Origin of the sequence: Pseudomonas indica NBRC 103045, assembly GCF_002091635.1 — a bacterium.
GTDB classification, from domain to species: domain Bacteria; phylum Pseudomonadota; class Gammaproteobacteria; order Pseudomonadales; family Pseudomonadaceae; genus Pseudomonas_M; species Pseudomonas_M indica.
This window is the reverse complement of record NZ_BDAC01000031.1, coordinates 1-52,040: the sequence shown is the minus strand read 5'-3', so window position 1 is coordinate 52,040 and position 52,040 is coordinate 1. Positions and strand designations below refer to the sequence as shown.

The following is a 52,040-nucleotide window of genomic DNA, read 5'->3' as shown; positions in this document are numbered from 1 at the left end:
TGTTTTGGGTGAAGGTACTCAGATCGGAAAAGTTGAAGAGATCGCCGAGGTCGAGCAATTGCTGCTGAATAGGCATAAAAAATCCGATACCAGAGAGCTGGTATCGGATTTTCTAGAAACCCCGGCTTGGACTCAAATGCTTAAGTGAACAGCATTAGGGCCATGCCCGGGTTTTTTCGTCTGCGAAGGGGTATCAGCCGTTCTGCCGGATACCCGTCACCAGCCAGGGCTTGTTCTCGCCCTGTTCGCGCTCCATGCGCCAGCTTTCGCTGAAAAACTCGCCCTGGTCGAAGCGGGAGGTCTTGGCCACGCCGGTGAAGGTAAGGGTGGCGATGGTCTTGTCTTCCAGGTCGTCGAGCCCATCCAGGCTCACCTGCAGGTTGTCGATGTAGGTGGACTGGAAGCCGTCGCCCAGGCTGGCGCGCTCCTGCTTGAGGAAGTCGAGCATCTGCGGGGTGACGAACTCGCCGATTTTGTCCATCTCGGCGGCATCCCAGTGCTGCTGCAAGGCCATGAAATGTTCACGGCCGGCGTCCAGGAAGCGCTGTTCGTTGAACCAAGCCGGTGCGTTGATCACCGGACGGGCGTCCGCGGCCGGGGCGGCGCTGCCGAAGATCGGTTGCTGCGGCATGTCGCGGTGCTGCGGCGCGTGGCCGGCCATGGCCGGTTGCTGCTGGCGGCGGGCGGCGAGGAAGCGGAACAGGAGGAAGGCGATCAGGCCGAAGATCAGGATGTCGAGCAGTTGCAGGCCCTGGAAGCCATCGCCGAACAGCATGGCAGCGAGCAGGCCGCCGGCGGCGATACCGGCCAGCGGGCCGAGCCAGCGCGAAGCACCGCTGGCGGCGGCGGGCTGGCGGCCGGCGGTCGGGGTGGTGGCGGTGGTCGAAGGCTGGGTGGCCTGGCGGGTCTGGGTGGTCTGGTGGGTCGGCGTGGAGCCAAAGGTCTTGCCGCCGCCGAGACGCTTGGCGTTGGCGTCGAGGCTGAGGGTCAGGCCGACACACAGGGCCAGGACGAGGCTGAGGAAACGCTGCATTGTTGAGCTTCTCTCTACGTTATTGAAACTTCGCGCGTCATGGTGCCCAGCCCGGGCGGTGACGGCCAGCGGCAGAATGTTTCGGGGTTTTGCCCCGTTGCGCTGGAAGCGAATCGGTCAGGCCGCCGCTTCCTCGCGCAGCAGCAGCGTCAGCGGGCCGCTGCGCAATTGCCGGCGCAGGTGGGCGCGCAGGTCCGCTTCGTCTTCGTCGGGGTGGCGCAGCCAGTGGACGAAGGTGCAGAGGTAGGCGGCGGTCAGCGCGGTCTCCTCGGCGATGCGGGCGAGGTGGGTGGTGTGCCGCTGGGCCGCCTCGCGCCACCATTGCACGGTGCGGCTGACCCGCAGCAGGCCACCCAGTTGCAGGTGGATATGTCCGGGCTCGAGTTTGTAGAGCAGCATCTGGCGGGTAACTGCGCGGTGGGTGGAAAGGCTGGCGAGCCAGGCGACGAGCAATTCTTCCAGGCGCTTGGCCGGACTCAGGACGAGCAGGTCGGTGGCCTTGGCGCGGCGCAGCATGGCTTGGTCGGCGCGGTCGAACCAAGCTTCGACCAGATCGTCCTTCTGCCGGAAGTGCTTGGCGATGGCATCGAGGCCGACGTCCAGGCGGGCGGCCACCACGTAAAGATGCAGGCGTTCCCAGCCAGTGAAGTCGGCGAGGTCGAGGGCGGTATCGAGAATCTGGTCGGCGGTCGGGGCTTTCTTCATTCGGACATACCTCGACGGGGAAGTATGGCCGTTCGTCCGGAGGGCGCGGGCGGAGGCGACAAACGGAGGGACGAGGGCTCTTCCGGGGGGACCGTTGGGCGAATGAATCCGCCCGATCCGGAGCCTGTAGGAGCGAGCTCTGCTCGCGAATGGGACCGCCGAGAAGCTTCGCCAGCAGAGCTGGCTCCTACCAAAGCGGGGCCGGCGCGGCCCCATCGCGAATGAATCCGCTCCCGCAATCGGCTCAACGCCAGTTGTACAGCTCTTTCTCGGTCAACTGGTGCATCGGCGTGACCTGGGCCTGGAAGGCCTGCATCGAGGCCCAGATGCGACCGTTGAGGTCGGATTGGGCGGCCAGTTCGCCGAGGACTTTCTCGGATTCGTCGCGCATCGCCGCCAGCACCTCGTCAGGGAAGCGCTTGAGCAGGGTGCCCTGCTTCTTCAGTTCGTCCAGCGCCAGGGCGTTGTTGTAGACGTAGTCGTCGAGCATGTCCTGGGTGGCGGCGCGGGCGGCTTCGGTGAGGATCGCCTGGAGATCGGCCGGCAGGCTGTCGTAGGCCTTCTGGTTGATCAGCAGCTCGATCACCGCCTGCGGTTCCTGCCAGCCGGGGTAGTAGTAGTACTTGGCGGCCTTGTGCAGGCCGAAGGCCAGGTCGTTGTACGGGCTGACCCAGTCGGTGGCGTCGATGACGCCGGTCTGCAGGGCGGTGAACACTTCGCCGCCGGGCAAGTTGACGGTGGTGGCGCCGAGACGGTTGAGCACTTCGCCGCCCAGGCCGGGCATGCGGATCTTCAAGCCCTTGAGGTCGTCCAGGCTGTTGATTTCCTTGTTGTACCAGCCGCCCATCTGCATGCCGGAGTTACCAGCCGCCAGCGGCTTCACGCCGAAGGGGGCGTAGGCTTCGTCCCACAGGGCCTGGCCGCCGCCGTGGGTGAGCCAGGCGTTCATTTCCGGGGTGGAAAGGCCGAAGGGCACGGCGGTGAAGAACTGCGCGGAGGCCACTTTGCCTTTCCAGTAGTAGGCGGCGCCGTGGCCGATCTCGGCGGTGCCGCGGGAGACGCTGTCGAACACTTCCAACGCGGGAACCAGCTCGCCGGCGGCATAGACCTTGATGGTCAGGCGGCCGTTGCTCATGGTCTTGACCCGTTCGGCCAGGCGCTCGGCGCCGGTGCCGAGGCCGGGGTAGTTCTTCGGCCAGGTGGTGACCATCTTCCACTGGTACGTCTTGGCCTCGGCAGCGGCTTCCTGTTTGGCGGGGGCGGTGTCGTCCTTGCAGCCGGCGAGGCCGAGAGTGGCGAGCAAGGCAGCGGCGGCACCGAAGAGGTGGCGGCGGTTCATCGGGTCTTCCTTATGGCGGTTGGCCCTGGCGGGCGATTTTCTTCTTGTGTCCTTTTCTGGCGGGAGCGGATCGGAGCGCTCCCGCAGAACCATGGGTAGGCGGCTATAGCGCTTCCAGCTTGGCATAGGCAAGCATCAGCCACTTGCTGCCTTCGCTGTCGAAATTTACCTGGACCCGCGCCTGGGCGCCGCCGCCTTCGAAGTTGAGGATCACCCCTTCGCCGAACAGCGGGTGCTGGACGCGCTGGCCCAGGCTGAAGCCGGTTTCGGGAACGGCGGCGCCGGCGAACAGGCTGCCGTTGCTGCGCCCGCCGGAATAGGGCCGGCTGATGCTGTTGGACAGGCGTACTTCCTGGATCAGCGAGGGCGGCACTTCGCGGACGAAGCGCGAGACCTTGTTGTAAGTCTCGCTGCCGTACAGGCGACGGGTCTCCGCGTAGGTCATCACCAGGCGCTGCATGGCGCGGGTGATGCCGACATAGGCGAGGCGGCGCTCTTCCTCCAGGCGACCCGACTCTTCCAGGCTCATCTTGTGCGGGAACAGGCCTTCTTCCATACCCACCAGGAACACCAGCGGGAACTCCAGGCCCTTGGCGCTGTGCAGGGTCATCAACTGGACGCTGTCCTCGAAGTCGCCGGCCTGCTGTTCGCCGGCCTCGAGCGAGGCGTGGTCGAGGAAGGCGGACAGCGGCGTCTGGTCGTCCTCGAGTTCCTCGTTGTCGAAGGCGCGGGCGGCGCTGACCAGTTCTTCCAGGTTCTCCACCCGGGCCTGGCCTTTCTCGCCCTTCTCGTCGCGGTGGTAGGCGAGCAGGCCGGAGTCCTCGATCACCCGTTGGGTCATGGCGTGCAGCGGCAGGCCCTCGACCTTCAGAGCGAGGGTATCGACCAGTTCGACGAAGGCGTTCAGCGCGCTGGCGCCGCGGCCGGCGATGACCTTGGTGCCGACCGCCTGGTGCAGCGCGGCCCACATCGACAGGCCCTGGCCACGGGCGAATTCGCGCAGGGTCTCGACGGTTTTCTCGCCGATGCCGCGCGCCGGCACGTTGATCACCCGCTCCAGGGCGGCGTCGTTGTGGCGGGTGTGGATCAGCCGCATATAGGCCATGGCGTTCTTGATTTCGGCGCGTTCGAAGAAGCGCTGGCCGCCATAGATGCGGTAGGGAATCTTCTCGCGCAGCAGCGCCTCTTCCAGCACCCGCGACTGAGCGTTGGAGCGGTAGAGGATGGCGATTTCGCTGCGCGCCATGCCGTCCTTGATGGCCCGCTCGATGCCTTCCACCACGTAGCGCGCTTCGTCGTGCTCGTTGAAGGCGGCGTAGAGGGCGATGGGCTCGCCTTCGCAGCCTTCGGTCCAGAGTTCCTTGCCGAGGCGGCCCTGGTTGTTGGCGATCAGCGCGTTGGCGGCCTTGAGAATGCAGGCGGTGGAGCGGTAGTTCTGCTCCAGGCGGATAGTCTCGGCGTCCGGGAAGTCGCTGGAGAACTGCTGGATGTTCTCGATCCGCGCGCCGCGCCAGCCGTAGATCGACTGGTCGTCGTCGCCCACCACCATCAGGCTTTCGCCACCCTTGGCCAACAGACGCAGCCAGGCGTACTGGACGGCGTTGGTGTCCTGGAATTCATCCACCAGCACGTGGCGGAAGCGCCGCTGGTAGTGCTCCAGCAGGCCGGGTTTGTCGCGCCAGAGATCGAGGGCGCGCAGCAGCAGCTCGGAGAAATCGATCACCCCGGCGCGGGCGCAGGCCACTTCGTAGGCTTCGTAGATTTTCAGCTGGGTGGCGAGGAACAGGTCGCCGCCGGCCTGGATGTTCTGCGGGCGCAGGCCCTCATCCTTCTGGGCGTTGATCCACCACTGCGCCTGGCGCGCCGGCCAGCGCTGCTCGTCGAGGCCGAGTTCGCGGATCACCCGCTTGACCAGGCGCTGCTGGTCGTCGGAGTCGAGAATCTGAAAGTTCTCCGCCAGCCCGGCTTCCTGCCAGTGGGCGCGCAGCAGCCGGTGGGCGAGGCCGTGGAAGGTGCCTACCCACATGCCCATGGGGTTGATGCCCAGCAGTTGCTCGATGCGCTGGCGCATCTCGGCGGCGGCCTTGTTGGTGAAGGTCACCGACAGGATCGAGTGCGGCGAGGCGTTCTCGATCTGGATCAGCCAGGCGATGCGGTGCACCAGCACACGGGTTTTGCCCGAGCCGGCACCGGCCAGGACCAATTGACGTCCGACCGGGGCGGCTACCGCCTGGCGCTGGGCGTCGTTGAGGGAGTTCAGCAGGAGGGAGAGATCGTCGCGCATCGCGGCATTCTAGGGGGCGGGGCGGACGGGGGCAAACCGGGGCGACGGTCAGGCACGCCTACCGCTCGTCGGTGGGTCGGAGGGCTCTGGAGCGGTAATCCCATCCTAAAGATGGGGAAAGCGAGGCGATTCCGCCCCATCGGTGGTATTGGGCAGTCACTGGGGGTCGGGTATGCTCCCCCGACGCCCTAGGCAATCACTACAAGAAAAGCGCCTATGACCGCCACTTTGAATTGTGCCGTTTCAGAGTCGTTCGAGGACGACGAGCAGGCGATCCGCCGGCAGTTCGCCGAGGATATCGCCATCGAGCGGACGCGCCTGCTCTACCAGGGTTCCTGGGTGCCGACGTTGTTCATGCTGCTCAATGGGCTGGCCTGCGCCTACCTGCTGTGGGGGCCGTCGTCCGGGCTCGCGCTCGGCGGTTGGCTGGTCTGGCTCGTGCTGCTGGCCTTGCTGCGGCTGGTGCAGGTGGCCGCCTTCAATGCCGCGCTGCCTTCGCGTCAGTCGCGTCCGCACTGGCGGCGGATGTTCCTCGGCGGCGCCGCGCTGTCCGGCCTGACGCTCGCCTATGCCGTCGTCGTGCTGGTGCCGCAGGATGCCTTCATCCAGCAGGCCCTGCTGTTCGGCTTGATCGCCGCGGCCATTCTTTCCGCCAGCGTCGCCTATGCCGTGAGCCTGCCGGCGTTTCTCAGTTTCGCCTTGCCCTGTCTGGTGCCCAGCATCGGCTACCTGCTGCTCAGCGGGCACACGATGCTGCGTGGCTGGGGCCTGCTCGGGTTGATCCTGCTGGCCGCGCTGCTGGTGGTGGCCTGGCAGGTCAACCGGCTAGTGCAGAGCAGCCTGATGCGGCGCTATCACAACCAGGCGCTGATCGAGCACCTGGAACATGCCCGCCTGCAGGCCAACGGCCTGAACCAGGAGCTGGCCCGTGAGGTGGAGCAGCGCCGCCGCGCCGAGCGCGACCTGCGCCGGGCCCATGACGAACTGGAAATGCGCGTCGCCCAGCGCACCTTGGAGCTGGACGAAACCAGCCACGCCCTGAGCAAGAGCGAGGCGCGCCTGGCCCTTGCCCTGGAGGCCAGCGAGCTGGGCCTGTGGGACTGGGACCTGGTGAGCGATGAAGTGCACCATTCGCAGCTCAAGGAAATCTTCGGCATCGAACCGGGCGAGACCACCGTGCTGCGCGATCTCAAGCCGCGCCTGCATCCCGAGGACCTGCCGCTGTTGCGCCGGGCTCTGGTGGAGCACCTCAAGGGCCGCAGCGACGGCTATGCCATCGAGTACCGCGTACGCCATGCCGATGGCCGCTGGGTCTGGGTCGAGGATCGCGGCCGGGCAGTGGAGCGCGACGCCGAAGGGCGGGTCACGCGCATGCTCGGCACGCGCCGCAACGTCAGCGCGCGCAAGCTGCGCGAGGAAGAGCAGCGTCTCGCCGCCACCGTGTTCGAAGCCGCCAGCGAGGGCATCTTCATCCTCGATCCGGATTACCGCCTGCTCGCCGTCAACCAGGCGTTCAGCGAGGTCACCGGCTATCGCCGCGAAGAGGTGCTTGGACGGGGCGTGAACGCACTGGTCGCCAGCCGTGAGGCGCGCCGGCAATACCAGATGATCCGCCTGGAGCTGGAGCAACATGGCACCTGGCAGGGCGAACTGATCGAGACGCGCAAGAACGGCGAACTCTACCCCCAGTGGCTGCAGCTCAACGTGGTACACGACGGCCGCGGACGGGGCAGCCATATCGTCGGTTTCCTTTCCGACCTGTCGGCGCGCCGCGAGGCGGAAGAGCGCCTGCGCTACCTCTCCCATTACGACGAACTGACCGGGCTGGCCAACCGCACCCTGTTCAAGGAGCGCCTGCACGAGGCCAGCCAGCGGGCGCGGCAGAGCGGGCGCAGCCTGGCGCTGCTGCACATCGACCTGGACCGCTTCAAGCTGCTCAACGACAGCCTCGGCCATGAGGTCGCCGACCAGTTGCTGCGCCAGATGGCGCGCCGCCTGACCCAGGCGGTACCGGAGGCGGACACCCTGGCGCGGCTCTCCGGCGACGAGTTCGCCGTGCTGCTGGATACCTACGGCAGCCTCTCCAGCCTCGCCCGGCTGGCCAGCCGCCTGCTCGCCAAGCTGCGCGTGCCGATGGACATCGGTGGGCACGAACTGGTGGTGAATGCGTCCGTCGGCATCAGCCTGCTGCCGGAAAACGCCCGGGAAATCTCCGCGCTGATCAGTCAGGCCAATATGGCCATGCAGCACGCCAAGCACCTGGGCGGCAACACCTTCCAGTTCTTCACCGACAACCTGCAGGCCTGCACCCTGGAGCGCCTGCAACTGGAAACCCAGTTGCGCAAGGCTATCGACGAGGGGCAACTGGAGGTCTACTACCAGCCCAAGCTCAACCTGCTGGACGACAGCGTGCACGCCGCCGAGGCGCTGGTGCGTTGGAACCATCCACAGCTCGGGCTGGTGCCGCCCTCCGACTTCATCGGCCTGGCCGAGGAAACCGGGCTGATCGTGCCGCTCGGCGAATTCGTCCTGCGCGAAGCCTGCCGCCAGGCGCGGGAATGGCAGCAAAGCGGGCTGGCGGACATCCGTGTCTCGGTGAACCTCTCGGTGCAACAACTGCGCCCCGGCAACTTCACCAGCCTGGTGCGCCTGGCCCTGGATGAGACCGGCCTGCCGCCACATCTGCTGGAACTGGAGCTGACCGAAAGCCAACTGCTGGACAACGTGGAGAACGTCATCAGCACTTTCCGCCAGTTGCGGAGCCACGGGGTGAAGCTGTCAATTGACGACTTCGGCACCGGTTACTCTTCGCTCAGCTACCTGAAGCGTTTTCCGGCCGACTACGTGAAGATCGACCAGACCTTCATCCGCGACCTGTCCGCCAGCGGGGAGGACGCCGCGATCACCCGCGCCATCATCGCCATGGCCCACAGCATGGAACTCAAGGTGGTGGCCGAAGGCGTGGAGACCCAGGCGCAACTGGACTTCCTCAAGCTGTACCGCTGCGACGAGATCCAGGGCTACCTGGTCAGCCGGCCGGTGCGCGCGGAGGCGTTCGCCGAGCTGCTGAAGGAGCAGGCAATGATCTGAACGCGGCCTGCCGGCGTCGTGGGGCGACTTAGCCGCGCGTGGTAGCGCCATCCTCCAGATGGCGCATCAGCAGCGCGTGGCGCAGGTCCAGATCGCCCGGCAGCGGCAGGTACAGGGTATGCCCGTCGCCTGGCGCCAGCGCCGTGCGCTCGCCGTTGCCTTTCTCCAGGGCGTCGAGGGTGAAGTGCACGTTGCCCTGGGGCGTCATCAGTTCCAGGCGGTCGCCCACGGCGAAGCGGTTCTTCACCTTGACCTCGGCCAGGGCGCCCCGGCGTTCGCCGGTCAGCTCGCCGACGAACTGCTGGCGCTCGGACACGGACGTGCCGCGCTCGTAGTTCTGGTACTCGTCATGCACGTGCCGGCGCAGGAAGCCCTCGGTGTAGCCGCGGTGGGCGAGGGATTCCAGGGTGTCCATCAGCGAACGGTCGAACGGCCGCCCGGCCACGGCGTCGTCGATGGCCCGGCGATAGACCTGGGCGGTGCGCGCCACGTAGTAATGGGATTTGGTGCGGCCCTCGATCTTCAGCGAATGCACGCCCATTTTCGTCAGCCGTTCCACGTGCTGCACGGCACGCAGGTCCTTGGAGTTCATGATGTAGGTGCCGTGCTCGTCTTCGAAGGCGGACATGGCCTCGCCCGGACGGCCGCTTTCTTCGAGGAGGAACACCCGGTCCGTGGGCGCGCCCTGGCCAAGGGTGGGCTCGATCTGTGTTGCCGGGATCGGTTGCCACTGCCGCACCGCCGGCACGATGTCGCCCAGCTCGTTCTCCTGCGCTTCCTCGGCCTTGTATTCCCAGCGGCAGGCGTTGGTGCAGGTGCCCTGGTTCGGGTCGCGTCGGTTCATATAGCCGGACAGCAGGCAACGCCCGGAATAGGCCATGCACAGCGCGCCGTGGACGAACACCTCCAGCTCCATGCCCGGCACCCGCTCGCGAATCTCGCCGATCTCCTCCAGCGACAGCTCACGCGACAGGATCACTCGGCTCAGCCCCTGGCGCCGCCAGAACTCCACGCTCGCCCAGTTCACCGCGTTGGCCTGCACCGACAGGTGCACCGCCACGTCCGGAAAATGCTCGCGCACCAGCATGATCAGCCCCGGATCGGACATGATCAACGCATCCGGCGCCATCTCCACCACCGGCTTCAGGTCGTCGAGGAAGGTCCGCAGCTTGGCGTTGTGCGGCGCGATGTTCACCACCACGTAGAACTGCTTGCCCTGCCCGTGGGCTTCGGCGATCCCCAGTGCCAGGTTGGCGTGGTCGAACTCGTTGTTGCGCACCCGCAGGCTGTAGCGCGGCTGGCCCGCATACACCGCATCCGCCCCGTAGGCGAAGGCGTAGCGCATGGACTTCAAGGTGCCGGCGGGAGAAAGAAGCTCAGGAGCGTGCATCGGAACGGGGCTCTGCGTGGCGAAGAACCGGACACTCTAGCGGACCAATCCAGGCCGAGTATTGAGCTGCGGCAAGAAAAATGGCGTTTACCGGGCCCTGCGTTCCGAACCAGTAGGGGCGAATTCATTCGCCCGGCAAGGGTGGGTTTGGGCGAATAAATTCGCCCCTATACATCTGGTCCGGCTTTTTGTAGGAGCGAGCTCTGCTCGCGATTGGGCCGCGCAGAATTATCGCCAGCAGAGCTGGCTCCTACGAAAGCGGTTCAGCGATTGCGCAACCTGTCGGGATCACGGCTTGGTCGCGACGATATAGACCGAATGCCAATACTTGCCATCGGGATGCCCGGGCATGCTTTTCTGCTCCATGACATCGCCCATTTCCCGGGTGTTCTTTTCGTAGCTCTTGCCGTCCCCGGCCTGCAGCTTATTGCCGACGCATTCCACCGAAAGGCCGGCGTTCTTGAACATCTCCAGCATCTGCATGTCCGACCTCAGCGCGAGCGTGCTGTTGGCGTTGGTCTTGCTGAAGTGCTCCTCGCCGTAACAGGACAGCACGACTTTCCCGCCCGAGGCCAAGGTCGTATGGATACCTTTCAGGGTGTCCGCCAGCTCCTCGTCCGACAGATAAGGCGCCACGGCCTGCATGACGACAAGATCGGCACTGTTTTCCTTGACCTTGCCCGCGGAAAAGGCCTCTTGGAAGGTCCCCGAGAAGGTCGCCAGACGTTCGGGATTCTTCAACACCGAATCGCCGCCCTTGACCTTCTCCTCGATGAACTTCGCCGATTGCGGGTCTGGGTCCAGTGCCAGGATGCTCGCCTCCTGGTACTTCTTGCCGAGCTGCACCGTTGCGCCACCATGGGCGGCGCCGATATCGACGATGCTGTTCGCCTTGTCGGGTAGCAGATCGTTCTGGAAAGCCCAGGACACCGACGCGGCCACCGCGTTGACCTTCATCCGGTCGTAATCCATCAGCTTGCCGGTGGTTTTCTCATACAGGCCCGCGATACCGGTGTAGATGCCGCGTTGGAACAGCATGTTGCCCGGTGGCAGGCGGCTGGGGTCAGCACCCATCGAGTGCTTCGCGAAATCGTCCCGCCGGAACGCGGGGGCGCCGGCATTGGTATTGCCGAGGAACTTTCTCTCCAGTTTTCCCAACGCCTTGTTCCAGTCTTCACTGGCGCTCGACAGAGGCCGCGCGGCGTGCGGCGCATGCAGGCTCGTGGCGACGGCCACGCTGCGGAAGATGTTGCCGATCGAACTCATCCCGACCATGACATGCGCTCCTACGCCCTGGGTTGGAAGGCTTGCGCCGTGGCCGGCCGGATGCGCCCTTGCGCTTGCGCCAGCCGTTCGCGCAGCAGGCGGGCCGTCGAAAAGGCACGGGCGATCCGATCATTGAAGGCGGAGAGGTCCAGCGTGCGAGCCTCGACCCGTTTGCAGTACAGGAAGGTGTCGTCATCCACGTCATAGGCAACCGCCCCACCATTGAGACAGGCCACCTCATGGTTGAGCGTCAGCGCTGCCGCCAACTGATACGACTGCCCCTCGGCCAGCAACCGCGCGATCCGGACCGTGAGGGCGAACACCTCGCCTTCCGCATCCGTGCAGGTAATCGTCATCTCCTCCCGGTCGGGGCCTGCAAGCACCCAACGATCCGGCACCTCCGGGACCGGCCGAGCACCCAGTTGCACGGGGCTGATGCGCAGCCGCTTGCGTTCGATTTCCATGGCAGTTCCTGTAGGCATCAATGCGCCCAGCCATGCCGGCCAGGCGGATCATCTGTTCTTGTTTTGGCGCCAAGCGATACCGATCCGCCGAATTGCTGAACCGAAAGGCAATCCCGCGTTGCTCGACATACGAACCATGAGTGACGTCACGGTTGGAAGTGGTTCCATGGTGCTGGGCGGGAGGGGGCGAGAATTGGCTCGGAAGATGGGCCATTAGAAACGGAGAGTTACTGAGGGCGAAGATGACAGGACAGTGCGCGGTAGAATTGAATTGGCTGGATTAGCTCGGCAGAAATTCCAGGCACTTTGATCTTGTTAGGCATAAAACCTTTTCAAATATCCATTTTCCTCTACGTAGGCGCTAGCTAAAAAAGGCGGGTTAATTATCTAAAAAGATATAGGTTAATGAGTCTTCATTTTTTGGATATATCTTTAGCTAGAATAAAATTTTGAGCGTCTCTGATTCTATGTATGGCCTCTGTGATTGAATTAGCTTGGTCACAGTATAAAGGATTTTCCCAGTCGGATTCTTTTACTACATGTATTTGAAAACATCCGTCAGGGTCAAATGACGGATACCATCCAACATCTAGAAGAAAATTTCCTTCATAGGATATTTGCAGCATGTCCTCCTTCAGTGAGTACAAGTCGCTCCTAAAGTCAACCAACCGTGCAAGTAAGCTAAAATCATCAAACTCGATTTGGCCTTCAATAAATTCTAGTGTCATTTTCTGGTCGGATTTTGATTCCGATTCCCCGTTTGAGATAACTATATATACCCTGAAAGAGTCTATAAAGATTTTATCCATTTCATGAAATAATCTTTTTGCTCGTCAGGGTTCTGAACTATATTTTCCTCTTCAGGATCAAAAATATTTACCAAGTTTTCTCTAAGTGCTTGTTTGCCTAGTGTGAGCTCATAAGCTAAAAGCCCTCCGGCCATTTGAGAAGTCATTCTCGAAGGGTATACATTGAGTTTGGCTCCTTTACATAGAAACTTTATGTCTGGAAGCTCTGCGCGGAGTTTTGAAAAGCATTCAAATAAATTGCTTCCGGTGAAGCTTGTTTTGTGTTCGTCTAAGTTTATCTCAATCGTTATAGGGTCATCATCGTAAAATAGCTTGATCTTATTTTCCGAGCTTTCCCTGATTATTTTTATTTCTGCACTCTTCATTTTGTCTTCTGTTTGGGTTGGAATAAATATTCAACATAGCCCCCATCTGGATTCAAAGGGGAGTTACGCCATGCGAGGGCTGTTTATGTTGAAAAACTCGGATTGAATATTTTTTGTCCCTTGCATGGAGAGAGATCAAAAATACCGAGTCTGGACTCTTGATTTAAGTATTCTAAGGCGGCTTCTACAGTTGAGAACTCTCTTATTTCTTCGCGTAGATAGTCTTCGATATCAATTTTCGAGTCGAATATTTCACTAATGTAGGTTTTGTAAGCTGCTCCATATTTTTGAATTCCCATAGATAGCCAAACAGTCTCGTTGTTTTGTGTGACTTTGCCCCTGACTCCTAGCTGTTTTCCAGACGATAGCCATTCGAAAATCTTTTTATTATCAATGCTCATGAATTTTTTATGCGTTTTTCATGATATCGGCTTCCAGAACTCCATACCATCCAGATATCGCTCAATATCATCCATATCATCGTCATCTAATGAGCTGTCAAATCTTTCAGTTATTATGCGGCGAATCTTCGCTAGTCTGGCGGTTACCATCTGTTGGTCAATAAAGTCAGTGGTTGCTTTTTCGTAAGCCTCTTTGGATTTATCAGAGTAGTAGCTGCCAATTTTGTGCAGCGAAATCAAGATAAATTCAATTTCTCCCAATACCTCCAAGGCTTCTTCTCCAGGGATAGATATAGTCTTGTTTTGCTCAAGCATGCTATTTTCTCCTTGTAATTTTGGCATTTTTAAGCTCAAGATCACCTTTGATCGTCAGCTCTAAGGTTCCATACCTGGGATTCTTAACCCATTCTAATCGTGACTTTGGAACATCTGTTTCAATGTAGTCACGACCTCTGCCTTGGCCAATTTGGTATTTTTCTTCTGCTTCTTTCTGGTTCAATGGTTTCTTGTTGGTGCTCTCAACATAAATTCTATTGTTATCCTGGGCTCGAATAACCCCTTCCTGCTCAATCCCATTTGAGCCCCTTCTGTTCGTGTAGTGCCGTACGCGGATGGTCTCTTCAGCATTAGGTGTTGGCGCCGGAGCGGGTGCTGTAGGTTCACCTTTATCAACCTTCGCCTGCCTAACCTCATCTTTGTGCCCACTGGCAGGCTTGGTTCTATCTCCGCCCGGACAATCCTCCTTCACCCCAGCCAACCCCAACGGATCAACCCACCCCGTGGGATTGTTCACGTACTGGTAGTTGTTCAGCCCACCCGCGAGTTTGATCGGGTCGGGGGTGAGGAAGCAGCCGGTGTTGGGATTGTAGTAGCGGTGGCGGTTGTAGTGCAGGCCGGTTTCGGCATCGAAGTACTGGCCCTGGAAGCGCAGGGGGTTGTCGATGTCGGCGATTTCCACCTGGGCGACGTTGCCGTAGGCGCGGTATTTGACGGACCAGAGGATGTCGCCGCCGGGGCTGGTGAGTTCCTGCGGGGTGCCGAGGTGGTCGAGCTGGTAGTAGCAGGGCTGGGCCTGCGGGCCTTCGCCCTGGAGCAGGGCCAGGGGGCGGAAGGTGCCGGGTTCGTAGACGAAGCTACGGTAGTGGCCCGGCGCGCTTTCGGCGATGAGGCGTTCGCCCTGCCAGAGGAACTCGGTGGTGCGGCCGTCCAGGGTCTTGGCGATGCGCCGGCCGAAGGCGTCGTAGCGGTAGTGCACTTGGCGGCCGTCCGGCAGGGTGGCGCCGATCAGGCGGTGCTGGGCGTCGTAACGGTATTCGGTGACCAGCTTGTGCCCGGCGCCGCGGCGTTCGCGGATGAGGTTGCCGAAGGCGTCGTAGTCGAAATGGCGGTCGCCCTGCATGAGCAGGCGGTTGCCCTTGACGTTGGCCATCCCGGAGTTGGGGGTGCCGCTCTGCGCCAGGAGGGTGCCGGCGGGGTCGTGGACGAAGCTTTCCGGGGTGTCGCCGCGCACCGCGACGAGGCGGTCCAGCGGGTCGTAGTGGAAGCGCTTGCTGCCCTTGCGTGAGTCGTCGATGCCGGCGAGGTTGCCGTTGGCATCGTAGCGGTACTGGCGTTGCAACAGGCGGCGTTCGTCCTGGTGCACGCGGTGGGCGAGCAGGCGGCCCTGTTCGTCGTACTGGTATTCGCTGAGCAGCACACCCTGCTGGCGGAACTGCTCGCGCCCGCCGGCGGTGAACTGGTGGGCGGTGAGCGGCTGGCCGTTGAGCTGGATGGCGGCCAGGGCGCCACCGGGCTGGTGACGGTAATCCAGGCGGCTGCCGTCGGGCAGGCGGCAATGGCTGAGCTGGCCGAGGGCGTCGTAGGCGTAGCGCAGAGTGGCCCAGCCCTGGTGCTCCTCGATCAGGCGGTCCTGCAGGTCATAGCGGTAGGCCAGCGGCCACTGGCCGTCGTCGACACTGACCAGCCGGCCGAGGCCGTCGTAGGCGTAGTGGACCTGCTCGCCGTCCGGCAGGGTCTTCACCAGCAGGCGGCCGGCGCTGTCGCGCTGGTAGGTGGTGACCAGCTCGCTGCCGTCGTCGCCGAACTCCTTCTTCTCGACCAGCCGGCCCTTGAGGTCATAGGCGTAGGCGGTGGTGCGCCCGTCGAAGGCGGTTTCCTGCTGGATCAGGCCGTTGGGGTAATAGTCCAGGCGGTAGTGCTCGCCGCGCTCGTTCTCGATCTCGGTAAGCAGCAGGCGGGCGTTGTCGTAACGGTAGCGGAGCTGGCTGCCGTCCGGGTTGATGCGGCGGCTGACCAGATGCAGGCCGTCGGCGTATTCGTAGCGGGTGACGCGGCCGAGTTCGTCGCGCTCGGCGGTGACCTTGCCGTAGGCGTTGTAGCTGTAGGCGCGGGTGGCGCCGCCGGGCAGGGTGACTTGGGCCAGCCGGCCGACGGCGTCCCACTGGTACTGGGTGATGGCGCCGTTCTCGTCCTGGCGGGTGATCTGCCGGCCGAGGGCGTCGTAGCGGTAGCGCCGCTGGCCGCCGTTGGGCAGTTGCTCTTCGATGAGCTGGCCGTGGGGGTTCCAGGCGAGCTGGTGGCAACTGCCGTCCGGGTGGTGGATTTCCCGCACGCGGCCCTGGGCGTCGTAGACGTAGCGGGTGGTATGGCCGTGCGGGTCAGTCTGGGCGGTGATGTCGCCCTGGGCGTTGCGCCGGTACGTCCAGGTGGCCTGGCCCCGGCTGACGGCGCTGACGAAGCCGTCACGGTATTCGAAGACGGTGGGCTCGTCTTCGGCCGGGATGATTGCGGTGAGGCGGCCGGCATCGTCGTAGCGGTATTCGGTGAGGGCGCCGAGCGGGTCCTGCTCGGCGATGAGCTGGCCTTTCTCGTCGTAGGACTTGAGCGTTTGGGCGCCGTCCGGATCGACCTGTTTGATCAGCCGGGCGTTCTTGTCGTGGACGTAGACTTCCTCGCTGCCGTCGGCGTTGATCACGGTCACGCCGCCCTGGTCGTCCCACAGGTAGCGCGCTTCCATCTGCTGGAAGTTGGCCCAGTGGCGCACGCAGCGGGCCATCTTGCCTTCGCCCTGCCACTCCCAGTAGAAGGCCGCGTGGCCGGCCAGTTGGCGTTCGAGGATGACGTTCTGGGCGTCGTAGCGGTAGCGCTCGGCTTCGCCCAGCGCGTTAGCGGCCTCCAGCAACTGGCCGGCTTCGTTGTAGCGGTAGGTCGCCAGGGTCTGCACGGTCTGCCAGCAGGCTTCTTCGTTTTCGGCCGGGCGATAGACCTGGTAGTCCACCGCGGCGAGGTGCTTGCCTTCGTAGCGCAGCAGCAGGGCGCGGCTGGATGGACTGCTCAGGCGGCGGATGCGGCCGAGCAGGTCGCGGCTCAGCTCCAGGCGGTTGCCGTAGGCGTCGCTGATGGCGATCAGGTAGCCGCCGCCGGTATCGCGGCGGAAGTGGTAGAAGCGCGGCGTGTCGCCGGCTGCCGCGAGGATCAACTCGGCCGGGTCGTCGCCCAGGTAGATGGCCGCGCGCGACAGCCGGTTGGTGATCGCCGGGCGCTGCGCGCTGGGGATCGGGAAGACGGTGCGGCGGTTCTCGTGGTCGATCCAGACGAGGCTGTCGTCTTCCTGCACCAGGCGGTGCGACAGGCTGTGGCTCCATCCATAGCCCAGGCCGCTGTCGATCTCGGCGGCGCTGGTGCGGTAGAGGCGGGTCCAGGGGAAGGGCAGCAGGCCGTCGAGTTCGCCGTCGGTGAGGGTGAGCAGTTCCTCGCCGGTGACCATGGAGACCGGGCAGTTGTTGGTGCAGGTGTTCTTGGCGCTGTCGGCGGGTTTGTCGTTGGGCGTTTTCGCTGTCGTCGAAACATCGTCGACCTGCGGGGCCTGGCTCACCCGGGTGTTCTGAGTCTTGCCCCGCTTGATGCCCAGCGTGTCGGGCTCGACCTGGGAAATGCCCTGGGCCGGGCTCTGGATCTGCACGGTCGCTTTCTTCGAGCTGTTGACCAGCACTTCTCCCCGGGCCGCCAGTGGCTTCACCGTATCGGCATGGGCGCTCAGCGCGTGGCTCTTGCTCAGGTCGATCAGCGTTTGCAGGGCTTTTTCGAGCAGCGCCGCCGCGCCGTTGCCGACGGCCTTGGTCGCCTTGACCGAGAGCCGCACGGCCAGGCCCGCGCCGCCGGTGAGCACGATGCCGAGCAGTATGTCGAGCAAGAGCCCGGTGGCGAACTGGGCGATGATTTCCGCCACGGTGGTGGGCGGCAGGAGTTGTACCCAGCAGACCACGGCGGAGGCGTAGAGGAACATCAGCGGCTCGTCACTGACGATCATCAAGACCCGTTGCATCAGCTCCTTGGCCTGGGCCTTGAGCTTCTGGAAGTCGGCCTCGGAGATGAACTGCACCAGCTTGTCGTAGTACTCGTCCAGGTGGGTGAGGATGTGGAACAGTTTCTTGACGTCATCCCAGAGCGACATCAGGGCCTTGCCCATGCCGCTCATGAAGGCGTCGTTGATCTGGGTGAGGCGGCGCGGATCGTTGACGGGCGCCAGCGCTCGCCACTGGGCGGCGATGGTGCCGTTCCACTCGCTCTGCAGCCAGCCGTGGAGTTTGTCGATCACGCCGTCGTAGGAGGCGTAGAGTGCGTCGATTTCGCCCTGGCCGACCTTTGGGAAGAAGCGGATGCGGTACTGGCTGTTTGGCAGGCAACCGCTGATCTGGCCCATGCCGTTGGCATCGAGAACGCCGGAAAACGTCTGCGGCTTTTCGCCGCTCAGGCTGGCCAGGAGGGAGATTTCCTGCACCGCTTCGTAGGGCGTATTGCCGATCGGGACGAAGTTGACCGAGTCGAAGGCGTGCAGCAGCTTGAGCTGCGCATTGGCCGGGCAGGTGGCATATGTCTGGACTCTGCCGTTGTCGTCCTTGTCCCGCTTGAGTTTGATCTCTTCGCCGATGCTGAACTGCTGCTGGGCGTCCAGCGCCCAGCCGGTGAGCAGGCTATCGGCGAGCCCCTTGTAGCGCTCCATGCTGTTCTTCTTGAAGTTCGCGAGGATGCTGCCTGCATCCGGCTCCTCCGCGGACAAGCCGTGAAGCATGAACGAGCCGTAGAGAACCGAGCTGATCATAGGGACAATTCCTTTTCCAGATGGGCTTTGAACAGCCCGGCAAGCGTGTCTTCCGTGTACGTGGCGTGCCGCATGAAGTGTTCGGTCTTCAGCCGCAGATTCGTTTCGGGAAAGGCGAAATACAGGTCGGGATGGGTCTCGCGCAGCCACTGCATCAGGTTGTCCACCAGCGGTGCGGGGTCCTCGGCGCTGAGCTTGGCGAGCAGGTCCGGCGGTACGTCCCACCAGGGATAGGGGCGGCTTGGGCCGAGGACGGGTAGCTCGACGGTCAGGTCGCGGCCGTTGATCCAGTAGCGCTCGAACACCGGCAGCAGGTCGCCCGCCGTGCCGCTGAGGTGAGTGAGGATCGGGGCCAGGTGGCGGCCGTCCCAGTAGCGGAAGAACACTTCGCTGCCGTCGGGCATGCGCACCTGGGTCAGGCTGCGCAGCCAGTCGCGGACGACGGTCGCCGGGTAGGGCGAGATCGCCAGCCAGCCCCAGTCGCGCTCGGTCTGTTGCTCGATCCAGTCGAGGAAGAGGCTGTCGGCGCGGAGTTCGCCGAGGAAGGGCATGACTTCCTGCCAACCGGCATAGGGCGTGCCTTCCCAGATCGGCAGCAGGGGCGCGGCATCGGCCTGGCGGTAGTAGGTCGGTAGCGGGTCGGCGTCGCTGGTATTGCCCAGCACCACGTAGAGGTAGCGGCTGGCGTCATGGGGCTGGTCTGCCAGCCATTGGCGTGGGGTCAGGGCATCAGAAGGTGTAGACACAGGCGCCGTCCTTGCACTTCACGCACTCCTCGCAGAAGGGGGCGTTGCGTTTGAGGGTCTGGATCTGCGGGAGCGTCAGGACGTAGCCCGCTTTGTCGTTGTCCGCGGCTTTCGATTGGCCGGGCAGGGCGGGGCTGGCACCGGAGCCTTTGCCCGGGCTGCCGCCGGAGTTCATCTTGATGGTCGGGCCGGTGAGGGTGACGCCGCTGCCGTCGAGCTTGAGCCAACTGCCGCCGCCCTTGAGGGTCAGCTCCGAGCCAGCCTCCAGGACCACCTTGACGCCGCTGGACAGGTGGATTTCCTGGCCGGCTTTGAGGAATTGGCCGGTGCCGATCTTGATGTGCTGGTTCTGCCCGATCGTGAGGTGATCGTTGGCCTTGAGTTCGGTCTTGCGGTCGAGGTGGGTGATGCGGTGTTCCTCGGCCTTGAATTCGCTGTAGGCGTTGGCCTCCACCGTGTCGTGACGCTCGTGGCCGACGCGGATGGTCTGGTCGTGCTCGATGTTCTCGTCCCAGTCCTTCTGGGCGTGGATGAAGATTTGCTCCTGGCCCTTCTTGTCCTCGATGCGCAGCTCGTTGTAGCCCCCGCCGCCCGGCGTGCTGAGGGTCTTGAAGACGCTGCGGGTTTTGTTCGCCGGCAGGTCGTAGGGGACCTCGTGCTCCTTGTGGAACAGGCAGCCGGTGATCAAGGGCTGGTCCGGATCGGCTTCGAGGAAGGTGACCAGCACTTCCATGCCGATGCGCGGGATGGCGACGCCGCCGTAGCGGTCGCCGGCCCAACTGGAGGAGACGCGCAGCCAGCAACTGGTGTGCTCGTCGGTCTGGCCGTGGCGGTCCCAGTGGAACTGGACTTTCACGCGGCCGTATTGATCGCAGTGAATCTCCTCGCCGGCCGGGCCGGTGACGACGGCGGTCTGGCTGCCGAGGATGCGCGGCTTGGGATGATCCAGTTGCGGACGGTAGAAGACGTCCCAGGGGGTGGCGGTGAAGTGGTTGCGGTAGCCTTGGGTGAAGTTGGGATCGGTGTTCGGGCTGGAGTCCGCCCCCTCACCCCAACCCTCGGCTTTGGCATCCTGCGTCGCTCTACCTCCTGCATCCATGCAGTCGTCTCCCCAGAGGGGCGAGGGAGTCGAACCGAGTGGGTTCGAGGCAGTGATGCTCTCTTCCAGCACCTGCGGTTGTTTGCCCCAATGGGTGAGGGCGGTGAGCAGCCAGAGGTCGTTCCAGTTGGCCCGGGGGTGGTCGGTCAACGCAAGGAAGTGGCCGGTGACCAGGCTGGGCTGGTCGCTGTGGCCCTCGGCGAGCTGGTAGTCGGCGCGGTGGCGTTCGAGGGCGCGCTTGGCCAGGTGCTTGCCGCGGGTACGGTCGGTGAAACGGCCGGGGTAATCGTAGTCTTCCAGGTCCGGCTTGGCCTCGCCCTTGGAGGCGGCTTCCAGCTGCAGACGCGGTTGTTCGAAATCGTAGTCGCGGCGGGTGACGCGGCTGGGGCGGGTTTCCATGCGCACGCCGAAGCGCTTGATCACCGGCACGTCGGCGACCAGGCCGCTGTCCTGTTGGTAGGCCACCGGGGCGAGCTTGGGGAAGACGGTCTGGTCGTCGCCGAACACCAGCAGGTGGCCGCCCGGGCTGTGCTGGAAGTGGTAGGACAGGCCTTCCTCTTCGCAGAGGCGCTGGACGAAGTGCAGGTCGGTCTCGTCGTACTGCACGCAGTAGTCGCGCTCGGGGTAGACGGTGGGGCCGAGCTGGAAGCGGTAGGCGTTGGCCAGGATGCCGTGGTCCTCGAGGACCTGGGCGATGATCTGCGGCACGGTGAGGTGCTGGAAAATACGCTGGTTGGTGCGGTGGGCCAGGTAGGTCAGCTGTGGCACCAGGCTCAGGCGATAGCGGGTCAGGCGCTTGCCGGACTCGCCCTGGGCGATACGGTGGATCAGGCCGTGGACGCCACTGCCATCCGGGGCGAAGGCGAGGAAGGCAGGCTTGTGCAGCAGGCTTTCCAGGTCCAGGTCGGGCTTTTCGCTGACCAGTTCGAGGTCGAAGCGGTAGGGCCGGTTGAGGGCTTCGCGGCCCCGGAATTCGAGGACCTGCAGGTCATGCTGGACGCCGTCGATGGCGAGGCTGAAGTGGGTTTCGTTGGCCGGGTTGAACATGTCCGCTGTCCTTGAGATCCATTTCCACCGGAAAGACATCGGCCAGGACAGTCCTGGCCGATGTGGGTTGCTGCGGGCGATCCCTTAGGCGGAGATCGGCGCACGCCAGTCGTCGGAGCCGGAGGTGCCGGAGACCTCGTGGGTCCAGACGATCTTGCGGTAGGTGAAGTAGACGTCTTCCAGGTGCGTGAAGTGGGCCATGTTCGGGTCCTGGCAGTTCGGCATGCGCGACTGCACGTCGACGATCACGGCGTCTTCCAGTTCGATGGTGAAGTAGTGCTCCTGGGTACCGGTGGAGGAGGTGCGGTACCACTCCAGACGGCACTTGTTCAGACGCTCGCCGGAGGTCAGGGCGTTGAAGATCAGCGGGGAGGACTTGTCGAAGACCTTGGTGATCATCAGCGGTTTGTGCACGCGCTGGCCGGTGGGCTGGCCGGACTGCGGGTCGCGGGGAATGATGACCTGGTGGTTGTAAGCCTGGACCAGGATCTGGTCTTCATGACCTTCCTGGAAGATGTTGCCGACCGAGTCCTCGGTGAAGGTGCCAGCGGTGATCAGACCTTGTTTGGTGCCTTCGAGGGACAGGTACGCGGGTGTTGGCATGAGAGCTCTCCTTGCCTTGGGTCATGGACCGGAAGTGGTCCGGGAGCCGGGGACATAGCGAGGGACGTGCCAGGAAGAGAAAAGACCAAGTAATTCAAAGGGATAGCAGAACGATAAGAGCGCCGAAAAGCCCCGATGCGAAGGCGATCACAAAAAAGTGCGCAAGAAGTTGCGCACCACTGCGCAAGTTTTTGCGCAGTGGGCGGAAGGTCAGGCAGCGCAACGGCTACCAGCGTTCATCCACAAGGTTATCCACAGGATGCTGGCAGAAAGTTGCGCAGCTGACGGCGTCACTCGTGCCAGGCTCTGCCCTGCAATTCCAACAGGCTGTGGGCCAGTTCCGGGCCGGTCGAGCCAGCCGGGTAGGGGCGGGGTTTCTGGTAGTGCCGGTGCCAGCCCTCGATGATCGGATCGACCCAGCGCCAGGCCGCTTCCACCTCGTCACGACGCATGAACAGCGTCGAATCGGCTTCGATCACGTCCAGCAGCAGGCGCTCGTAGGCGTCCCAGCGGCGTTTCTGGCGGAAGGCATGGGCGAGGTCGAGGTCCAGTTCCACCGGGTCTAGGCGCATGCCCTTGCCGGGGACCTTGGCCATCAGTTGCAGGCTGATGCGCTCTTCCGGTTGCAGGCGGATCAGCAGACGGTTGGCCTCGCAGCCGTTGAACAGCAGGTGCGGCACCGGCTTGAACTGGATGACGATCTCCGAGCGCTTGCGATCCAGGCGTTTTCCGGTGCGCAGGAAGAACGGCACGCCGCTCCAGCGCCAGTTGTCGATTTCCACCTGAACGGCGACGAAGGTCTCCGTATCGCTGTCGTTGTCGACGCTTTTCTCGAAATAGTACGCCGGCACGTCATGCCCGCCGACTTTGCCGGCGCTGTACTGGCCACGCACGGTCTTGTCCTTTACGTCGAGCCCGGTGATGGGCTTGAGCGCCTCGAGGATTTTCACCTTCTCGTTGCGCACCGACTCCGCGTCGAAACGCACCGGGGCCTCCATCGCCACCAGGCAGAGCAGTTGCAGCAGATGGTTCTGGATCATGTCGCGCATGGCGCCGGCGCGGTCGTAGTAGCTGCCGCGGTTTTCCACGCCGAGGGTTTCGCAGACGCTGATCTGCACGTGGTCGATGTGTCCGGCGCGCCAGATCGGCTCGAACAGGGCATTGGCGAAGCGCAGCGCCATGAGGTTCTGCACGGTTTCCTTGCCCAGGTAGTGATCGATGCGGAACACGCGGGATTCGTCGAACACCGCGCCGATGGAGGCGTTGATCGCCTGGGCCGATTCCAGCGAGTGGCCGATCGGCTTTTCCAGCACGATGCGCGTGTCGTCACCGGCGAGGCCGGCGGTTTTCAGGTAGGCGGCGATGTCTTCGAACAGGTCGGGCGCGGTGGCCAGGTAGTAGATGCGTCCGCGCTGGCAGCGGCTGCCGAGGTGCTTGGCCAGCCGGCCGTAGTCGGCGCTCTGGCTGGCGTCCATGGCCAGGTAGTCGAGGCGTTCGGCGAAGCCTTGCCAGGTCTGCGGGTCGAAGTCGACGCGTGCCACCTGGGCCCGGCAATGGCGCTCGGCGAGGGCGCGGTAGGCGTCCGCCCCGAGGTTACGCCGGGCCAGGGCGAGGATGCGCATGTCGGCCGGCAGGCGGCCTTCACGGTGCAGGTGGTAGAGCGCCGGCAGCAGTTTGTGCAGGGCCAGATCACCGGTGCCGCCGAATACCAGCATGTCGCAGGGCTTGGTCAATTGCGTTCTCCGAGACACATTACCTGGGCGCGGAAGCGAGCCATGTAGTATAACTACAAGCGCACTACCAGGCCGTTGAAACGCGTTTTCAGCAGCCTGCCATGAGTGCGAGAACCCATTCCAAACTGCTGCGCCCGCCTGGCGCGGACATTTTCGAATGGCGTCTCGTCCCGACCTGACGATCATAACCCGAGTCCTTTCCAGTGAATCTGTTGCAACACATCGCTCAATCGCGCCACCTGCTACGCAAGTCGGAACTCAAGGTGGCCGATCACGTGCTGCTCGACCCGGCTGCGGTGATGCACAGCTCCATGGCCGATCTGGCCCATGACGTCGGCATCAGCGAGCCGACCATCGTCCGTTTCTGCCGCGCCATCGGTTGCAGCGGCTTCCAGGACCTCAAGCTGAAACTGGCGCAGAGCCTGGCGGCCGGCGCCAGCTTCGGCCAGTTCGCCATCCACGAGGACGACTCGGTGGCGGACTTCAGCCTGAAAATCTTCGACACCACCCTGCACACCCTGATGGAAGTCCGTGAGCGCCTCGACCCGGAGGCCCTGCAGAAGGCCATCGCCGCCTGCGCCCAGGCCCAGCGGGTGGAGTTCTATGGCTTCGGCGCGTCCGGCGCGGTGGCGGCGGATGCCCAGCACAAGTTCTTCCGCCTGCTGCTGACGGCGGCGGCCTATTCCGACCCGCACATGCAGGCGATGTCGGCGGTGACGCTCAAGCCCACCGACGTGGCGATCTGCATTTCCCAGTCGGGCCGTTCCAAGGACCTGCTGATCACCGCCAACCTCGTGCGTGAAGCGGGCGCCAACCTGATCACCCTGTGCCCGAGCCAGACGCCGCTGGCCGAGCTGGCCACGGTCAACCTGGCCATCGACGTGCAGGAAGATACCGAAATCTACACCCCGCTGACCTCGCGGATCGCCCACCTGGTGGTGATCGACGTGCTAGCGATGGGCGTGGCCATGGCACGCGGCCCGACCCTGGTCAACCACCTCAAGAGTGTCAAGCGCAGTCTGCGCAGCCTGCGCTTGTCGCCGAAGACGGTGAAGGTCGCCGAGGACTGATCGACGTTCATTGAAGCGTCATCGCTCTGCCGTCAACGCGTAACCACCCCGGAGGAAGCTGCGGCTACCGCACCTCACCTCAAGGGAGACGCGCTATGTCCCGGCATCACGATACGCATCAAGACGACCACGGCCTGGATTCCAAGGCCCGCCGCAAGCTGGCCGACCAGCGCCGCATGCGCTTCCGCCGCGCCATCGAGACCTACGCCGAGCAGCGGCAGTTGCAGCAGGAGCTGTCGGACTATCCGGAGCTGATCGCGGTCAACTACCTGCTGTCGTCGCAGGCAGTGTCCCGGCGAAACGCTCGGCCAGCGCACTGATCTGCGCGCGTTCCTCGCGGATGAACGCGAGGAACGCTTGCGCCACCGGCGTCAGCCGCTTGCCGCGGGCATGCACCGCGCACCAGCTGCGGAACAGCGGCAGCTCTTCCACCGGCAGCTCGCGGAGCAGGCCGGTGGCCAGCTCCAGGCTCACCGCATGGCGTGGCAGCAAGGCCAGGCCGAGGCCGGCGACCACGCATTCCTTCTGCGCATCCAGCGACGTCACTTCAAGTATCTGCGCGAAGTGCGCGCGCTTCTGCTGGAAATATTCCTCGCAGGCCTTGCGGGTGCCCGAGCCGGGCTCGCGAACCAGCAGCGGGTAGGGCTCCAGGTCCTGCAGCGTCAGCTTGGCGGCGCGGTACAGCGGGTGGCCGGGTGGGGCCACGGCGATGATGGGGTTGTTCAGGAAGGGCAGAAATTCCAGCGCCATGTCCTGCGGTACCAGGGACATGATCACCAAGTCGTCGCGGTTGTCGGAGAGGCGTTTGATCACCTGGCTGCGGTTGACCACCGTGAGGTGCAGGCTGACGTCCGGTTGCTGGCGCTTGAAGGCGGCGAACAGGTGCGGCACGAAGTACTTGGCGCTGGATTCCACCGCCAGGTTGAGCTGGCCCTGCAAGGAGCCTTGCAGGTCGGAGAGCTGCATGTCGAGGCTTTCCAGGCGCTGGAAGATGTCCGTGCTGGCGCGTTTCAGTGCTTCCGCCGCTTCCGTGAGATAGAGCTTCTTGCCGACGTATTCGAACAAGGGCTGCCCGACCAGCTCCTCCAACTGACGAATTTGCAGGCTGACCGCCGGTTGGGTCAGCGCCATCTCCTCGGCGGCACGGCTGTAGGACCGACTGTCGCACACCGAGCGGAACACCTGTAGTTGGCGCAATGTCAGGCGCATCAAGGACTTACGCATCTCGAACCGATCTCACCCAAGCAACCGATCGGTCAACTATAAGTCATGGCTAATAAGTAACCCAATAAATATTGATTTGGGTTAATCGCTGTGAACGCCTAGGGTAAATAAGCGACCGCAAGCCATGCTTCGGTCACGCGTCGACCGGCTTCGGAAGCGCTCACCGGTAAATCGTGAAGTCTTTCGCAGTCGTTCGCCTGTTCACTCGGTCGAGGGAAACCTGACGTGATCAAGAAAATCCTGATCGCCAACCGCGGCGAGATTGCCGTCCGCATCGTGCGCGCCTGCGCCGAGATGGGCATCCGCTCGGTGGCCATCTACTCCGAAGCCGACCGCCATGCGCTGCACGTCAAGCGTGCCGACGAGGCGCACAGCATCGGCGACGACCCGCTGGCGGGTTATCTGAACCCGCGCAAGCTGGTCAACCTGGCGGTGGAAACCGGCTGCGATGCGCTGCATCCCGGTTACGGCTTCCTCTCCGAAAACGCCGAGCTGGCGGAAATCTGCGCCCAGCGCGGGATCAAGTTCATCGGGCCGTCGGCCGAGGTGATCCGCCGCATGGGCGACAAAACCGAGGCGCGGCGCAGCATGATCGCCGCCGGCGTGCCGGTGACGCCCGGCACCGAGGGCAACGTGGCCGACCTCGAAGAGGCGCTGCGCGAGGCCGAGCGCATCGGTTACCCGGTGATGCTCAAGGCCACCTCCGGCGGTGGCGGCCGGGGCATCCGCCGCTGCAACTCCCGCGAGGAGCTGGAGCAGGCCTATCCACGGGTGATCTCCGAGGCGACCAAGGCCTTCGGCTCGGCGGAAGTCTTCCTCGAAAAGTGCATCGTCAACCCGAAGCACATCGAAGCCCAGGTGCTGGCCGACAGCTTCGGCAACACCGTGCACCTGTTCGAGCGCGACTGCTCGATCCAGCGGCGCAACCAGAAGCTCATCGAGATCGCCCCCAGCCCACAGCTCACTCCCGAGCAGCGCGCCTATATCGGCGACCTGGCGGTACGCGCGGCCAAGGCGGTCGGCTACGAGAACGCCGGCACTGTGGAATTCCTCCTCGCCGAGGGTGAGGTGTATTTCATGGAAATGAACACCCGGGTCCAGGTGGAGCACACCATCACCGAGGAAATCACCGGGATCGACATCGTCCGCGAGCAGATCCGCATCGCCTCCGGCCTGCCGTTGTCGGTGAAACAGGAAGACATCCAGTACCGTGGCTACGCGTTGCAGTTCCGCATCAACGCCGAAGACCCGCGCAACAACTTCCTGCCCAGCTTCGGCAAGATCACCCGCTACTACGCGCCCGGCGGCCCCGGCGTGCGCACCGACACGGCGATCTACACCGGCTACACCATTCCGCCGTACTACGACTCCATGTGCCTGAAGCTGGTCGTCTGGGCGCTGACCTGGGAAGAGGCCCTGGCGCGTGGCTCGCGGGCGCTGGACGACATGCGCGTGCAGGGCGTGAAAACCACCACCACCTACTACCAGCAAATCCTCTCCAACCCGGACTTCCGCAGCGGCCAGTTCAACACCAGCTTCGTCGACGAACACCCGGAGCTGCTGAATTACTCGATCAAGCGCAGGCCGGGCGAGCTGGCCCTGGCTATCGCCGCCGCCATCGCCGCCCATGCAGGTTTATGAGCGACAGGCGCCTTCGCCGCTTGTAGCTCCCTAGGAGAATACGATGAGTAAGAAGATTTTCGTCACCGATACCATCCTGCGCGATGCCCACCAGTCGCTGATCGCCACCCGCATGCGCCTGGAAGACATGCTGCCGATCTGCGAGAAGCTCGACCGGGTCGGCTACTGGTCGCTGGAAGTCTGGGGCGGCGCCACCTTCGACGCCTGCGTGCGCTTCCTCAAGGAAGACCCGTGGGAGCGTCTGCGCCAACTGCGCGCCGCACTGCCCAACACCCGTCTGCAGATGCTCCTGCGCGGGCAGAACCTGCTGGGCTACCGGCACTACAGCGACGATGTGGTGAAAGCCTTCGTCGCCAAGGCGGCGGTGAACGGCATCGACGTGTTCCGCATCTTCGATGCCATGAACGACGTGCGTAACCTGCGCGTCGCCATCGAGGCGGTGAAGGCGGCCGGCAAGCATGCCCAGGGCACCCTTTGCTACACCACCAGCCCGGTGCACACCATCGACGCCTTCGTCGCCCAGGCCAAGCAGATGGAAGCCATGGGCTGCGATTCCGTCGCGATCAAGGACATGGCCGGCCTGCTCACGCCCTATGCCACCGGTGAGCTGGTCAAGGCGCTGAAGGCCGAGCAGTCGCTGCCGGTGTTCATCCACTCCCACGACACCGCCGGCCTGGCCGCCATGTGCCAGCTCAAGGCGATCGAGAACGGCGCCGACCACATCGACACCGCCATCTCTGCCTTCGCCTGGGGCACCAGCCATCCGGGCACCGAGTCGATGGTCGCCGCGCTCAAGGGCAGCGAGTACGACACCGGCCTCGACCTCGAACTGCTGCAGGAGATCGGCCTGTACTTCTACGCGGTGCGCAAGAAGTACCACCAGTTCGAGAGCGAATTCACCGCCGTGGACACCCGCGTGCAGGTCAATCAGGTGCCGGGCGGCATGATGTCCAACCTGGCCAACCAGTTGAAGGAACAGGGCGCGCTGCACCGCATCAACGAAGTGTTCGAAGAGATTCCCAAGGTGCGCGCCGACCTCGGCTTCCCGCCGCTGGTCACGCCGACCTCGCAGATCGTCGGCACCCAGGCGGTGTTCAACGTGCTCGCCGGCGAGCGCTACAAGACCATCACCAATGAGGTGAAGCTGTACCTCCAGGGTCGCTACGGCAAGGCGCCGGGCAAGGTGAACGAACACTTGCGCTTCCGCGCCATCGGCAGCGAAGAAGTGATCGAGGGTCGCCCGGCCGACCTGCTCAAGCCGGAGATGGCCAAGCTGCGTACCGAGATCGGCGCCCTGGCGAAGAGCGAAGAGGACGTGCTGACCTACGCCATGTTCCCGGACATCGGCCGCAAGTTCCTCGAAGAGCGCGCAGCCGGCACCCTGACCCCGGAAGTGCTGCTGCCGATTCCGGACGGCAGCCAGACGGCGGTTAGCGGCGAAGGCGTGCCCACCGAGTTCGTCATCGACGTGCATGGCGAAAGCTACCGCGTGGACATCACCGGCGTCGGCGTGAAGACCGACGGCAAGCGCCACTTCTACCTGTCCATCGACGGCATGCCGGAAGAAGTGGTGTTCGAGCCGCTGAACGCCTTCGTCGGTGGCGGCGCCGGCGGCAAGCGCAAGCATGCCAGCGCGCCGGGTGACGTCAGCACTAGCATGCCGGGCAACATCGTCGACGTGCTGGTGAAGGAAGGTGATGTGGTCAAGGTGGGCCAGCCGGTGCTGATCACCGAAGCGATGAAGATGGAGACCGAGGTGCAGGCGCCCATCGCCGGTACGGTCAAGGCCGTCCACGTGGCCAAGGGCGACCGGGTGAACCCCGGCGAGGTCCTGATCGAAATAGAAGGTTGATCGAGTAAGTCCCCTGGGAGCCGCAAGGCTCCCTTTTTTTAACCGCTTTGGAGTTGTGATGAGTCTCGATCCTGTCGTGCTGTTCTTCCTCTTCGGTCTGGTCGCCGGGTTGGTGAAAAGCGAGCTGAAACTGCCGCCGGCGCTGTACGAGACGCTCTCCATCGTGCTGCTGCTGGCCATTGGTCTGCATGGTGGGGTGGAGTTGGCGGAGCAAGCCAGCCCAGCGCTGCTCGGCCAATCGCTGCTGGTGCTCGGGCTGGGCATCTGCCTGCCGCTGCTGGCGTTTCCGGCGCTGCGCCTGCTTGGTTTTTCGCGGGTCGATTCGGCCAGCGTGGCCGCCCACTACGGTTCGGTGAGCGCCGGTACCTTCGCCGTGGTGGTCGCCTTCATGGTGGCCAAGGGCATTGCCTTCGAGAGCTACATGCCGCTGTTCGTGGCGATTCTGGAGATTCCGGCGATCCTGGTGGGCATCGTCCTGGCTAAGGGGATTTCCCGCGAGACGCACTGGAAGGAGCTGGGCCGCGAGATTTTCCTCGGCAAGAGCATCATGCTCCTGCTCGGCGGCCTGGCGATCGGCGCGATTGCCGGCAAGGAGTCGATCAAGCCGCTGGAGCCGCTCTACACCAGCATGTTCAAGCCGGTGCTGGCGTTTTTCCTGCTGGAGATGGGGTTGATCGCCTCCGGGCAGCTCAGCGCACTGAAACGCTTCGGCGCCAAGCTGGCGCTGTTCGCCCTGTGCATGCCGCTGGTCGGTGCCCTGGTGGGGGCTTTGCTGGCTCGGGCCATGGGCCTGTCGCTGGGTGGCACGGCGATGCTCGCCACGCTGGCGGCCAGCGCCTCCTATATCGCGGTGCCGGCGGCGATGCGCCTGGCGGTGCCGGAGGCCAATCCGTCGCTGTCGCTCACGGCCTCCTTGGGAATCACCTTCCCCTTCAATATCCTGGTGGGCATTCCGCTGTACCTGGCCCTGGCCGAAACCCTGATCGCATGGGGACTCTGAAGATGCCTGCCCATACTCGTACGCTGCTCACCGTGATCTGCGAAGCGGCACTGGAAAAGAAACTGGAAGCCGACCTGGACCAGCTCGGCGCCCCCGGCTGGACCCTGTCGGACGCCCGCGGACGCGGCAGCCGGGGCGTGCGCAGCGCCGGCTGGGACACCGAGGGCAACATCCGCCTGGAGGTCATCTGCGCCCGCGAAGTGGCCGAGCGTATTGCCCACCACTTGCAGGAGCACTATTACGCCAACTACGCCATGGTCTGCTATCTGGCGGAGGTGGAGGTGCTGCGGCCGGAGAAGTTCTAGGGTCTGTCCCGGATTACGCTGCGTTTATCCAGGCTACGGGACCTATGTAGGAGCGAATTTATTCGCCCGGCGATGGTGGGTCAGGCGAATGAATTGAATTCGCCCTACAGTTGGGCTCTCGTCTTTGTAGGAGCGAGCTCTGCTCGCGAATGGCGACACAAAAGCTTCGCCAGCAGAGCTGGCTCCTACCAAGTACGGCTCAGCCGCGTAGCGCCTCCAGGCGTTGCCGTTGGCGCCCCTCGGTATCGAAATTCTCCTCCGCCAGCCATCGCTGGAACGCTTCGCGCAGCGCCGGCCATTCGTGGTCGACCATGGCGAACCAGGCGGTGTCGCGGTTTCGACCCTTGACCACCCGGTGCTGGCGAAAAATCCCCTCGAACTGGAAGCCGAAGCGCTCGGCGGCGCGCATGGAGCGCTGGTTGGCGGCGTTGCACTTCCACTCCAGGCGGCGATTGCCCAAGGCGAAGGCTTCCTCGGCGAGGAGGAAGACCGCCTCGGTCGCCCGCGGGCTGCGCTGCATGCGGGCGCCGAAGGCGACGTGGCCGATCTCGATGCTGCCGTGTTCCGGCACGATGGACAGGAAGCTGAGCAGCCCCTGGACCTGTCCGCTGCGCCGATCCACCACGCTGTAGAACAGCGGATCGCGCGTCTCGGCATTGCCCGCCAGCCACGTATCGAAATCCGCGCGCTGGTCGAACGGACCGTAAGGTAGGTAATCCCACAGCGCCGGGTCGGATTCGGGGCCTTGCAGCGCTTGCCAGAGATCGTCGCCGTGCCGTTTCGGATCGAGCGGCTCCAGGCGGATATAGCGGCCTTGCAACGTACGTGGCGAGGGCAGGACGGCGGCGTGCCAGTCGAGCAGATCATCCTGATGCATGGGGTTCTCCTTCAGAACAGGTGGCGATACTGCACGAAACCCGAGCGATCGGCGATCCGCTCGTACAGCTTCATGGCCTCGGTGTTGGTCTCGTGGGTCAGCCAGTGGACGCGCGAGCAGCCGGCGGCTTGGGCCGTTGCGTAGACGTGCTCGATCAGCCGGCGGCCGATGCCCTCGCCGCGCAGGCCCTCGGCGACGAACAGGTCCTGCAAATAGCAGTAGTTGCCGACGGTCCAGCAGGAGCGGTGGTAGATGAAGTGCACCAGGCCCACGGCGCGGCCGTCGAGCCAGGCCAGTGCCGCGTGCATGGGCTCCGCCGGGTCGAGAAAGCGTTGCCAGGTGACGGCGCTGGTCTCGGCCGGGATGTCGGCTTGGTAGAAGCGCTGGTAGCCCTGCCAGAGCGGCAGCCAGGCGTCGTGGTCGGCAGCACTGATGGGACGGATTTCGAGGTGTGGCATGGGTGACTCCTGTCGTAAGTAGGACTACAGCGTTGTCATCCGTTGGGCGAGCGCACGTTCGTTCGCTTCCGGGCTGACGGATAAAGCATCGCGAACACCGGCGAAATCCTCCGCGTTGCGGTTCTGGCTGAGCTTCCACTTGCCTTCCAGGCGGCGGATCGGCAGGGAGAAGCCGACGATGGCGCGCAGCATGCCGTCGATGTAGCCGGGCGGCGCGTCGTCCACCGACCACGGATGAGCGCGGCCTTGCTCGTGGCGCTCGCTCAGCCGGCTGACCAGCGCACGCAAGCGCTGCGGGTCGTCGTAGATCTCGGCCTGGCCGTAGGCATGCACGGCGATGTAGTTCCAGGTCGGCACCGCCTTGCCGTGCTCCGCCTTGCTCGGGTAGTAGCCGGGGCTCACATAGGCATCGGGGCCGGAGAAGATCACCAGGGCTTCGGCACCGTCGGCGAGCTGGCGCCACTGCGGGTTGGCGCGGGCGAAGTGGCCATGCAGGGTGCCGAACTCGCCGGCCTGCGGGTCGAGCAGCAGCGGCAAGTGGCTGGCTTCGGGCCCCTGTGCGCCTAGGGTGACCAGGATCGCCAGCGGGCTGGCATCGATCTGTGCGTGCAGGTGGGGCAGGTCTTCGACGCGGAAGGCCGATGGCAGGTACATGGTGGGCTCCAGGCGAATCGTTGAAGCCTGATCCTAGGGAGCGGATTGGTCCGTTTAAAGAGCCATTCATGGCTATTTTCAGCAGTCCAATTTAGGCTGCTGGTTTTCCAGCGGATCGTCGCCATGAACCCCACGACCTTGCCCTTCGACCCCGCCGGCATCCGTCTCGACTCGAGCCGGGGGTTGGCCCGGCAGCTTTACCAGGCCTTGCGCGAGCGCATCCTCGACGGGCGCATGGCCAGCCGCATGCGCCTGCCGGCCAGCCGCGACTTGGCGCGGGCGTTGGGAGTGTCGCGCAATACGGTGGTGCGTGCTTATGACCAGTTATATGCCGAGGGCTTCATCGAAGGCCGCACCGGCGATGGCACTTATGTAGCCGGGCTCGGTGACGCTCCGGTGCCCTCCGGCGCGGTGGCGAGCCCCTCGGCCGAGCCGGCGTCGAACCGGCAGGCCCAGTTGCAGGCGCATCGCCTGGACAGCCGTCGCGAAGGCGCGCCCAGGGCGTTCCGGGTCGGGGTTCCGGCCTTCGACCTGTTCCCCTTCGAAGTCTGGGCCCGCTTGCAGGCGCGCTTCTGGCGCAACCCGCCGCTGGAGCGCCTGGGCTATGGCGAGGCGGCGGGCGATCCGCAACTGCGCGAATTGATCGCCGCCTACCTGCGCAGTGCGCGTGGGCTGCATTGCGAGCCGTCGCAAGTGATCGTCACCAGCGGCGCTCAGCAGGCGATCAGTCTGTGCGCCCGGTTGTTGCTGGAGCCGGGCGACAGCGTGGCGGTGGAGAATCCCGGCTACCGCGCCGCCGGCCATGCCTTGGCGATAGCCGGGGCGCGGTTGCAGGGCGTGGCGGTGGATCATGACGGGCTGGACACCGGGCAACTGGCGGGGCTGGCCGACTGCCGGCTGGTCTACGTCACCCCCTCGCACCAGTACCCCAGCGGCGTGACCCTCTCCCTGGCACGCCGGCTGGAGCTGCTGGACTGGGCCGAGCGCGAGCGGGGCTGGATTCTCGAGGACGATTACGACGGCGAGTACCGCTACAGCGGCACGCCCCTGGCGCCCCTGGCCGCGCTCGACCGGACGGGGCGCGTGCTCTACATCGGCACCTTCTCCAAGATTGCCTTTCCCGGCCTGCGCCTCGGTTATCTGGTGGTGCCGCCGGCGCTGGCCCAAGCCGTCGCGCAACTGCGCGCGCTGGATATGCGTCACTCGGAAATCGGCACCCAGGCGGTCATGGCGGCGTTCATCGCCGAGGGCCATTTCCAGCGCCACATCCGGCGCATGCGCCGCGCCGCCCGTTCGCGGAGGGACGCGCTGCTGGCGGGTTGGCCGGCCGGGATAGCGGGCTGCCAGCCGCTGCCGACGGTGGAAGCCGGGCTGCACCTGAGCGTGCGGGTCGAGAGCCGGGCGCGGGAGCGCGAGTTGATCGAGCGCGCCGCCGCGGTCGGCGTGGAGATCAACGCGCTCAGCGATTACTGGCTGCCGGACCCCGCCGCCGACCCGGACACCCGGGCCGGTCTGGTGCTGGGGTTCGCCGGTGTCGACGAGCGTCGCATCGGCGAGGCGCTGCGGGCCCTGGGAGGCGCCTGGCAGTAGAGCGGAGGCGGCTCAGCGCGACAGCCGATGGTCCCGGCGCAGGTCGATCAGGTCCTGGTGGGTGCAGGTCTGCGGCTGCTCGGCGGTCAGGTCGTAGCAGCGTTGGCCGAAGCCCATCGGCCAGTAAATGATGGCGAAGGGCGGCCAGAAGATGGAGGCCACGCGGAAACGTGCACGCAGCTTGCCCTGACGGATCAAGGTGCCGTTCTCATCGCTGAGCTTGTAGGGAATGCCGCCGGCGGCGGTCCAGTAGAAGGGTTTGGTCTTCACCAGACCCTGGGAATACTGCTGCGGGCGCTCGTAGACCGAGACCTTCGCCTGTTCCGGCAGCTTGAAATAGGCCTTGGTGGAGCAGCCGCTGGCAACGATAGCCAGCGCGACGACGCTCGCCAGTTTCTTGATCTTCATGGGTTCTGTCCTTGTATGGCATGGGAGCGGAGGCCGCACGGATCGCGCGGGGTCGCGACTATACAAGAGACGAGCGCAATGATGGCAAAATGCCGTTCACAAAAGCGGCGCCGACCGCCAGGAAACAAAAAAGGCATGGAAGGCGATCCGCCCTCCATGCCTTGATTGCGGCTGAATCGTCGAGGTGCGATTCAGCCTTTCACTACCCACCGATCAACGCTGGTGCACGGCGGCCGCGGTGACGTGCGGCTCCGGGCGCGGCTCCGGCCAGGCAGCCGGGTCGAGTTCCAGGTCGGCGTACTGGCGACGGTCGAACACCGGGCGCTCGACGCCGGCCTTCACCTGGGCGTCGTAGTCGTGCATCAGGCGCAGGCCGGTCTTGAACAGCAGCGCCACGGCCACCAGGTTGACCAGGGCCAGCAGACCCATGGTCACGTCGGCGAAGGCGAACACGGTGCCCAGGTCCTGCAGCGAACCCCACATCACCAGGGCGATGACCAGGGCGCGGTAGCCGATCACCACCGGACGCTTCTCGCTGAAGAAGCTCAGCGCGTTCTCGCCCAGGTAGTAGTTGTAGATCAGCGTGGTGAAGACGAAGAGCAGCAGTGCCAGGCTGACGAAAATCCGGCCCCACTCGCCGACCACCGCCGCCAGGGCGTTCTGGGTCAGCAGCACGCCGGCGATCTCGGTGCCCGGCTGGTACACGCCGGAGAGCAGGATGATCAGCGCGGTGCTGGTGCAGATCAGCAGGGTGTCGATGAACACGGAGAGGGACTGCACGATGCCTTGCGCGGCCGGGTGCTTCACCTCGGCGATGGCGGCCACGTTCGGTGCGCTGCCCAGGCCCGCTTCGTTGGAGAACAGGCCGCGCTTGACGCCCATCAGGATCGCCGCGCCGATGCCGCCGGCGAAGGCCGGCTCCAGGCCGAAGGCGCTCTTCACGATCAGCGCTAGGGTCTGCGGAACCTGGTCGATGTTGCCGCCGATGACGAACAGCGCCATGGCGATGTAGGAGAACGCCATCACCGGCACCAGCACGTCCGCCATGCTGACGATGCGCTTCACGCCGCCGAAGATGATCACGCCGATCACCACCGCCAGGAGGATGCCGCACAGGTAGGTCGGCAGGCCGAAGGTGTCATGCAGCGAGCTGGCCACGGTGTAGGACTGCAGGGCATTGAAGCCGAAGCCGAAGGTCACCAGCAGCAGGATCGAGAACACGATCGCCAGCCAGCGCTGGCCGAGGCCGTGGAGGATGTAGAAGGCCGGGCCGCCGCGGTAGGTGCCGTCTTCCTCGCGGCGCTTGTAGAGCTGCGCCAGCGAGCACTCGAAGTAACTGGTGGCCATGCCGAGCAGGGCGACCAGCCACATCCAGAACACCGCACCCGGCCCGCCGAGGGTAATGGCCACGGCCACCCCGGCGATGTTGCCGGCGCCGACGCGGCCGGCCACGGAGAGCATCAGGGCCTGGAACGAGCTGAGCTGGCCCGGCTGGCGCTGGAAGGCTTCGGCGAAGATGCGGAACATGGTGCCGAAGTAACGGAACTGCACGAACCGGGAACGTACCGTGAAGTACAGGCCCAGGCCCACCAGCATGACGATCAGGACTTTGCTCCAGAGGAGGTCGTTGATCAGGTCCAACATGAGAATTTCTCCCGTTTTGTTCTTTTAGTGAGAAAAGCACCGGCACCGCGGCTGTCGAGCCGAGGTGCCGGACGGTATCCCGCCCCGACGGGATACCTGGGTTGTCACTCCTTGGTGGAGCGGTTGTACACCTCGAGATCCAGTTCCTTCTCGCTGCGGCCGACCAGGGCCGAGGTCATCAGGTCGCCGGCCACGTTCACCGTGGTGCGCGCCATGTCGAGGATGCGGTCGATACCGGCGATCAGCGCCACGCCTTCCAGCGGCAGGCCGACCGAGGTCAGCACCAGGCCGAGCATGATCAGGCCGGCGCCCGGCACACCGGCGGTGCCGATGGAGGCCAGGGTCGCGGTGAGGATGATCATCAGGTACTGGCTGGCATTCAGGTCGACGCCGAAGGCCTGGGCGATGAACAGCGCCAGCACGCCCTGGTAGATGGCGGTGCCGTCCATGTTGATGGTGGCGCCCACCGGCAGCACGAAACCGGCCACGCCCTCGGACACGCCGAGGTTCTTGCGCGCGCACTCGATGGACACCGGCAGGGTGCCGGAGCTGCTGGAGGTGCTGAAGGCCACCGCCAGCGCCGGGGCGATACCCTGGAAGAAGCGCAGCGGGTTGAGGCGGGCCAGCAGGCTCAGCAAGCCGCCGTAGACCAGCAGCACGTGGGCGATGCTGGCCAGGTAAATCACGCCGATCACCCCGGCCAGCGGCAGCAGCACTTCGGCGCCGTGGCTGCCGACCACGCCGGCGATCAGGGCGAACACGCCGTAGGGCGCCAGGCGCATCACCAGGTCGGTGAGCTTGTAGAAGGTCTCGGCCAGGCCGTCGAAGAGCTTCACCACCGGTGCGGCTTTCTCGCCGACCAGGTTCATGCTCACGCCCAGGCCGATGGCGAACACGATGATCTGCAGGATGTTGCCTTCGGCGAAGGCGGTCACCGGATTGCTCGGCACCAGACCGACCAGGATGCTCACCAGCGACGGCGCCTGCTTGGCCTCGTCGGCGCCGCTGGCGACCATGTGCATACCCTCGCCGGGGCCGAACAGGCCGCCGAACAGCAGGCCGATGCTCACGGCGAACGCCGTGGTGATGAGATAGATGGCGATGGTCTTGACGCTGATCCGGCCGAGCTTGCGGGTGTCGGCCATGGAGGTGATGCCGGCCACCAGCGAAACGAACACCAGCGGCACGATGAGCATCTTGATCGCGTTGAGGAACAGGCTGCCGATGGGCGCCAGGACTTGCGCGTCGTTCTTGAACAGCACGCCGGTGGCGACACCGAGGGCGAGGCCGACGAGGATCTGCTGCCACAGCGGCAGCCGGCCCCAGAGACGCAAAGGTAGGGTAGTGCTCTGACTCATGTTTTATCACCCGGATTGTTGTTGTCGGAACGGCCGTCTGACGCGACCTTCGGTGTGCCGCCCGGCAGGCTTGGGCGGAAAACGAGACGCCGCGCTGGAGGGCGCGGCGTCTCGGAATTTCAGTTGTGTCAGGCCTTCAGCGGTACCAGGCGCGGCGCAATCATGTTGGCCGGCTGGAGGATGTCGGCGAGCACGGCGTCGTCCAGCAGGCCCTCCTCGCGCACCAGCTCCAGCACGCCGCGGCCGCTTTCCAGCGCCACGCGGGCGATGCGGGTGGCGTTCTCGTAACCGATGTAGGGGTTCAGCGCGGTGACCAGGCCGATGGAGTGCTCGACCAGCTGGCGGCAGCGCTCTTCGTTGGCGGTGATACCGACCACGCAGTGCTCGCGGAGCATGTCCATGGCGCGCTGCAGCAGGCGGATCGAGTCGAAGATCTTGTAGGCGATCAGCGGTTCCATCACGTTCAGCTGCAACTGGCCACCCTCGGCGGCGAGGGTCAGGGCCAGATCGTTGCCGATCACTTCGAAGGCCACTTGGTTGACCGCTTCCGGAATCACCGGGTTGACCTTGCCCGGCATGATCGAGCTGCCCGGCTGGCGCGGCGGCAGGTTGATCTCGTTGATGCCGGTGCGCGGGCCGCTGGAGAGCAGGCGCAGGTCGTTGCAGACCTTCGACAGCTTCACCGCCAGGCGCTTGAGCATGCCGGAGAACAGCACGAAGGCGCCCATGTCGGAGGTCGCCTCGATCAGGTCGGCGGCCGGACGCAGCGGCTGGCCGCTGATCGCCGCCAGGCGCTCGACGGCGAGCTGCTGGTAGCGCGGGTCGGCGTTGATGCCGGTGCCGATGGCGGTGCCGCCGAGGTTGACCTCGACCAGCAGTTCCGGCGCCAGGCGCTTGAGGTGGTTCAGGTCTTCGCCGAGGGTGGTGGCGAAGGCGCGGAATTCCTGGCCGAGGGTCATCGGCACGGCGTCCTGCAGCTGGGTACGGCCCATCTTCAGTACGTGAGCAAACTCTTCGCCCTTGGCGGCCAGCGCTTGGCACAGGCTGTCCAGGCTGGCGAGCAACGCGTCGTGGCCGAGCAGCAGGCCCAGGCGGATGGCGGTCGGGTAGGCGTCGTTGGTCGACTGCGCCATGTTCACGTCGTTGTTCGGGTGCAGGTACTGGTATTCGCCCTTGGCATGGCCCATGGCTTCCAGTGCCAAGTTGGCGATGACCTCGTTGGCATTCATGTTCGTCGAGGTGCCGGCACCGCCCTGGATCATGTCCACCACGAACTGATCGTGGAACTCGCCGCGAACCAGGCGTGCACAGGCCTCGCTGATCGCTTTGTGCTTCTCGTCGGTCAGGTGGCCCAGCTCGCGGTTGGCGTCGGCCGCGGCCTGCTTGACCATGGCCAGGGCGATCACCAGCTTCGGGTAGTGCGACAGCGGCACGCCGGACAGACGGAAGTTGTGCACCGCGCGCAGCGTCTGGATGCCGTAGTAGGCATCGGCAGGCACTTCGAGGGTACCGAGCAGGTCTTTTTCGACACGGAAGGATGCAGCAGAGGACATGATGAGCGTTATCTCGGATGGAGCGCGGACAGTGCCGCGATGTGGATAGGCTAAGGGCTCGGGCGGAGCGGCGGCCAATGCTGTTAAACGCTATCCTATGCAGGAACGGCATAACGTCGATGTGACGTGACCGGCTCGGCGAGCGTGCGCACCTCCGGTGTTCACTGCTCGTTTCCGCCCGAGGCCGCGGCGGCTGTGGCCCCAACCGGGTCGCAGGCGTCCGATTACCCGCACACCCGGAGTCCGGGCACACGCCCGAGGAGGCGGTATGAACCTGGAAATGAAATGGCTGGAGGACTTCAGTGCCCTGGCCGCGACCCGCAGTTTCTCCCAGGCGGCCGAGCGCCGCTTCGTCACCCAGCCCGCCTTCAGCCGGCGCATCCGCGCCCTGGAAGAGACACTCGGCCTGACCCTGGTGGACCGTGCCCATACCCCCATCGAACTGACCGAGGCCGGGCAACTGTTCCTGGTCACCGCCCGCAGCGTGGTCGAACAGCTCGGCGAAGTGGTGCGTCACCTGCACCAACTGGAAGGGCGTCAGGGCGAGGTGCTGCAGATTGCCGCCGCCCACTCCCTGGCCCTGGGTTTCTTTCCTACCTGGTTCGCTCGCCTGCGTGCCGAGGGCCTGAATCTCACCAGCCGGTTGGTGGCGACCAACGTCGGCGAGGCCGTGCATGCCCTGCGCGAAGGCGCCTGCGACCTGATCCTCGCCTACTACGACCCGGACGCTTCGTTGCAGATGGACCCGGAAATCTTCCCCTCGCTGCACCTGGGCACCACCTCGATGCTGCCAGTCTGCGCGGTGGGCGAGGACGGCAAGGCGCTGTTCGACCTCGACAGCGGCCAGACAGTACCGCTGCTCGCCTACAGCGCCGGGGCCTTCCTCGGACGGTCGGTGAACCTGCTGCTGCGCCAGCGCGCGCTGCGTTCCACCACGGTGTACGAGACGGCCATGGCCGACAGCCTGAAGAGCATGGCCTTGCAAGGCCTGGGCGTGGCCTGGGTGCCGCAGTTGTCGGTAACGCAGGAATTGGCGCGGGGCGAACTGGCGATCTGCGGCGGCCCGCAGTGGCACGTGCCGCTGGAAATCCGCCTGTACCGCTGCGCGCTGGTGCGCAAGGCGGCGGTGAGGTTGCTCTGGCGGCGGCTGGAGATGGGAGCGGGCGCTCCCGTCTGAGAACCTGTTTACGATCTGCTGCGCGTCGGCCCTGCTGCGTTGAAAACAGGTCGGGCCGCGCAGGCTCGGACTGCTCATTTACAGCTCGTAAACTCCGCGTCCTCGCCTGTTTTTGCGGGGCCGCCGAGGCCTTGCATGGCTCTAGCTCGCGAGATCGTAAACAGGTTCTGCCGATCCGTTACAGGGTCAGCACAATCCGCCCTTCGATCTTGCCGCCGCGCATGTCGTCGAGCACCTGGTTGATGTTGTCCAGCGAGTCGGTGTGGATGGTCGCCTTGACCAGCCCCTCGGCGGTGAAATCCAGCGCCTCCTGCAAGTCCGCGCGGGTGCCGACGATGGAGCCGGTGATGCTGATGGCCTTGAGCACCACGTCGAAGATCGGCGCCGGGAAATCGCCCGGCGGCAGACCGACCAGGGCCACGGTGCCATGCCGGCGCGCCATGCCGATGGCCTGGCCGAAGGCGCTGTTGGACACCGCCGTGACCAGCACGCCATGGGCGCCGCCGATCTCGCGCTGGACCACCTCGGCCGGGTTCTCGTGGCGGGCGTTGATCGTCAATCCGGCGCCGAGCTTGCGCGCCAGCTCCAGCTTGGCGTCGTCCACGTCCACCGCCACCACGTGCAGGCCCATGGCGCGGGCATACTGCACCGCCACGTGGCCGAGCCCGCCGATGCCGGAGATCGCCACCCACTGGCCGGGTCGCGCACCGGTGACTTTCAGGCCCTTGTAGACGGTGACGCCGGCACAGAGGATCGGTGCGATTTCCTCGAAGCCCACCGCATCCGGCAGCAGACCGACGTAGTTCGGGTCCGCCAGCACGTACTCGGCATAACCGCCGTTCACCGAGTAGCCGGTGTTCTGCTGGCTCTCGCAGAGGGTTTCCCAGCCGGTCAAGCAGTGCTCGCAACAGCCGCAGGCGCTGTACAGCCAGGGCACGCCGACGCGGTCGCCTTCCTTCACCCGGGTCACCCCGGCGCCCACCGCGGCCACATGACCGACGCCCTCGTGGCCGGGAATGAACGGCAGAGACGGCTTCACCGGCCAGTCACCCTCGGCGGCGTGCAGGTCGGTGTGGCAAACGCCCGAGGCGGCGATCTTCACCAGAATCTGCCCCGGACCGGGCAACGGCACTTTCACTTCCTCGATGCGCAGCGGCTCGCCGAAAGCATGCACCACCGCGGCTTTCATGGTCTGGTTCATAACGGTTCCTCCGTGGGTAGCGAACCGTCATTCTGCGCGGGCCGGACCGGCAGGCATTGAGCTAAAGCAAGTCTTGCCGCGATTTGCCGGCCGTTGGACGGATGGTCATCGCGGATGCTCGTCCGGCGTGGCTTTGCGGTATACTGCGCCGCCTCGAAAACCGGCGACGCCCGCCGGTTCGACGAATACGCCAAGCCACGCCCCATCAGCGTGGCTTGTTGGTTTTTGACGCGCCCGCCGGGCGCCCGTGAAGAGGCATGATGATGAGCGCACTGGTAGGCGTGATCATGGGCTCCAAGTCCGACTGGTCCACCCTCAGCCACACCGTCGAGATGCTGGACAAGCTGGGCATCCCCAACGAAGTGAAGGTGGTTTCCGCCCACCGCACCCCGGACCTGCTGTTCCAGTACGCCGAACAGGCCGAGTCGCGCGGCATCCAGGTGATCATCGCCGGTGCCGGCGGCGCTGCCCACCTGCCGGGCATGTGCGCGGCCAAGACCCACCTGCCGGTGCTTGGCGTGCCGGTGCAATCCTCCATGCTCTCCGGCGTCGACTCGCTGCTCTCCATCGTGCAGATGCCCGCCGGCGTTCCGGTCGCCACCCTGGCCATCGGCAAGGCCGGCGCCATCAACGCCGCGCTGCTCGCCGCCAGCATCCTCGGCCACCAGCACCCGCAGTTCCATGCGGCGCTGAAGAAATTCCGCAACGAGCAGACCCAGACCGTACTGGACAACCCGGACCCGAGGGACGCGTAACATGAAGATCGGCGTGATCGGTGGCGGCCAGCTGGGCCGCATGCTGGCCCTGGCGGGCACCCCGCTGGGCATGAACTTCGCCTTCCTCGACCCGGCGCCGGACGCCTGCGCGCAAGCCCTCGGCGAGCACATCCGCGCCGACTACGGCGACCAGGACCACCTGCGCCAACTGGCGGACGAAGTCGACCTGGTCACCTTCGAGTTCGAAAGCGTGCCGGCCGAGACCGTCGCCTTCCTCTCGCAGTTCGTGCCGGTCTATCCGAGCGCCGAGTCCCTGCGCATCGCCCGCGACCGCTGGTTCGAGAAATCGATGTTCAAGGAGCTGGGCATCCCGACGCCGGCGTTCGCCGACATCCAGTCCCAGGCCGACCTCGACGCGGCCGCCGCCAACATCGGCCTGCCGGCCGTGCTCAAGACCCGTACCCTCGGCTACGACGGCAAGGGCCAGAAGGTCCTGCGCAAGCCCGAGGACGTCGCCGGCGCCTTCGCCGAACTGGGCAGCGTGCCCTGCATCCTCGAAGGCTTCGTGCCCTTCACCGGCGAAGTCTCGCTGGTGGCGGTCCGCGCCCGCGACGGCGAAACGCGCTTCTACCCGCTGGTGCACAACACCCATGAGAACGGCATCCTGCGCCTGTCCGTCGCCAGCAGCGGCCACCCGCTGCAAGCCCTGGCCGAAGACTATGTCGGCCGCGTGCTGGAGCGCCTGGACTACGTCGGCGTGCTGGCCTTCGAGTTCTTCGAAGTCGACGGCGGCCTGAAAGCCAACGAAATCGCCCCGCGCGTGCACAACTCCGGCCACTGGACCATCGAAGGCGCCGAGTGCAGCCAGTTCGAAAACCACCTGCGCGCCGTGGCCGGCCTGCCGCTGGGCTCCACCGCCAAGGTGGGCGAGAGCGCCATGCTCAACTTCATCGGCGAAGTCCCGCCGGTGGCCCAGGTGATCGCCATCGACGACTGCCACCTGCACCACTACGGCAAGGCTTTCAAGGAAGGCCGCAAGGTGGGCCACGCCACCCTGCGCTGCGCCGACCGGGCCACGCTGGACGCCCGCATCGCCGACGTCGAGGCCTTGATCGCCAAGCGTTGAGTGCCGGTTTTGCGGTGGGGGCTGCCGTCGGCTGCCAACCCTGTGCCTTTTCCAGGCGATATCGGGGTGAAATGGCCGGGGGCAGGCTCTAAGCTCTGAGCGATGGCCGTCGTACAAGAGCCCACCGAATGAAACGCCTGCTTCTGCTGCTGCCTGTGCTGTTCGGGTTGGGTCATGCCCAGGCCGAAGAGATTCTCAAGGCCGACTTCCGTGAGCGCCCGCCCGAAATGCGCGTGGTGGACGGCTTGCCCAGCGGTCCGCTGATCAGTGTGCTGGACACCGCCGCCCACCGCATCGGCGCCCGCGTCCAGTGGCGCGAAGCGCCGTTCCTGCGCAGCCTGGAAGACCTGCGCCTCGGCCGCATCGATATCGTGCCGCGGGTGATCTTCACCCTGGATCGCCAGGCTTACATCCATTACCTGCCGAGCATCGGGCGCCAGCTCAAAAGCATCCGCTTCGTCGTCCGTCCCGGCCAGGAAGAGCGCCTGCGCCGCTACCGCGACCTCCACGAGCTGACCATCGGCGTCAAGCGTGGCACGGCCTACTTCGAGCCCTTCGACAGCGACGGCCTGCTCGCCAAACAACTGGCCAGCGACGACGCCCAACTGGTCGCCATGTTCCGCGCCAGGCGCCTGGACGCCATCGTCGTACTCGACCAGATCCCCCTGGAAACCAGCTTCGCCGCCATCGGCTTCGACGGCTACCGCTACGCGCCGTACCAGCACGAACAGCGCATCGATAACCATTTCGGCGTTTCCCGGCGCCTTTACGAGGGCAAACGGCGAGCCCTGTACGAACGCCTCGCCGCCGAACTGCAAGCCATGCGCGCCAGGGGCGAGATCAAGCAGATCTACGAGCGATACGACGTCGAAGCGCCGGACGTGCCGTGATGCCACCCACGCCGGCGCGCGGCTGCCGCACGAGGCGACGGCTTGTGGATGGCTGCACTTTGCCACCTTGAAGTCATCGGCAAATAGAAAGAAATGTACCGAGCCCATCTGGATACCGGCAGAACCCGACGGCATCTTCGCCTGTCCATTGATTGACGCCGCCTCGCGGCACCACTCCCAAGGAGGAACGCCCATGGGCATCATCGGTACCATCATCATCGGCCTGCTTGTCGGCCTCGTCGCACGCTTCCTCAAACCCGGCAACGACAGCATGGGCTGGATCATGACCATCCTGCTCGGCATCGGCGGCGCCCTGCTGGCCACCTACGGCGGCCAGGCCCTGGGCATCTACGCGGCCGGCGAAGCGGCGGGCTTTATCGGCGCGGTGGTCGGTGCGATCATCCTGCTCGTCATCTACGGTCTGGTCAGCCGCAGGACCTGACCCCGTGAAGGGGTCGCCGCGGCGACCCTTTCTCCCCCGCGAAGTCTCCATGCGCCGACTACTGCTGTTACCCCTGCTGTTCACCGCCACCCTCGTCCATGCCGCGCCACCCGAGCTCGACTGGCTCGAACTCATGCCCCCCGAGGACCGCAAGGCCCTCGAAGAAATGCCCGAAATCAGCCACGACACCCCGGAAGGCCAGGGCTTCAGCGACAAGGGCGGGCTCAAGCAACAGGACAAGGACCTGCCGGCGGTGATGTACTCGGCCAAGACGGTCCCGGCCCTGAACGGCAAACAGATCCGCCTCGGCGGCTACCCGGTCCCGCTGGAAACCGACGCCAAGGGCCGCGGCACCGAATTCTTCCTGGTGCCATACCCCGGCGCCTGCATTCACGTACCGCCGCCGCCGCCGAACCAGATCGTCCTGGTGCGCTACCCCAAGGGCATCCCCCTCGACGACATCTACACCCCGCTCTGGGTAGACGGCACCCTCAAGGTCGAAACCATCAGCAACGACCTGGCCGACGCCGCCTATGCCCTGGACGCCAGCGCGGTGAAGGTGGTGGAGGAAGACGAGCTGTAATTCCCGCTCGGACTGCTTTTAGCGCCCTCTCCCATTTATGGGAGACGACTGCAGGGATGCAGGAGGTAGGGCGCGAGGGCGGGGGAGAGGGTAAGAACGGCTGGCGACACAGCCCAGACCAACCACGGAGGCACCCATGCCCCTCGACTCACACCAGCGCCAAGCCTTCCGCGCCCTGGCTGCGGAAACCGAAGGCATCGACCAAGCCACCTACGCCCGCTTCGACAAGGACCCGCTCGAGCCCATCATCGGCCTCGGCGACCCCGACGCACCCCTCGGCTTCTTCGGCCGTGACCCCGGCCGCGATGAGGTCCGTTATGGCGAACCCTTCATCGGCAGCGGCGGTCAGATCGTCCGCAAGGTCCTCTACCTCCACCTGCATGGTCAGGACATGCCCGACTTCGATGCCTCCCGCCAGCTCGGCCGGGACTTCTTCTGGATCAACACCGTCCCCTACAAACCGGTGGGCAACAAAGCCTGGTCCATGAAGGTCAAGAAGCGCTTCCACCCACTGATGCGCCGCCTGCTGATCGAAAGCTGGCACGGCCGCCACCTCATCACCCTCGGCCGCGAAGCCTTCCTCTGGTTCGGCATCGACCAGCCCAGGGAACAACGCCAGCGCCTGGAAGCCTTCTGGGAGCGTGAAGACCGCTTCGAGACACACCTCGACGTCGAACTCCAGGCGGACGACGGCGCCGCACGCACCTTCACCCTCCACCCGCTGCCCCACCCCTCGCCGCTCAACCAGACCTGGTTCAAGCGTTTTCCGGGATTGCTGGAGCAGCGATTGAAAACCCTGCTGCCGACGAAGCCCTGAAGCCGGCGCCGCGCGCCGGCTCGGAAGGTTCTACCCGGCGTCGCGCTCCAACCCCTCCAGACAACCCAGCACCGCCGCCCTGGCCATCCCGATCAGATAGCCGCAACCGTCGCTCAAGGACTCGTCCGCCTCATGCCCCGCCCGAGCTGCCAGCACCTCGGCGGCATCCAGCAGATGACAGGCACTCTCCAACGCCGCCCGCACAGGCACCCCCGGCCGAACCGCGAACAGATGATGCCGACCATCCTCGCAGGGGTGGAACGCAACCCGCTCCAGAGAGTTTACATATTGGGCATTGTTAGTTATCGAAGACCTAGGGCACGTAGCCACGCATCGACTTGTCCGAACGCATCTACCTGCCACTGCTCAGGAGTACGATCCCCCAAGATCTGTGTCTCTTCGACGAATCCACGTACGCAAGTGGGGCCAAAACCATCTACAGAATCGAATTTTTGGGCGATGAACATGTAACCAGCTTGGCCGCTGGCAATTTCCAGCACTGGCCGGCACTCTTCTGCCAAGGCGTCTGGTCCACCCGGGTAGTTCCGAATGCAGTAGTAGATGTCATAGGCGTCCTTTTGCTTGTAGCGTCCTTCGATTGCATGGCCTTTCATTGCGAGCAATGCGGGAATTGAGCAAACCGCCACCTCAACACGATTGGTGCCACCGTTCGGCATGTTTCCGGAGATGGCCACCATTTGGTAGAAGCGAAGTGCCAAATCGGCACCATCAGCACCTTGCACTGCGAAGTCGCTGATAAGTGGCGGAACGTTCTTTACGATCTCTGCATCCCGAGGTCGTAGGAAGTCGATGATGACATCAATGGGAGGCCCGCCGTCGCCTGCATTGATCTGCCGGACTAGCTGGAAACGCCTGAGTTGCTGGCTTTGCGCATAGCCGTGACCTAGTAACTCTTCGACCAGATTGGCGTACTCACCATCCCCGAGTGCCTCAGCGTCCAGGCCGAGATCTAGATCCAGCGTTCCCACGTGTTGCATATCTTCGTTGTCATTCAACAGCAGCCAAGGTACGGCACCTCCGACAACGGCGAATTTCCCTTTGAAGCTGCCGAGGATCTGCCCGATCTCGATCAAAACGGCTTTGACCGCCGCCGTGGTGCGGTCGTCGTAATCACTAGCCCGCTGCGGTTCGTTCGGAGTCATTTCGTCCATTTCAATTTCTTTCGTCGAAGATAATCAGCCGCCTCTCGCCCTCGCTCTCCGGCTTTGAAGAGATCAAGGTAGGTCTGAACAGGGCTGGTGCAGAATATTCCCGGTACCGGCTCCACAGTGTCGAGCAATAAACCTGGGTCATCGAGCACGTTCACGATTAGGTTCTCCCCTTTGTTGCTGGGGGAGAGTTTTAGAGTCGAGCGCAGTTTTTCTAACCCCTGCTGATCGGCATAGAAGTAGTGGGTGCCAGTACGTCCATACGGCGCGAGCCACTGTGCCGCAGAAAACGAAGCCATTGCTGCCAGGACCTTTCCGTCCGGCAGTGGGTGGAGCGTGCGGATAGCTTGGTCAAATAAGGCGCCATGTAGCGTCGTATAGAAGCCTATCCGTTTGTGGGGAGGCGGTTCGTACTCCTCGCGCCAGGCATCGAGTAAGGAATCAGGATCAGACAGACACACCCCTTCCTCTGAGCGTTCGGCCCACTCTCGATTCAGTAACCCAGTGCGAATATTGCTCACTAAGCCGAGACTGACGCCGGCTGCTTCTGCTAGCTCAGCAACACGCCATGGGTGCCCAGGGACGCGCAGCATCTGCCGCAGAACCTGAGCCGATTTTGGCTTGAACAAGGAGCGCAGTTCACGCCGCTCGACTACTGGCTTGCTGGCAACCTGACGGGAGATGAAGAACGTGCCAAAGGCCAACCGGGCGTTGCCCTCCAAGTCGAGGTAGGCGACGTTGTATTCCCGGCACAAGTCTTGAGCTTCAGCTGATAGGTATGGAGCGATGAAGACGGGTGTTACGGTCTCAGGTTGGCGTCTCACGTAGTCCTGTAGCTGTAGTAACGCAGTCCGAACGTGACGCGGCTGCCCACTTGATTTCACTTCAGCTACCAGCGTGTGCCGTTTGCCGAACACCTCGACCTGGGCGATTAGATCGATTGGGTCGTTTCGCTTGGCTGGCTTGACTTCTAACCGGCCAACAGCCGGAACCTCGGCCAGAATGCTACGTAGAGCATCGGCGGACTGTTGTTCAATTTTCACTGAATCTGCTGATTTCATCATTTGTTGAAAATAGGCATTTTAGTGAAAATCAGTCAAGTAATTTCACTGAATCAAGTGTTTTCAACAATCGTTGAAAATTGGCAAATTAGTGAAAACAGCTGAATAGCTTAATGATGGCCTGTTCCCCGATGGGCTTGCCAGCTTTCCCTTTGCGCTGGATGTGCGGGCGCCATCCATTGAGCTTGAGCCAGCGTTCGCGTGGCTTGTCGTGATAGCAGGAATGGCCGGTTTTTGGCGGTTCCCAGAAGCCGGCGCCTCGCGCCGGCGTGGAAGGCTCTACCCGGCGTCGCGCTCCAACCCCTCCAGACAACCCAGCACCGCCGCCCTGGCCATCCCGATCAGATAGCCGCAACCGTCGCTCAAGGACTCGTCCGCCTCATGCCCCGCCCGAGCCGCCAGCACCTCGGCGGCATCCAGCAGATGACAGGCAACCTCCAACGCCGCCCGCACGGGCACCCCCGGCCGAACCGCGAACAGATGATGCCGACCATCCTCGCAGGGGTGGAACGCGGTGGAATGTGTCTTAGACATGGCGCACCTCCAGCTTGAGCTGAAGGCAGCAGAACAAGGCGAGGCGGTGGCAGCCAGCCCGAACAGGAATACAGGGAAACGTCATGGTAGTGCTCCTATGTGAATGTGGAGCCGCCACGAATCGTCGCCAAACGATGGGTGACGGCTGTGCGCAGGTTGGCGAACCGGACACATAGGACCCGGCAGACCCGAGGGTCTCCCACGCACAGCCGCCATAACACGCATTGCAGGTACAAGGACCGCAATGGATATCGAGCGCTGAACGTCTATGTGATTACAGGTCGCCAAACCCGGCCGCGGATATCGCCGCGACGGCGGGCACTATAGGACTCGAACCAAAGGACAGGCAAGCCGGAGCAGGAAGAACAGCCGGCAACGGCCGAGCGGTTCACGAAGCAGGGGGAAACTGTGTGGTTGTCGAAGCGGGGGAGTCACCAAGCAGGCGAAAGCTGCTCCAGATAGCGGGTTCGGTTGTGGCTCATATGGATGACGCAGCCATCCACTGTCGTTTCGTGAGCCTGGCTACCGTTCTCGATCTCGAAGGCTTCCAGCGCATAGTTCGTATCCCGCAAGGCAACCCAGGCGCGCTGCGAGGCCCTGAGATGCAGGAGATACTGATCAGCCAGCGCCCGATCTCCTGAATAATGCGTCCGTATGCGCTGAATCAGTGCCTGGTAAGTCTCGTTGAGCGCACGATCTGTTTCAGCTTTTGCACGGACGGAGCAATCGAATACCTGCTGTTTCACAGGAGTATTCGGTGGCTTGAGCGAAAGGCATCGATAAGAAAAGAGCCGTCAGCTGTACCATTATAGTGAATTTCATGATTCGGTTTTGATTATTCGCATGGGCGGAATGGTTCAATAGTGTCTGCAATGAGCTTTATGTCGCTCCAGTCACCTAGTGCACCCTAACGCACTTTCTTCATTACATGGCAGCGTCGAAGAAAGAGGGTGGAAATTGGCTTTGATATTCCGAAGGCATGCGATGTTTGCTTTTACTGCTCCGGTTGCCAGGCTCTCTACCATAATTCCTGCAACTTCTTTGGAGGTCTCTTCGCTGTCATAGTCTCTGTAGATTTCATATCTGTAGTCATTTCTGATAAAGCTAACCCTGAAATAATCGGTTCCGTATCGGAGGTAGTGGTTGAATTTAAAGCTGCCATAGTTTTCGTCTGCTAAGGCAGAATAGGTTAATTCAGGTTTTTCTAGTGCGCCGAATATATATTTGAGCGATGAGTTGCCGTCACCAGTCTCTGTCCCACAGAGGCTGAGGATTTTTTCTTTTCCCGCTTTGCAGGAAAAATAAATGACTTCTCCTTTCAAGCAGTGGGTTCCAGGTTGATTTTCGAAAGCGAAGCAAATAATAGAAGTACTACACCACAATAGAATAATGAATTTAATGGGCTTGGTAAAGATTAGGTAGACTGGTTTCATTAAGTTTGGTCGATTGATTGTTTGGATTGAAGTATAAGAAACGGGGTTGAGTGTAATTAAAGGAGCGAAAGTAGTTTGTTGTGGGTTTTCAATTTTCTGGGCCTGGGGTGCTTTTTCATTTTACTGCTTCAAGCGTTCCATTACTCTAGTTGGTATTGATTTTTCTTTTCCAGCGCTTTTCATTTTTATGTAATATTTTTTGTAATAGGGCTTGGCCTCTTTCTGTTGTTCTTTTGCCCAAAGAGTATCGGCCAGATTTAACATGAGCACAGTGCGATCAGGAGCAATATTTTCTACATTTCGAAGCACGTGAAGGGCTAGATCAAATTTGCCTACTTCAGCTAGTGCGAATCCTATGTCGTTATATGAGGTAACATCAGCTTTAGAAATGGGAGTTCTTGTAATTGTCGTTCGAATATCTTCGTCTGATACGTAAGATGTTATTGCTTCATAATCATGATCGGCTAATCTACTGAGCAGTACTCGATGAATAAGCGCTGGCGAATCAACCTCCCCGTCTTTTAGCTTCTGTGTGGCTAGTTCTTTTGTGTTGTAAAAGAAGTAATCTTTTGCTCCCTCTTCTGTAGTCCCCTCGTAGCCGGATATAAGGCCTTCAAGGCTTTCTTTTCTTTCAAGAGAGCTGGATGTTTCTGCTAAAACAAAACTGGTATATTGAACACCTTTTATGCCTAAGCCGCTGTGGTCTAAATGATAAGAGCATGTGATGATCAGTGCTTCTGATCCATCGGATAACTTCACCGAATAAGAGTCGCTAAGTGACGGCTCCCCACCTTCTGGATCGCATTGCACGGGAAGATTCATTCGCTGCCCATTTTTCAGAAATAAAGCAGCAGTTAAAGACCTTTCATCACCATCGACAGGTCTATATGAGAAGACTATTTCTTCGCTTCCAAAGATGCTTGGAGATAGCTTCTTTGTTAGTTCTCCAGCTGTTGAAATATTAATTATAGCGATATAGAGGAAAAGTGATATTAATATTTTCATTTTTTATCCCTTAATAAGTTCCCGAAGAGATTTAAATATTTCTATTCTTTCTTGCAGGCCAATTGTTCCGCCATTAACTATTATAGAGACATCTGCGACATGCTCAGAGAGATTGCTTTCTGTTCTGGTATTGTACGATGCTAAGATTTTGCTATTTACGTTGTTCATCTCCCACCAAACAAATGCGGATTCTATGCCGTACTCAAGATTGCTCACGACTAAATCCGGATTATTTACAAAATCCTGATTGTCTCCTGGGTTCTTCTCATTATGTATTCGAGTGTAAGCGGCATAGTTGTTTTTACCAGTAAGCTGGATGATTCCCCGGCCTCTATACTTATACCCATCGCCACTGTCTTCATCGCCATTACCGTTGCGATTGGCGTAAACATAATTTCCAAGTTTTACAGCGTTTCTCTCGTATTTATCTTCTTCTGACCAGAGCTTGGGGCGAAGTCTGGGGAGTACTTTACATTCATCTGTGCTTGAGTTATATCCCTTGCTATTGTTGCGGCAGCCGAATATCTCGCGCATCCTCTTGGCAGAATAACTAAGGTTTTCTGATTTCACTTTAAATCCGCTCTCATGCCCAACCTGAGAGAGAAAGTGTGCAATTAGTAATGGTGTATCTATTTTATAGGATATTGCATACTTATTGAGGTATGGAAGTATGGTCAGGCAATAGTCATCGCTAATGTCTGACTTTGCCTTCTTCAACATTTCTAAAGTTATAAGCTCTTTGGCTTTTGTTTGGAAGTTAACTGTTAGCCAGCTGGG

The 52,040-nt window shown here is 63.1% G+C and carries 48 protein-coding genes; 15 read left to right on the top strand and 33 right to left on the bottom strand.

Annotated features, from left to right (window positions below; genetic code table 11):
- Positions 1-193: 193 nt before the first annotated feature.
- From PIN01S_RS24305 to uvrD, 4 genes are all read right to left on the bottom strand, one after another.
- A complete protein-coding gene (locus PIN01S_RS24305; protein ID WP_084339494.1) occupies positions 194-1,033 on the bottom strand; it encodes a Tim44 domain-containing protein in 840 nt (279 codons plus the stop codon).
- Between the two features lie 117 nt (positions 1,034-1,150).
- Positions 1,151-1,738 carry a TetR/AcrR family transcriptional regulator gene (locus PIN01S_RS24300; protein WP_084339493.1) on the bottom strand — a complete coding sequence of 196 codons (588 nt, stop codon included), beginning with the start codon at positions 1,736-1,738 and terminating at the stop codon, positions 1,151-1,153.
- 244 nt (positions 1,739-1,982) lie between these two features.
- Positions 1,983-3,077 (bottom strand): TRAP transporter substrate-binding protein, encoded by a 1,095-nt coding sequence (locus tag PIN01S_RS24295; RefSeq protein WP_084339492.1) that lies wholly within the window; start codon positions 3,075-3,077, stop codon positions 1,983-1,985.
- Between the two features lie 103 nt (positions 3,078-3,180).
- Positions 3,181-5,361, bottom strand: a complete 2,181-nt coding sequence (gene uvrD / locus PIN01S_RS24290; protein WP_084339491.1) for a DNA helicase II — start codon at positions 5,359-5,361, stop codon at positions 3,181-3,183.
- A gap of 216 nt (positions 5,362-5,577) precedes the next feature.
- Here uvrD and PIN01S_RS24285 point away from each other — a divergent pair, with 216 nt between their 5' ends.
- Entirely contained in the window at positions 5,578-8,451 is a 2,874-nt protein-coding gene (locus PIN01S_RS24285; protein WP_084339490.1) for a putative bifunctional diguanylate cyclase/phosphodiesterase, read from the top strand.
- Between the two features lie 28 nt (positions 8,452-8,479).
- On the opposite strand, the gene trhP is transcribed toward PIN01S_RS24285, so the two are convergent.
- The 12 genes from trhP to zwf form a co-directional block, all read right to left on the bottom strand.
- Entirely contained in the window at positions 8,480-9,841 is a 1,362-nt protein-coding gene (gene trhP / locus PIN01S_RS24280; RefSeq protein ID WP_084339489.1) for a prephenate-dependent tRNA uridine(34) hydroxylase TrhP, read from the bottom strand.
- 288 nt (positions 9,842-10,129) lie between these two features.
- Positions 10,130-11,116: a class I SAM-dependent methyltransferase gene (locus PIN01S_RS24275; RefSeq protein ID WP_084339488.1), complete on the bottom strand. Its 987-nt coding sequence runs from the start codon at positions 11,114-11,116 to the stop codon at positions 10,130-10,132.
- A gap of 11 nt (positions 11,117-11,127) precedes the next feature.
- Positions 11,128-11,571: a type III secretion system chaperone gene (locus PIN01S_RS24270; RefSeq protein ID WP_084339487.1), complete on the bottom strand. Its 444-nt coding sequence runs from the start codon at positions 11,569-11,571 to the stop codon at positions 11,128-11,130.
- A gap of 413 nt (positions 11,572-11,984) precedes the next feature.
- Positions 11,985-12,380: a hypothetical protein gene (locus PIN01S_RS26590; RefSeq protein WP_139198646.1), complete on the bottom strand. Its 396-nt coding sequence runs from the start codon at positions 12,378-12,380 to the stop codon at positions 11,985-11,987.
- Positions 12,362-12,745 (bottom strand): hypothetical protein, encoded by a 384-nt coding sequence (locus tag PIN01S_RS24265; RefSeq protein WP_084339486.1) that lies wholly within the window; start codon positions 12,743-12,745, stop codon positions 12,362-12,364. Before PIN01S_RS24265 ends, PIN01S_RS26590 begins: the two co-directional genes overlap by 19 nt.
- An 83-nt stretch (positions 12,746-12,828) precedes the next feature.
- Positions 12,829-13,146: a hypothetical protein gene (locus tag PIN01S_RS26585; RefSeq protein WP_139198645.1), complete on the bottom strand. Its 318-nt coding sequence runs from the start codon at positions 13,144-13,146 to the stop codon at positions 12,829-12,831.
- Between the two features lie 18 nt (positions 13,147-13,164).
- Positions 13,165-13,461: a hypothetical protein gene (locus PIN01S_RS24260; protein ID WP_084339485.1), complete on the bottom strand. Its 297-nt coding sequence runs from the start codon at positions 13,459-13,461 to the stop codon at positions 13,165-13,167.
- A 1-nt stretch (position 13,462) separates the two neighbouring features.
- A complete protein-coding gene (locus PIN01S_RS24255) occupies positions 13,463-18,247 on the bottom strand; it encodes an RHS repeat-associated core domain-containing protein (RefSeq protein WP_084339484.1) in 4,785 nt (1,594 codons plus the stop codon).
- Positions 18,244-18,993 (bottom strand): DUF4123 domain-containing protein, encoded by a 750-nt coding sequence (locus PIN01S_RS24250; RefSeq protein ID WP_244506051.1) that lies wholly within the window; start codon positions 18,991-18,993, stop codon positions 18,244-18,246. The genes PIN01S_RS24255 and PIN01S_RS24250 overlap by 4 nt, the downstream gene beginning before the upstream one ends.
- On the bottom strand, positions 18,977-21,139 hold the full coding sequence (locus PIN01S_RS24245) for a type VI secretion system Vgr family protein (protein ID WP_084339483.1): 2,163 nt from the start codon (positions 21,137-21,139) through the stop codon (positions 18,977-18,979). Before PIN01S_RS24245 ends, PIN01S_RS24250 begins: the two co-directional genes overlap by 17 nt.
- An 84-nt stretch (positions 21,140-21,223) precedes the next feature.
- Complete coding sequence (locus tag PIN01S_RS24240) at positions 21,224-21,742, bottom strand: Hcp family type VI secretion system effector (protein WP_084339482.1); 519 nt, start codon at positions 21,740-21,742, stop codon at positions 21,224-21,226.
- Between the two features lie 290 nt (positions 21,743-22,032).
- The gene (zwf, locus tag PIN01S_RS24235) at positions 22,033-23,457 is read right to left on the bottom strand and encodes a glucose-6-phosphate dehydrogenase (protein WP_217990199.1); all 1,425 of its coding nucleotides are present in this window, start codon (positions 23,455-23,457) and stop codon (positions 22,033-22,035) included.
- 221 nt (positions 23,458-23,678) lie between these two features.
- On the opposite strand from zwf, the gene hexR reads away from it, so the two are divergent.
- Positions 23,679-24,545: a transcriptional regulator HexR gene (hexR, locus tag PIN01S_RS24230; RefSeq protein ID WP_084339480.1), complete on the top strand. Its 867-nt coding sequence runs from the start codon at positions 23,679-23,681 to the stop codon at positions 24,543-24,545.
- Between the two features lie 95 nt (positions 24,546-24,640).
- Positions 24,641-24,865: a PA3496 family putative envelope integrity protein gene (locus tag PIN01S_RS24225; RefSeq protein WP_084339479.1), complete on the top strand. Its 225-nt coding sequence runs from the start codon at positions 24,641-24,643 to the stop codon at positions 24,863-24,865.
- On the opposite strand, the gene PIN01S_RS24220 is transcribed toward PIN01S_RS24225, so the two are convergent.
- Positions 24,807-25,754, bottom strand: coding sequence for a LysR family transcriptional regulator (locus PIN01S_RS24220; protein WP_169715881.1), 948 nt, complete (start codon positions 25,752-25,754; stop codon positions 24,807-24,809). The genes PIN01S_RS24225 and PIN01S_RS24220 overlap by 59 nt on opposite strands.
- A gap of 240 nt (positions 25,755-25,994) precedes the next feature.
- Here PIN01S_RS24220 and PIN01S_RS24215 point away from each other — a divergent pair, with 240 nt between their 5' ends.
- Genes PIN01S_RS24215 through PIN01S_RS24200 form a run of 4 tightly spaced genes read left to right on the top strand, consistent with a single transcriptional unit; the run spans position 25,995 to position 30,567 of the window.
- Positions 25,995-27,410: an acetyl-CoA carboxylase biotin carboxylase subunit gene (locus PIN01S_RS24215; protein ID WP_084339477.1), complete on the top strand. Its 1,416-nt coding sequence runs from the start codon at positions 25,995-25,997 to the stop codon at positions 27,408-27,410.
- Between the two features lie 43 nt (positions 27,411-27,453).
- Positions 27,454-29,262 (top strand): sodium-extruding oxaloacetate decarboxylase subunit alpha, encoded by a 1,809-nt coding sequence (oadA, locus tag PIN01S_RS24210; protein WP_084339476.1) that lies wholly within the window; start codon positions 27,454-27,456, stop codon positions 29,260-29,262.
- A 58-nt stretch (positions 29,263-29,320) separates the two neighbouring features.
- Entirely contained in the window at positions 29,321-30,262 is a 942-nt protein-coding gene (locus tag PIN01S_RS24205; protein ID WP_084339475.1) for a sodium-dependent bicarbonate transport family permease, read from the top strand.
- Between the two features lie 2 nt (positions 30,263-30,264).
- Positions 30,265-30,567 carry a P-II family nitrogen regulator gene (locus PIN01S_RS24200; RefSeq protein WP_084339474.1) on the top strand — a complete coding sequence of 101 codons (303 nt, stop codon included), beginning with the start codon at positions 30,265-30,267 and terminating at the stop codon, positions 30,565-30,567.
- Positions 30,568-30,766: 199 nt separating this feature from the next.
- On the opposite strand, the gene PIN01S_RS24195 is transcribed toward PIN01S_RS24200, so the two are convergent.
- From PIN01S_RS24195 to PIN01S_RS24185, 3 genes are read right to left on the bottom strand one after another with little or no spacing between them, the layout of a single operon-like run.
- Positions 30,767-31,444 carry a GNAT family N-acetyltransferase gene (locus tag PIN01S_RS24195; protein ID WP_084339473.1) on the bottom strand — a complete coding sequence of 226 codons (678 nt, stop codon included), beginning with the start codon at positions 31,442-31,444 and terminating at the stop codon, positions 30,767-30,769.
- Between the two features lie 11 nt (positions 31,445-31,455).
- The gene (locus tag PIN01S_RS24190; RefSeq protein ID WP_084339472.1) at positions 31,456-31,902 is read right to left on the bottom strand and encodes a GNAT family N-acetyltransferase; all 447 of its coding nucleotides are present in this window, start codon (positions 31,900-31,902) and stop codon (positions 31,456-31,458) included.
- A 24-nt stretch (positions 31,903-31,926) separates the two neighbouring features.
- Positions 31,927-32,556: an FMN-binding negative transcriptional regulator gene (locus tag PIN01S_RS24185; protein WP_084339471.1), complete on the bottom strand. Its 630-nt coding sequence runs from the start codon at positions 32,554-32,556 to the stop codon at positions 31,927-31,929.
- A gap of 123 nt (positions 32,557-32,679) precedes the next feature.
- On the opposite strand from PIN01S_RS24185, the gene pdxR reads away from it, so the two are divergent.
- Positions 32,680-34,146 carry a MocR-like pyridoxine biosynthesis transcription factor PdxR gene (gene pdxR, locus PIN01S_RS24180; RefSeq protein WP_084339470.1) on the top strand — a complete coding sequence of 489 codons (1,467 nt, stop codon included), beginning with the start codon at positions 32,680-32,682 and terminating at the stop codon, positions 34,144-34,146.
- A 12-nt stretch (positions 34,147-34,158) separates the two neighbouring features.
- Here pdxR and PIN01S_RS24175 read toward each other — a convergent pair whose 3' ends face one another.
- The 4 genes from PIN01S_RS24175 to aspA form a co-directional block, all read right to left on the bottom strand.
- A complete protein-coding gene (locus PIN01S_RS24175; RefSeq protein WP_084339469.1) occupies positions 34,159-34,554 on the bottom strand; it encodes a hypothetical protein in 396 nt (131 codons plus the stop codon).
- 213 nt (positions 34,555-34,767) lie between these two features.
- Positions 34,768-36,198 (bottom strand): alanine/glycine:cation symporter family protein, encoded by a 1,431-nt coding sequence (locus tag PIN01S_RS24170; protein ID WP_084339468.1) that lies wholly within the window; start codon positions 36,196-36,198, stop codon positions 34,768-34,770.
- Between the two features lie 104 nt (positions 36,199-36,302).
- Complete coding sequence (locus PIN01S_RS24165; protein ID WP_084339467.1) at positions 36,303-37,556, bottom strand: dicarboxylate/amino acid:cation symporter; 1,254 nt, start codon at positions 37,554-37,556, stop codon at positions 36,303-36,305.
- A 128-nt stretch (positions 37,557-37,684) separates the two neighbouring features.
- Entirely contained in the window at positions 37,685-39,109 is a 1,425-nt protein-coding gene (gene aspA / locus PIN01S_RS24160; protein WP_084339466.1) for an aspartate ammonia-lyase, read from the bottom strand.
- Positions 39,110-39,377: 268 nt separating this feature from the next.
- Here aspA and PIN01S_RS24155 point away from each other — a divergent pair, with 268 nt between their 5' ends.
- A complete protein-coding gene (locus tag PIN01S_RS24155; protein WP_084339465.1) occupies positions 39,378-40,286 on the top strand; it encodes a LysR substrate-binding domain-containing protein in 909 nt (302 codons plus the stop codon).
- A gap of 178 nt (positions 40,287-40,464) precedes the next feature.
- Here PIN01S_RS24155 and adhP read toward each other — a convergent pair whose 3' ends face one another.
- Complete coding sequence (gene adhP / locus PIN01S_RS24150) at positions 40,465-41,487, bottom strand: alcohol dehydrogenase AdhP (RefSeq protein ID WP_084339464.1); 1,023 nt, start codon at positions 41,485-41,487, stop codon at positions 40,465-40,467.
- Between the two features lie 263 nt (positions 41,488-41,750).
- On the opposite strand from adhP, the gene purE reads away from it, so the two are divergent.
- From purE to PIN01S_RS24120, 6 genes are all read left to right on the top strand, one after another.
- On the top strand, positions 41,751-42,242 hold the full coding sequence (gene purE / locus PIN01S_RS24145; protein ID WP_084339498.1) for a 5-(carboxyamino)imidazole ribonucleotide mutase: 492 nt from the start codon (positions 41,751-41,753) through the stop codon (positions 42,240-42,242).
- 1 nt (position 42,243) lies between these two features.
- Positions 42,244-43,329: a 5-(carboxyamino)imidazole ribonucleotide synthase gene (locus PIN01S_RS24140; protein ID WP_084339463.1), complete on the top strand. Its 1,086-nt coding sequence runs from the start codon at positions 42,244-42,246 to the stop codon at positions 43,327-43,329.
- Positions 43,330-43,457: 128 nt separating this feature from the next.
- A complete protein-coding gene (locus tag PIN01S_RS24135) occupies positions 43,458-44,219 on the top strand; it encodes a substrate-binding periplasmic protein (protein ID WP_084339462.1) in 762 nt (253 codons plus the stop codon).
- A gap of 193 nt (positions 44,220-44,412) precedes the next feature.
- Positions 44,413-44,661, top strand: a complete 249-nt coding sequence (locus PIN01S_RS24130) for a GlsB/YeaQ/YmgE family stress response membrane protein (RefSeq protein ID WP_084339461.1) — start codon at positions 44,413-44,415, stop codon at positions 44,659-44,661.
- Between the two features lie 49 nt (positions 44,662-44,710).
- The gene (locus PIN01S_RS24125) at positions 44,711-45,244 is read left to right on the top strand and encodes a DUF3299 domain-containing protein (RefSeq protein ID WP_084339460.1); all 534 of its coding nucleotides are present in this window, start codon (positions 44,711-44,713) and stop codon (positions 45,242-45,244) included.
- A 136-nt stretch (positions 45,245-45,380) separates the two neighbouring features.
- A complete protein-coding gene (locus tag PIN01S_RS24120; protein WP_084339459.1) occupies positions 45,381-46,061 on the top strand; it encodes a uracil-DNA glycosylase family protein in 681 nt (226 codons plus the stop codon).
- 30 nt (positions 46,062-46,091) lie between these two features.
- On the opposite strand, the gene PIN01S_RS27385 is transcribed toward PIN01S_RS24120, so the two are convergent.
- The 8 genes from PIN01S_RS27385 to PIN01S_RS24085 all read right to left on the bottom strand — a co-directional run.
- Positions 46,092-46,391: a DUF3077 domain-containing protein gene (locus tag PIN01S_RS27385; protein ID WP_169715880.1), complete on the bottom strand. Its 300-nt coding sequence runs from the start codon at positions 46,389-46,391 to the stop codon at positions 46,092-46,094.
- Complete coding sequence (locus tag PIN01S_RS24110; RefSeq protein WP_170837235.1) at positions 46,364-47,233, bottom strand: hypothetical protein; 870 nt, start codon at positions 47,231-47,233, stop codon at positions 46,364-46,366. The genes PIN01S_RS27385 and PIN01S_RS24110 overlap by 28 nt, the downstream gene beginning before the upstream one ends.
- Complete coding sequence (locus tag PIN01S_RS24105; RefSeq protein ID WP_244506046.1) at positions 47,221-48,273, bottom strand: type IV toxin-antitoxin system AbiEi family antitoxin; 1,053 nt, start codon at positions 48,271-48,273, stop codon at positions 47,221-47,223. The genes PIN01S_RS24110 and PIN01S_RS24105 overlap by 13 nt, the downstream gene beginning before the upstream one ends.
- Positions 48,274-48,570: 297 nt before the next feature.
- Positions 48,571-48,825 (bottom strand): DUF3077 domain-containing protein, encoded by a 255-nt coding sequence (locus PIN01S_RS24095; protein ID WP_084339456.1) that lies wholly within the window; start codon positions 48,823-48,825, stop codon positions 48,571-48,573.
- 431 nt (positions 48,826-49,256) lie between these two features.
- Positions 49,257-49,571 carry a lysozyme inhibitor LprI family protein gene (locus PIN01S_RS24090; protein ID WP_084339455.1) on the bottom strand — a complete coding sequence of 105 codons (315 nt, stop codon included), beginning with the start codon at positions 49,569-49,571 and terminating at the stop codon, positions 49,257-49,259.
- A 147-nt stretch (positions 49,572-49,718) separates the two neighbouring features.
- Positions 49,719-50,147, bottom strand: a complete 429-nt coding sequence (locus PIN01S_RS26580) for a hypothetical protein (RefSeq protein ID WP_139198642.1) — start codon at positions 50,145-50,147, stop codon at positions 49,719-49,721.
- Between the two features lie 231 nt (positions 50,148-50,378).
- On the bottom strand, positions 50,379-51,263 hold the full coding sequence (locus tag PIN01S_RS26575) for a tetratricopeptide repeat protein (RefSeq protein ID WP_139198641.1): 885 nt from the start codon (positions 51,261-51,263) through the stop codon (positions 50,379-50,381).
- A gap of 3 nt (positions 51,264-51,266) precedes the next feature.
- Positions 51,267-52,040: glycoside hydrolase family 19 protein (locus tag PIN01S_RS24085; protein WP_369690632.1), on the bottom strand; the 774-nt coding region annotated here is incomplete at its 5' end.

Bases quoted from the DNA above. Each gene is read 5' to 3' on its own strand.
- PIN01S_RS24305 (WP_084339494.1), bottom strand. From the start codon at position 1,033: ATGCAGCGTTTCCTCAGCCTCGTCCTGGCCCTGTGTGTCGGCCTGACC.
- PIN01S_RS24300 (WP_084339493.1), bottom strand. From the start codon at position 1,738: ATGAAGAAAGCCCCGACCGCCGACCAGATTCTCGATACCGCCCTCGAC.
- PIN01S_RS24295 (WP_084339492.1), bottom strand. From the start codon at position 3,077: ATGAACCGCCGCCACCTCTTCGGTGCCGCCGCTGCCTTGCTCGCCACT.
- uvrD (WP_084339491.1), bottom strand. From the start codon at position 5,361: ATGCGCGACGATCTCTCCCTCCTGCTGAACTCCCTCAACGACGCCCAG.
- PIN01S_RS24285 (WP_084339490.1), top strand. From the start codon at position 5,578: ATGACCGCCACTTTGAATTGTGCCGTTTCAGAGTCGTTCGAGGACGAC.
- trhP (WP_084339489.1), bottom strand. From the start codon at position 9,841: ATGCACGCTCCTGAGCTTCTTTCTCCCGCCGGCACCTTGAAGTCCATG.
- PIN01S_RS24275 (WP_084339488.1), bottom strand. From the start codon at position 11,116: ATGGTCGGGATGAGTTCGATCGGCAACATCTTCCGCAGCGTGGCCGTC.
- PIN01S_RS24270 (WP_084339487.1), bottom strand. From the start codon at position 11,571: ATGGAAATCGAACGCAAGCGGCTGCGCATCAGCCCCGTGCAACTGGGT.
- PIN01S_RS26590 (WP_139198646.1), bottom strand. From the start codon at position 12,380: ATGGATAAAATCTTTATAGACTCTTTCAGGGTATATATAGTTATCTCA.
- PIN01S_RS24265 (WP_084339486.1), bottom strand. From the start codon at position 12,745: ATGAAGAGTGCAGAAATAAAAATAATCAGGGAAAGCTCGGAAAATAAG.
- PIN01S_RS26585 (WP_139198645.1), bottom strand. From the start codon at position 13,146: ATGAGCATTGATAATAAAAAGATTTTCGAATGGCTATCGTCTGGAAAA.
- PIN01S_RS24260 (WP_084339485.1), bottom strand. From the start codon at position 13,461: ATGCTTGAGCAAAACAAGACTATATCTATCCCTGGAGAAGAAGCCTTG.
- PIN01S_RS24255 (WP_084339484.1), bottom strand. From the start codon at position 18,247: ATGATCAGCTCGGTTCTCTACGGCTCGTTCATGCTTCACGGCTTGTCC.
- PIN01S_RS24245 (WP_084339483.1), bottom strand. From the start codon at position 21,139: ATGTTCAACCCGGCCAACGAAACCCACTTCAGCCTCGCCATCGACGGC.
- PIN01S_RS24240 (WP_084339482.1), bottom strand. From the start codon at position 21,742: ATGCCAACACCCGCGTACCTGTCCCTCGAAGGCACCAAACAAGGTCTG.
- zwf (WP_217990199.1), bottom strand. From the start codon at position 23,457: ATGCTGGTATTCGGCGGCACCGGTGATCTGGCCCTGCACAAACTGCTG.
- PIN01S_RS24225 (WP_084339479.1), top strand. From the start codon at position 24,641: ATGTCCCGGCATCACGATACGCATCAAGACGACCACGGCCTGGATTCC.
- PIN01S_RS24220 (WP_169715881.1), bottom strand. From the start codon at position 25,754: ATGCGCCTGACATTGCGCCAACTACAGGTGTTCCGCTCGGTGTGCGAC.
- oadA (WP_084339476.1), top strand. From the start codon at position 27,454: ATGAGTAAGAAGATTTTCGTCACCGATACCATCCTGCGCGATGCCCAC.
- PIN01S_RS24205 (WP_084339475.1), top strand. From the start codon at position 29,321: ATGAGTCTCGATCCTGTCGTGCTGTTCTTCCTCTTCGGTCTGGTCGCC.
- PIN01S_RS24200 (WP_084339474.1), top strand. From the start codon at position 30,265: ATGCCTGCCCATACTCGTACGCTGCTCACCGTGATCTGCGAAGCGGCA.
- PIN01S_RS24195 (WP_084339473.1), bottom strand. From the start codon at position 31,444: ATGCATCAGGATGATCTGCTCGACTGGCACGCCGCCGTCCTGCCCTCG.
- PIN01S_RS24190 (WP_084339472.1), bottom strand. From the start codon at position 31,902: ATGCCACACCTCGAAATCCGTCCCATCAGTGCTGCCGACCACGACGCC.
- PIN01S_RS24185 (WP_084339471.1), bottom strand. From the start codon at position 32,556: ATGTACCTGCCATCGGCCTTCCGCGTCGAAGACCTGCCCCACCTGCAC.
- pdxR (WP_084339470.1), top strand. From the start codon at position 32,680: ATGAACCCCACGACCTTGCCCTTCGACCCCGCCGGCATCCGTCTCGAC.
- PIN01S_RS24175 (WP_084339469.1), bottom strand. From the start codon at position 34,554: ATGAAGATCAAGAAACTGGCGAGCGTCGTCGCGCTGGCTATCGTTGCC.
- PIN01S_RS24170 (WP_084339468.1), bottom strand. From the start codon at position 36,198: ATGTTGGACCTGATCAACGACCTCCTCTGGAGCAAAGTCCTGATCGTC.
- PIN01S_RS24165 (WP_084339467.1), bottom strand. From the start codon at position 37,556: ATGAGTCAGAGCACTACCCTACCTTTGCGTCTCTGGGGCCGGCTGCCG.
- aspA (WP_084339466.1), bottom strand. From the start codon at position 39,109: ATGTCCTCTGCTGCATCCTTCCGTGTCGAAAAAGACCTGCTCGGTACC.
- PIN01S_RS24155 (WP_084339465.1), top strand. From the start codon at position 39,378: ATGAACCTGGAAATGAAATGGCTGGAGGACTTCAGTGCCCTGGCCGCG.
- adhP (WP_084339464.1), bottom strand. From the start codon at position 41,487: ATGAACCAGACCATGAAAGCCGCGGTGGTGCATGCTTTCGGCGAGCCG.
- purE (WP_084339498.1), top strand. From the start codon at position 41,751: ATGAGCGCACTGGTAGGCGTGATCATGGGCTCCAAGTCCGACTGGTCC.
- PIN01S_RS24140 (WP_084339463.1), top strand. From the start codon at position 42,244: ATGAAGATCGGCGTGATCGGTGGCGGCCAGCTGGGCCGCATGCTGGCC.
- PIN01S_RS24135 (WP_084339462.1), top strand. From the start codon at position 43,458: ATGAAACGCCTGCTTCTGCTGCTGCCTGTGCTGTTCGGGTTGGGTCAT.
- PIN01S_RS24130 (WP_084339461.1), top strand. From the start codon at position 44,413: ATGGGCATCATCGGTACCATCATCATCGGCCTGCTTGTCGGCCTCGTC.
- PIN01S_RS24125 (WP_084339460.1), top strand. From the start codon at position 44,711: ATGCGCCGACTACTGCTGTTACCCCTGCTGTTCACCGCCACCCTCGTC.
- PIN01S_RS24120 (WP_084339459.1), top strand. From the start codon at position 45,381: ATGCCCCTCGACTCACACCAGCGCCAAGCCTTCCGCGCCCTGGCTGCG.
- PIN01S_RS24110 (WP_170837235.1), bottom strand. From the start codon at position 47,233: ATGGACGAAATGACTCCGAACGAACCGCAGCGGGCTAGTGATTACGAC.
- PIN01S_RS24095 (WP_084339456.1), bottom strand. From the start codon at position 48,825: ATGTCTAAGACACATTCCACCGCGTTCCACCCCTGCGAGGATGGTCGG.
- PIN01S_RS26575 (WP_139198641.1), bottom strand. From the start codon at position 51,263: ATGAAAATATTAATATCACTTTTCCTCTATATCGCTATAATTAATATT.